Origin of the sequence: Aliivibrio sp. S4MY1 (assembly GCF_028765545.1) — a bacterium.
Classification (GTDB): domain Bacteria; phylum Pseudomonadota; class Gammaproteobacteria; order Enterobacterales; family Vibrionaceae; genus Aliivibrio.
In genome coordinates, this window is sequence record NZ_JARACP010000017.1 from 1 (window position 1) to 57671 (window position 57671).

55 protein-coding genes (1 of these 55 running past the window's edge) are annotated in these 57671 nt (G+C 39.1%); 21 read left to right on the top strand and 34 right to left on the bottom strand.

What is annotated here, in order from left to right:
- Positions 1-45: 45 nt before the first annotated feature.
- The 10 genes from PVK71_RS16530 to PVK71_RS16575 form a co-directional block, all read right to left on the bottom strand.
- Complete coding sequence (locus PVK71_RS16530) at positions 46-345, bottom strand: hypothetical protein (RefSeq protein ID WP_274418956.1); 300 nt, start codon at positions 343-345, stop codon at positions 46-48.
- Between the two features lie 42 nt (positions 346-387).
- On the bottom strand, positions 388-636 hold the full coding sequence (locus PVK71_RS16535; protein ID WP_274418957.1) for a hypothetical protein: 249 nt from the start codon (positions 634-636) through the stop codon (positions 388-390).
- Between the two features lie 18 nt (positions 637-654).
- Positions 655-942, bottom strand: a complete 288-nt coding sequence (locus PVK71_RS16540; RefSeq protein WP_274418958.1) for a hypothetical protein — start codon at positions 940-942, stop codon at positions 655-657.
- A 4-nt stretch (positions 943-946) separates the two neighbouring features.
- Entirely contained in the window at positions 947-1144 is a 198-nt protein-coding gene (locus PVK71_RS16545) for a hypothetical protein (RefSeq protein WP_274418959.1), read from the bottom strand.
- Positions 1141-1344: a hypothetical protein gene (locus PVK71_RS16550; protein ID WP_274418960.1), complete on the bottom strand. Its 204-nt coding sequence runs from the start codon at positions 1342-1344 to the stop codon at positions 1141-1143. The genes PVK71_RS16545 and PVK71_RS16550 overlap by 4 nt, the downstream gene beginning before the upstream one ends.
- 147 nt (positions 1345-1491) lie before the next feature.
- Positions 1492-1620: a hypothetical protein gene (locus PVK71_RS16555; RefSeq protein WP_274418961.1), complete on the bottom strand. Its 129-nt coding sequence runs from the start codon at positions 1618-1620 to the stop codon at positions 1492-1494.
- Positions 1617-1751, bottom strand: a complete 135-nt coding sequence (locus tag PVK71_RS16560) for a hypothetical protein (protein ID WP_274418962.1) — start codon at positions 1749-1751, stop codon at positions 1617-1619. The genes PVK71_RS16555 and PVK71_RS16560 overlap by 4 nt, the downstream gene beginning before the upstream one ends.
- Complete coding sequence (locus tag PVK71_RS16565) at positions 1748-2662, bottom strand: hypothetical protein (RefSeq protein ID WP_274418963.1); 915 nt, start codon at positions 2660-2662, stop codon at positions 1748-1750. Before PVK71_RS16565 ends, PVK71_RS16560 begins: the two co-directional genes overlap by 4 nt.
- A 14-nt stretch (positions 2663-2676) precedes the next feature.
- Positions 2677-2937: a hypothetical protein gene (locus PVK71_RS16570; protein WP_274418964.1), complete on the bottom strand. Its 261-nt coding sequence runs from the start codon at positions 2935-2937 to the stop codon at positions 2677-2679.
- A gap of 237 nt (positions 2938-3174) precedes the next feature.
- Positions 3175-3414, bottom strand: a complete 240-nt coding sequence (locus PVK71_RS16575; protein WP_274418965.1) for a hypothetical protein — start codon at positions 3412-3414, stop codon at positions 3175-3177.
- A gap of 121 nt (positions 3415-3535) precedes the next feature.
- Here PVK71_RS16575 and PVK71_RS16580 point away from each other — a divergent pair, with 121 nt between their 5' ends.
- The gene (locus PVK71_RS16580) at positions 3536-3829 is read left to right on the top strand and encodes a helix-turn-helix domain-containing protein (RefSeq protein ID WP_130048918.1); all 294 of its coding nucleotides are present in this window, start codon (positions 3536-3538) and stop codon (positions 3827-3829) included.
- Positions 3830-3866: 37 nt separating this feature from the next.
- On the top strand, positions 3867-4820 hold the full coding sequence (locus PVK71_RS16585; RefSeq protein WP_274418966.1) for a phage integrase: 954 nt from the start codon (positions 3867-3869) through the stop codon (positions 4818-4820).
- A gap of 68 nt (positions 4821-4888) precedes the next feature.
- On the opposite strand, the gene PVK71_RS16590 is transcribed toward PVK71_RS16585, so the two are convergent.
- The 3 genes from PVK71_RS16590 to PVK71_RS16600 are packed head-to-tail and all read right to left on the bottom strand — an operon-like array spanning position 4889 to position 6161.
- Complete coding sequence (locus tag PVK71_RS16590) at positions 4889-5071, bottom strand: hypothetical protein (protein ID WP_274418967.1); 183 nt, start codon at positions 5069-5071, stop codon at positions 4889-4891.
- Positions 5072-5129: 58 nt separating this feature from the next.
- Complete coding sequence (locus PVK71_RS16595; RefSeq protein ID WP_274418968.1) at positions 5130-5912, bottom strand: hypothetical protein; 783 nt, start codon at positions 5910-5912, stop codon at positions 5130-5132.
- 57 nt (positions 5913-5969) lie between these two features.
- Positions 5970-6161: a hypothetical protein gene (locus tag PVK71_RS16600; protein WP_274418969.1), complete on the bottom strand. Its 192-nt coding sequence runs from the start codon at positions 6159-6161 to the stop codon at positions 5970-5972.
- A 608-nt stretch (positions 6162-6769) separates the two neighbouring features.
- Between PVK71_RS16600 and PVK71_RS16605 the strand changes: the two genes are divergently transcribed.
- Entirely contained in the window at positions 6770-7690 is a 921-nt protein-coding gene (locus tag PVK71_RS16605) for a manganese-dependent inorganic pyrophosphatase (protein WP_130046398.1), read from the top strand.
- A gap of 67 nt (positions 7691-7757) precedes the next feature.
- Here PVK71_RS16605 and PVK71_RS16610 read toward each other — a convergent pair whose 3' ends face one another.
- Together PVK71_RS16610 and PVK71_RS16615 are read right to left on the bottom strand one after the other, a co-directional pair.
- Positions 7758-7910: a nonsense-mediated mRNA decay protein NMD3 family protein gene (locus tag PVK71_RS16610; RefSeq protein ID WP_274420196.1), complete on the bottom strand. Its 153-nt coding sequence runs from the start codon at positions 7908-7910 to the stop codon at positions 7758-7760.
- 270 nt (positions 7911-8180) lie between these two features.
- Entirely contained in the window at positions 8181-8696 is a 516-nt protein-coding gene (locus PVK71_RS16615) for a DUF2062 domain-containing protein (RefSeq protein WP_130046396.1), read from the bottom strand.
- 6 nt (positions 8697-8702) lie between these two features.
- Between PVK71_RS16615 and PVK71_RS16620 the strand changes: the two genes are divergently transcribed.
- From PVK71_RS16620 to kdsB, 5 genes are read left to right on the top strand one after another with little or no spacing between them, the layout of a single operon-like run.
- On the top strand, positions 8703-11012 hold the full coding sequence (locus PVK71_RS16620; protein WP_338000093.1) for a DNA internalization-related competence protein ComEC/Rec2: 2310 nt from the start codon (positions 8703-8705) through the stop codon (positions 11010-11012).
- A 34-nt stretch (positions 11013-11046) separates the two neighbouring features.
- Entirely contained in the window at positions 11047-12795 is a 1749-nt protein-coding gene (gene msbA / locus PVK71_RS16625) for a lipid A ABC transporter ATP-binding protein/permease MsbA (RefSeq protein ID WP_274420201.1), read from the top strand.
- Positions 12795-13781: a tetraacyldisaccharide 4'-kinase gene (lpxK, locus tag PVK71_RS16630; protein WP_274420202.1), complete on the top strand. Its 987-nt coding sequence runs from the start codon at positions 12795-12797 to the stop codon at positions 13779-13781. The genes msbA and lpxK overlap by 1 nt, the downstream gene beginning before the upstream one ends.
- Position 13782: 1 nt before the next feature.
- Complete coding sequence (locus PVK71_RS16635) at positions 13783-13980, top strand: Trm112 family protein (protein WP_274420203.1); 198 nt, start codon at positions 13783-13785, stop codon at positions 13978-13980.
- Positions 13962-14708 (top strand): 3-deoxy-manno-octulosonate cytidylyltransferase, encoded by a 747-nt coding sequence (kdsB, locus tag PVK71_RS16640; RefSeq protein WP_274420204.1) that lies wholly within the window; start codon positions 13962-13964, stop codon positions 14706-14708. The genes PVK71_RS16635 and kdsB overlap by 19 nt, the downstream gene beginning before the upstream one ends.
- 73 nt (positions 14709-14781) lie before the next feature.
- Here kdsB and elyC read toward each other — a convergent pair whose 3' ends face one another.
- Entirely contained in the window at positions 14782-15648 is an 867-nt protein-coding gene (gene elyC, locus PVK71_RS16645) for an envelope biogenesis factor ElyC (RefSeq protein WP_274420205.1), read from the bottom strand.
- Positions 15649-15783: 135 nt separating this feature from the next.
- On the opposite strand from elyC, the gene cmoM reads away from it, so the two are divergent.
- The 5 genes from cmoM to PVK71_RS16670 all read left to right on the top strand — a co-directional run bounded on the left by cmoM (position 15784) and on the right by PVK71_RS16670 (position 23818).
- Positions 15784-16563: a tRNA uridine 5-oxyacetic acid(34) methyltransferase CmoM gene (gene cmoM, locus PVK71_RS16650; RefSeq protein ID WP_274420206.1), complete on the top strand. Its 780-nt coding sequence runs from the start codon at positions 15784-15786 to the stop codon at positions 16561-16563.
- A 25-nt stretch (positions 16564-16588) separates the two neighbouring features.
- Positions 16589-17926, top strand: coding sequence for a chromosome partition protein MukF (gene mukF, locus PVK71_RS16655; protein WP_274420207.1), 1338 nt, complete (start codon positions 16589-16591; stop codon positions 17924-17926).
- Positions 17907-18644 carry a chromosome partition protein MukE gene (gene mukE / locus PVK71_RS16660; RefSeq protein ID WP_130087530.1) on the top strand — a complete coding sequence of 246 codons (738 nt, stop codon included), beginning with the start codon at positions 17907-17909 and terminating at the stop codon, positions 18642-18644. The genes mukF and mukE overlap by 20 nt, the downstream gene beginning before the upstream one ends.
- Positions 18645-18646: 2 nt before the next feature.
- On the top strand, positions 18647-23113 hold the full coding sequence (gene mukB, locus PVK71_RS16665; protein WP_274420269.1) for a chromosome partition protein MukB: 4467 nt from the start codon (positions 18647-18649) through the stop codon (positions 23111-23113).
- Between the two features lie 90 nt (positions 23114-23203).
- The gene (locus PVK71_RS16670) at positions 23204-23818 is read left to right on the top strand and encodes a DNA-J related domain-containing protein (RefSeq protein ID WP_274420208.1); all 615 of its coding nucleotides are present in this window, start codon (positions 23204-23206) and stop codon (positions 23816-23818) included.
- On the opposite strand, the gene PVK71_RS16675 is transcribed toward PVK71_RS16670, so the two are convergent.
- From PVK71_RS16675 to PVK71_RS16690, 4 genes are all read right to left on the bottom strand, one after another.
- On the bottom strand, positions 23819-25171 hold the full coding sequence (locus PVK71_RS16675) for a sensor histidine kinase (protein WP_274420209.1): 1353 nt from the start codon (positions 25169-25171) through the stop codon (positions 23819-23821).
- A complete protein-coding gene (locus tag PVK71_RS16680) occupies positions 25152-25829 on the bottom strand; it encodes a response regulator transcription factor (RefSeq protein WP_274420210.1) in 678 nt (225 codons plus the stop codon). The genes PVK71_RS16675 and PVK71_RS16680 overlap by 20 nt, the downstream gene beginning before the upstream one ends.
- A gap of 221 nt (positions 25830-26050) precedes the next feature.
- The gene (gene nagE, locus PVK71_RS16685; protein ID WP_274420211.1) at positions 26051-27514 is read right to left on the bottom strand and encodes an N-acetylglucosamine-specific PTS transporter subunit IIBC; all 1464 of its coding nucleotides are present in this window, start codon (positions 27512-27514) and stop codon (positions 26051-26053) included.
- Positions 27515-27669: 155 nt separating this feature from the next.
- Positions 27670-28854, bottom strand: coding sequence for an NnrS family protein (locus PVK71_RS16690; RefSeq protein WP_274420212.1), 1185 nt, complete (start codon positions 28852-28854; stop codon positions 27670-27672).
- 206 nt (positions 28855-29060) lie between these two features.
- Between PVK71_RS16690 and PVK71_RS16695 the strand changes: the two genes are divergently transcribed.
- A complete protein-coding gene (locus tag PVK71_RS16695) occupies positions 29061-29906 on the top strand; it encodes an alpha/beta hydrolase (protein WP_274420213.1) in 846 nt (281 codons plus the stop codon).
- Positions 29907-29963: 57 nt separating this feature from the next.
- Here the strand turns inward: PVK71_RS16695 and PVK71_RS16700 are convergent, their stop codons facing one another.
- A complete protein-coding gene (locus tag PVK71_RS16700) occupies positions 29964-30989 on the bottom strand; it encodes an acyltransferase (protein WP_274420214.1) in 1026 nt (341 codons plus the stop codon).
- 223 nt (positions 30990-31212) lie between these two features.
- Between PVK71_RS16700 and PVK71_RS16705 the strand changes: the two genes are divergently transcribed.
- The 5 genes from PVK71_RS16705 to copI all read left to right on the top strand — a co-directional run bounded on the left by PVK71_RS16705 (position 31213) and on the right by copI (position 38265).
- Positions 31213-31602, top strand: a complete 390-nt coding sequence (locus PVK71_RS16705; protein ID WP_274420215.1) for a hypothetical protein — start codon at positions 31213-31215, stop codon at positions 31600-31602.
- 112 nt (positions 31603-31714) lie between these two features.
- Complete coding sequence (locus PVK71_RS16710) at positions 31715-33049, top strand: TolC family protein (RefSeq protein ID WP_274420216.1); 1335 nt, start codon at positions 31715-31717, stop codon at positions 33047-33049.
- Between the two features lie 10 nt (positions 33050-33059).
- On the top strand, positions 33060-34529 hold the full coding sequence (locus tag PVK71_RS16715) for an efflux RND transporter periplasmic adaptor subunit (protein WP_274420217.1): 1470 nt from the start codon (positions 33060-33062) through the stop codon (positions 34527-34529).
- The gene (locus PVK71_RS16720) at positions 34526-37645 is read left to right on the top strand and encodes an efflux RND transporter permease subunit (RefSeq protein WP_274420218.1); all 3120 of its coding nucleotides are present in this window, start codon (positions 34526-34528) and stop codon (positions 37643-37645) included. The genes PVK71_RS16715 and PVK71_RS16720 overlap by 4 nt, the downstream gene beginning before the upstream one ends.
- 98 nt (positions 37646-37743) lie before the next feature.
- Entirely contained in the window at positions 37744-38265 is a 522-nt protein-coding gene (copI, locus tag PVK71_RS16725; protein WP_274420219.1) for a copper-resistant cuproprotein CopI, read from the top strand.
- Positions 38266-38375: 110 nt separating this feature from the next.
- Here copI and PVK71_RS16730 read toward each other — a convergent pair whose 3' ends face one another.
- The 8 genes from PVK71_RS16730 to hutI form a co-directional block, all read right to left on the bottom strand.
- Positions 38376-40004, bottom strand: coding sequence for a methyl-accepting chemotaxis protein (locus tag PVK71_RS16730; protein ID WP_274420220.1), 1629 nt, complete (start codon positions 40002-40004; stop codon positions 38376-38378).
- Between the two features lie 294 nt (positions 40005-40298).
- Positions 40299-41927: a methyl-accepting chemotaxis protein gene (locus PVK71_RS16735; RefSeq protein ID WP_274420221.1), complete on the bottom strand. Its 1629-nt coding sequence runs from the start codon at positions 41925-41927 to the stop codon at positions 40299-40301.
- 192 nt (positions 41928-42119) lie between these two features.
- Entirely contained in the window at positions 42120-42365 is a 246-nt protein-coding gene (locus PVK71_RS16740) for a DUF2164 domain-containing protein (RefSeq protein ID WP_274420222.1), read from the bottom strand.
- A gap of 9 nt (positions 42366-42374) precedes the next feature.
- Positions 42375-43691, bottom strand: coding sequence for an MATE family efflux transporter (locus tag PVK71_RS16745; RefSeq protein WP_274420223.1), 1317 nt, complete (start codon positions 43689-43691; stop codon positions 42375-42377).
- A gap of 161 nt (positions 43692-43852) precedes the next feature.
- Positions 43853-45385 carry a histidine ammonia-lyase gene (gene hutH / locus PVK71_RS16750; RefSeq protein ID WP_274420225.1) on the bottom strand — a complete coding sequence of 511 codons (1533 nt, stop codon included), beginning with the start codon at positions 45383-45385 and terminating at the stop codon, positions 43853-43855.
- Between the two features lie 102 nt (positions 45386-45487).
- Complete coding sequence (gene hutU / locus PVK71_RS16755) at positions 45488-47176, bottom strand: urocanate hydratase (RefSeq protein WP_274420227.1); 1689 nt, start codon at positions 47174-47176, stop codon at positions 45488-45490.
- 88 nt (positions 47177-47264) lie between these two features.
- Complete coding sequence (gene hutG, locus PVK71_RS16760; RefSeq protein ID WP_274420229.1) at positions 47265-48296, bottom strand: formimidoylglutamase; 1032 nt, start codon at positions 48294-48296, stop codon at positions 47265-47267.
- A complete protein-coding gene (gene hutI, locus PVK71_RS16765; RefSeq protein WP_274420231.1) occupies positions 48286-49527 on the bottom strand; it encodes an imidazolonepropionase in 1242 nt (413 codons plus the stop codon). Before hutI ends, hutG begins: the two co-directional genes overlap by 11 nt.
- A 282-nt stretch (positions 49528-49809) precedes the next feature.
- Between hutI and PVK71_RS16770 the strand changes: the two genes are divergently transcribed.
- Positions 49810-50430, top strand: a complete 621-nt coding sequence (locus tag PVK71_RS16770) for a class I SAM-dependent methyltransferase (protein WP_274420233.1) — start codon at positions 49810-49812, stop codon at positions 50428-50430.
- A gap of 257 nt (positions 50431-50687) precedes the next feature.
- On the opposite strand, the gene PVK71_RS16775 is transcribed toward PVK71_RS16770, so the two are convergent.
- The 5 genes from PVK71_RS16775 to PVK71_RS16795 form a co-directional block, all read right to left on the bottom strand.
- The gene (locus tag PVK71_RS16775; protein ID WP_274420235.1) at positions 50688-51161 is read right to left on the bottom strand and encodes an FKBP-type peptidyl-prolyl cis-trans isomerase; all 474 of its coding nucleotides are present in this window, start codon (positions 51159-51161) and stop codon (positions 50688-50690) included.
- A 70-nt stretch (positions 51162-51231) separates the two neighbouring features.
- Positions 51232-51855: a thiol:disulfide interchange protein DsbA/DsbL gene (locus tag PVK71_RS16780; protein WP_274420238.1), complete on the bottom strand. Its 624-nt coding sequence runs from the start codon at positions 51853-51855 to the stop codon at positions 51232-51234.
- Positions 51856-51972: 117 nt separating this feature from the next.
- The gene (locus PVK71_RS16785; protein WP_274420240.1) at positions 51973-52860 is read right to left on the bottom strand and encodes a peptidoglycan binding protein CsiV; all 888 of its coding nucleotides are present in this window, start codon (positions 52858-52860) and stop codon (positions 51973-51975) included.
- Positions 52861-52949: 89 nt separating this feature from the next.
- A complete protein-coding gene (gene mfd / locus PVK71_RS16790) occupies positions 52950-56405 on the bottom strand; it encodes a transcription-repair coupling factor (protein WP_274420241.1) in 3456 nt (1151 codons plus the stop codon).
- 15 nt (positions 56406-56420) lie between these two features.
- Positions 56421-56990 (bottom strand): PilZ domain-containing protein, encoded by a 570-nt coding sequence (locus PVK71_RS16795; RefSeq protein WP_274420243.1) that lies wholly within the window; start codon positions 56988-56990, stop codon positions 56421-56423.
- A 171-nt stretch (positions 56991-57161) separates the two neighbouring features.
- Between PVK71_RS16795 and lolC the strand changes: the two genes are divergently transcribed.
- Positions 57162-57671, top strand: partial view of a lipoprotein-releasing ABC transporter permease subunit LolC gene (gene lolC / locus PVK71_RS16800; RefSeq protein WP_274420245.1) — the beginning only. 699 nt of this gene lie beyond the right edge of the window; the window shows 510 of its 1209 coding nt (coding positions 1-510); the start codon lies at positions 57162-57164; the stop codon falls past the right edge of the window.

Below are 57671 nucleotides of genomic sequence, written 5' to 3' on the forward strand. Positions count from 1 at the left end.
GTGTCGTTGATGTGCTTGGCTGTATCCACTTATGCATCTCTTAAATTATTTAATAAAGGTAATACTGCTGCCGTTGTTCATGTTGATTTTTACTGGATGTTCGCGGTTCTTATAAAGCCATAATCGCAGCTCTAAAGGGAATGCATCGTGAGTTTGAGATGCATTCATTTTTTGTCGGTAAGAGCGTTCAGCGCTTTGTGCTAATCTGACCGCAGCTCTCGCATCACAAGTTAATACTGCTCGCTGAACAGCCTCATGTATTAAAAGCATTTGGCCAAATCGCTTTGCTGAGTACAGATCCTTGTAGAGCTGCTTAACTGTTATTTTTTTATTTGTTGTTTTCATATCAATACTTACCTTGATTACTTAACTACAGGGACTCCGTAGTTATTGGCCAATGTGCTTTTCAAATTTGTAGTGACGCAGCCTTTCTTCTAAATTAAACCTAATTGTGACAATGTTTCCATTACGCATACGGTCTATGCAGCCTACGATTTTACGTGAGGTAAAGTGGTCACTTTTCTTTTCCACTTCATCGACAGCAAGCAGTAACTCAAGCAATCCGCCGCCTCGACTGGCCGAGTAAATGTTTTTGTAAGCTTGTTTAGTTGTCACTGACTTATTTGTTGTTTTCATACCCATTCCTACCCTGTGTTACCGCAAAGGCGTATCAGCACAAATCGCTGCATTTACATAAGTGTGGCGCTTGAGTTGCTTTTGGCGCTTATACGTTGCTAGTCGTTCAGATAGCGACTCGCGGCGTCTTATTTCAGTTTCTCTATGAAAAACAATGTGTGCTTTTTCAGATAAATCACACGCAACCATCGCTCCGTGTTTTGCGCGAGCCTTATCAAGAACTGCAATAAGGCCAAGAACACCTTCTGTGCGAACGGCTGCATAGAGCTCTTTGTCGCTTGTTTTTATTGATGAGTTGTTTTTCATGGTTTTACCTCCCTTTTAAAGATTGAGCTTTTACAGAGATAACCCCAAATGGATACGCGCTAATAAAAAAATTGCCATTGTTGATATAAAAGCCAAGTCCATTCCTACCAAATTTAAAAACGTATTTATTTTGGGGATCTGCTCGTTTCATTTTCTCTTGACATACCGTGCAGATCATTTGCTTTACGCGTTTGTTTTTCATTCTGATAACTCCAAATGATTAATAGAAAACGAACCGATATATCCATCCAATGAAACCGCAACTTCGCCATAAACTATTCTAGGCTTGCTAGAAATTACGCCTTCATGGAAATCCTCTCTATCAGAGACAATGCGGAAAAACTTCACTTTTGCACCGACAGGAAACGCTTTCGCTGCTTCTGCTACTGTCCAAATTTTCATGCTGCATTCCTCACTGTTTTCAACTCTAATACGAGCGATTAATTAATAATTTATAGCCTCGTCACGTGAGGCAAACGACCAGTTGCGCACATGGTAAGCGGCGCTATGGTGTAGTTTCCCAATCACATCAATGCGCAAAGAATTAAATCAATTCGCGACTCTGGAAATGACACACCACAAACTCGCCCAATCCTCTAGGTGAGCAACCGATGGCGCATGGCCATTATCTTGCATATAGGCAATCGCCATCTTTGCGATAAATTCTTGTTGCGTCATGATGCTGCACCTAAATATTTTTTGTATAATTCAGTCCAACCCGCTAACTGCGAATCAACAGGGGCGCGGTTATGATTCTGCATGTAAGCCATCGTCATTTTTACCAAGAAAGCCTCCAGACTAAGCATCATGTAACCCTCAGACGGTAGCCACCGTTATTCCACGGCTCTAAAATGGCTTGTTGGTGGAGTAGGGTTAATATCTGTTTGCTTTGCTCTTGTGGTATTCCAAAGGCCGCTTTTAACCCTCGATAACTGGGCTTTACTGCGCCACTTAAAATAGCCTCTTTCGCTTCACTTAAAACACTTGCAGCAAACTGCATTTCAAGTGTTTTATCTGTGCTTACACTCGGTAATACACGTTGAATTTGTTGTCGTACACTTGGTGGTGTGACCGTTGTATTTACTGGGCTTGATGCACTGCTTACACTTGTCTCAAGTGTATTTAATGAGTGTAAAGTGAGAGCCATGACGGCAGAAACCACCTCGATAGATACTGCTATAAACAAGGTGATTTTTGAGTCGTACTGGCTCAAAATTGAAGCGTCTTTTGTGTTTGATTGTGCGTGATAAAGCACATTCAGCTCGTCAGTGACACGAGAAACCGTGATTGCCGTTTTGTCCGCTTTTGATATTTGGTTTACGCTGAGTTGCGTCTTAGAAAGTAACTGTAAGTTGTCTAACTCCAGTTTCTTATTATTGATTTGTTCGGCTATGGCCACGCTCTGTTTAGTGGCTACCGTCATTTGATCTGCACCTTTCTCAAGGGCTGAGATAGAAGCAATAGTGCTTATCACCATAAGCGAGCCTGTTAGGGCAACAAGAAGTAAGGCAATCAGTGCATTCTGTTTAGCGACAGTGGGTATAAAAATGGGTGACATCGTTTTCACTAAATCAAGAGTGATCCCAATGATCGCAAATATGATCGCCACACCAATGGCAGCTCCTAATTCATACATGAATAAATACGTTAAATACGCAGACGTAATTGCACATGAGAGCAATACAAGTGTGCAGAATGCTTTGGCTAGGGAGATATTCATAACATGACCCCAAATCAAAGAGGCATTGGTGGTACAGCGTCAGATCCAAACTCTGTTGCTACTGATAAAAACGTTGACGCTAGATCAGGATCACCTAAATCGTAAGCCATCTGAGACAGTGAGTCGATTTGATTGGTTAGGCTTTCACGCATTTTTTCAGAGCGGAAATAAAAAGAGTTTTCAGGCATACCATTTTCTTTCATGGCTTCCATTTGGAATTGATAACCTTGAAGCAATCCATTGTATACAACTGTTAATGCGCTAGTGCTTGTCATGATCCGTATTCTCTCGAATAACAACCTGTCGGTTGTTGTTTAACGTAATAATAGCGATTTTTCATGGGGAAATATGAGGATTTCCTCAGCGAATTTGTTGTGTTTTATTTCCATCTCAACGATGGCGCGGTAGAAGTTCGACGAATATTCATGAGCAGGAATAATGCTAATTGGCTTGTGCTTTGTTACTGAGAATATTTGTACTGAAACCACTGTAAACCTCTATTAATGAAATGGTTATGCGTCAATTACACCCGAACGCTTCTTGTCTTTTGATAACCTAGATAAATCAGACAAAACAAACTGACCCGAGGTAACTCGCTCTCTAAACTCAACCATATCTATGTATCTAGTACCTTTACCGCCTTCTCTTGGGATCTCAGGAATATCCCCTGCATCCATGCGAATAATTACCGATCGTCTAGACATCCCTGTTTCTTCACAGAACTTTCCTATCGACTGAACATAAGCTGCCATTTGTGATACCCTTTAATGTTTCGTGTTATTTCGTGTTATTTTGTGTTATTTCGTGTTATTTCATTAGGTCGCCCATTTGGGTTACTGTGAATATAGCGCATATGGGCTATAGAGGTCAAGTGTGATTTTAGGAAAAAGAATTAAAGCAATAAGGCTTGCAGAAAGTATGAGCCAATCTGAGCTCTCTCAATTAACTGGTATATCGATACACTCTTTAAGGCATTACGAGCAAGGAACTAGAGCATTAAGCGAGGAGAATTTAATGTTAATTACAAATAACGAGCGATTTGAGAAGTATACATACTGGTTGATGACAGGTAAGACCCTACCCGAGTCGGGTCAAGTCTGCCCTGATTTTTCTATTCTATCGCAATGCGGAATTATCGACGCAGAAACGATGGAAAAGCGAGCGTAATTACCTGTATTAAAAAATATTATTCATGGGGTATTCTATGATTGAGAGTAGTGAGAATGGCTACTATTCGACAATGGAGCCAGGGAAGTTTTTTCACTTGGAGCGCGATGCAAAAAACCATGAGATCAGATTAGCAATGCAAGCGCAGCGCAATAACCCAAATAAGGATATGCGCACGCTAGATGAACTAATAATGATCTGGTATCGCATGCATGGTAAGACATTGCGTGATCACGTTAGATTAAGAAAGTTGTTGTATAGAATATCAGAGCGCTTAGGGAATCCCATTGGCAGCGATTTGAAAGCTGAGCAGTTTGCTAAATATCGAGAAATGCGAACAGTTGAAGTGAGCACCACAACAATCAACCGAGAGCATTCGTACTTGCGAGCTATTTTTAATGAGCTTGATAGACTTGGTGTGATTAAGTACGAGAACCCACTTCTTAAAATTCGTCAATTTAAAGAGAGAGAAGGGGAGTTGCGTTACTTAAGTCATGATGAGATTGGGCGATTACTTGAAGTGTGCAGTACATTTAAAAATCGCTCATTGGTACATATTGTTAAAATCTGCTTAGCAACTGGTGCTAGATGGGGTGAGGCTGAAAATTTAAAGCCATCGCAAATTCGAGATCATAAGGTAACGTTTTTAAATACAAAATCGAATAAGAACAGAACCATACCAATTAACTCGATGCTATTTGATGAATTAACTAAATTAAAGCCAGTTAATGATAATCGAATGTTTCTAAATAGCTTAACAAGCTTTAGAGTAGCGGTAGGCAAAGCCGAAATTAACCTACCAAAAGGACAAATGACTCACGTATTGCGACATACGTTTGCTAGTCATTACGTTATGAACGGAGGGAATATTGTAAAATTACGCGATACATTAGGGCACAGTGAAATTACAACAACAATGAGGTATGCGCATTTGGCTCCAGATCATCTAGAAGAGGCCCTAGTGCTCAACCCTCTAAATAAGCATCAATAATTTATCAAGCACAATAAAAAAGACGACCACTTAGCTCTAATAGGTGGTCGTCTTTTAATTTCACTTTGTTATAGAGGTAACTTAACTATAGTAGCCAGAACACCAAAGCTGACAACCATCATACCACCAAGTCGAACAGTAAGCTGCAAGCCTAGCTTGTCGATTTTAGAATCTATTTCTTTTTGTAAATCACTCACGTCGCGCTTAGTCATCAACTCTGGATGCTCTATAAGACTGGTTATCTGACTCATTGATTGCAATATCCTTCCGATATGTATGTAGCTTTTTTTGCATACTCAAAGGTGAAACTCAAAGCCAGTGATCAGTTTTTTTGAGTTCAACTTTATCTCTATGTCTTTTTTCTTTTTCGTGAAAATTTTCTTCATGATTAAAATCATATAGGTGTGCGTGAGCTATCTCTCTCAATGGTAGGGCTATCGTGAATGTTTCCAAGTCAACATCTCTTTGATTGTTATTTTTTATTTCATTCATAACATCTTGATAAGGGGTTACAGTTTTTAGTTCTAACGTATCTTTATCTCGATAACCACTAACATAAGGAATTATATGAATATCATTAAAATCATTTGAATAAATTTCCGTCACAAATCCTATATACACTTTCCTGTCTGACATGGTAAATAAAATGGGCATTTCATGATAATGCGACATAAAGAAAAGCCTTGTAAACTCAGGACTTTTAGGGTCTTCAGCAAACTGGTTGAAAAACAGAATCTTTTTATTTCCTTTTATAAAGTAATACAATGTAGGAATAACCCAAGCTAAAAGCATAGATATTAATGCAATATCAAATATTATCACCTCCGAGGGTGATTGCTTTCCTTTAAATACATCAATTAAAATATAGCGCCCAAAAGATACATCAAGACCGGTAGTGTTACCAATTTGCAATCCTACTATGTATACGATAGTGGAGATTGAGAATAAAATAGCCCCTAAAACCGCTGACATGAGAAAGGTATGGTACCCACTACTACGCTTTAAATTATAGTGTGTTTTATGGTAATTTTTTGCAAAAGAATAACCTGCTATGCAGAGAATCAAGACAAAAAAAACGGAAGGTTTAATCATTTAAATTTAACTCATAAAAAAAGGACTAATAAATATTAGCCCTTTGATAAAAAATTACTAAGCTTGTGCTTTTGGCCGAGCGCTAAAGTTTTCACTAGCCGCTTTTGCTTGACTCTGAATCCCTTTATTTCTTCTAAATGCCTCAAAATCCACCTTTACCACATCAGGATTAATCATTTTAAGAGTAGGGTACTCTTTATTCGATTGCTGAGCGCTTTCTTTCTGAAATAGCTCTTTGAAAAAATTCATAATACAACTCATCATGGCATCTCCCTTTAAATTACGTATAGCTTTAAATAGAGGTAGCGTTACAGTTACTTAACATTAGCTTACTCATGAATATAAAGTCAATGCGTTTCGTCAATTTTCGACGCTGAAGCATGTAATTTAATCAACACAACGACATGTGTAGTGAGCTTCACTGCTAAAGTCAACTTTGGTTATAGTTTTGATTTTTATAATTATAATTTGTAATAATTTCAATGATATGCATTCGTTATTCACTTTGATGAATAGTGATAGATCGTTCATTGTGATAATGTTTAAATGATTAAATACGCAAAATAATACGAAATAGCATGAAATAGCATGAAATAACACGAAATGTACCACCGCACGAAAGTAACTTATTGTTTTTATTTATACTTTGCTCGTTTTCCAAATCCGCGTGTTGGGAGTTCGAATCTCTCCACCCCTGCCATATTCAAAGGCCTCGACAGAAATGTCGGGGCTTTTTGCTATTTACAATTTCTTACCTTGATTTGTACGCTCAATAGTTTATGTATCTATAGATACTTTCTGTTTTCAAATCGTCTCAATTTGTTAGAATAGCGCCATATTTAAAGGAGAGTAATACAATGTCAATGTATGTAGTGGGTCATAAGATCCCAGATTCAGATTCAATTTGTGGTGCGATCGCACTAGCTTACTTAAAAAATCAAATCGGTGAAGCAGCAACTCCTACTCGTTTAGGTGAAGTGTCTCCTGAGACTGCATTTATCCTTGAAAAGTTTGGCGTAGAAACACCTGAATTAAAATTAAGCTATGCTGGTGAAGAGGTTTACATTGTAGATCATTCAGAATTAACACAAGCACCAGACGATATTGCTGAAGCCACAATTGTCGGTATTGTTGATCACCATAAACTGGGTGATTTAACAACTTCAACACCATTAGAGTGTTGGATCCGCCCTGTTGGTTGTAGTAATACAATCATTAAAATGATGTATGATTTCTACAATGTTGAAATTCCAAAAGACATGGCTGGTATCATGTTATGCGCAATTTTAAGTGATACAGTAATCTTTAAGTCACCAACTTGCACAACTGCTGATATCAAGTGTGTTGAAGCACTAGCAGAGATCGCTGGAATTGAAGATTATAAAGCACTTGGCATGGAAATGTTTAAAGTAAAATCTGCAGTAGAAGGTACACCTGTACGTGATCTTGTAATGCGTGACTTTAAAGATTTCAATATGAATGGCGAGCTAGTAGGTATCGGCCAACTTGAAGTTATCGATCTTGCCGTGTTTGATGAAATTAAAGAAGAATTAGAAGCGGATATCGCAGCAATGAAAGTCGAAGGTAATCGTCATACTATGATCTTACTTTTAACTGACATTATGAAAGAAGGTTCAGAACTATTAGTCGTTAGTGATAATGAAGAGCTAACAGCTAAAGCTTACGGTAAAGCGACAGAAAACGGCCGTGTATGGCTAGATGGCGTGCTTAGCCGTAAGAAACAAGTCGTTCCTCAATTACAAGACGTGTTTGCTTAATCTTTTTGATATAAAGCCAGTTAGGTAAATAAAAAGCCCATATTGTGAAGTATGGGCTTTTTCTCTTCTAGGCTGTTGTTTCTACTATTTTTGGTGATTCAATAAGCCAAACCCCATCTCTTTTTATTACTCCACATTCTGAACAAAGCACCGTGGTTTCGCTGTCTGATATAAGTAATTCATCAGAATGGCATTTTGGGCATTCAATTAATTCATTCATATCAAGTTCCTTAAGCAAGCTGTAAGTGTATAGTTTTGTTTCTTATTAGTATTATGAGTTATACCAATCACTTACTTACCGTGATTAGTATGAGTATCTTATAATGAACGACAATGCCTAAAGACGTTGTTTTATTAATAAGATACCAACAAACATATTACATTAAAGCTAGCATACTGTTTGTTCGCGAGGGAAGTTTTGTGAACTGACAGCAAAATTTTACTGTCAGTTATAGGTAGAAGCTCAAAGATAAGGGTAGATTAGATTTTGCTATTTTAATCGTAATGTGCGTTTTTGCCAGCTTCGCACTACAGAGTAACGCCAGAGTCCTCGTATACCAAAGTAACCGATAAGAGATGAGGCGACAGCACAAATAGCACAACCCAATAGGAAAGGGGGGCCAATTGTGGACATCTGAGAACCAATAAACTCCCAAGAAAGCTCAAAATGAAAATGTTGGGTAGGTGTTGATAATGTCCAAGCACCAATTTTATAAGCGCCATAAAATAACACAGGCATAGTGACGGGATTACTCACCCAAACTAAAGCGATTGATAAAGGTAAATTTACGCTACAAAGAATAGCTAAGCCTGCTGCCATAATCATTTGACTTGGAAGAGGAACAAACGCCATAAATAAGCCGACAGCAAAAGCCCCAGCCGCAGAACGACGGTTTAAGCACCATAGATTCGGGTTATATAATACGTTGCCAAATATCTTTAATGCTTTCTGGCGTTTAATTGTCTCGTGGTTTGGTAAAAAACGTTTAATGAACTTTCTTGGCATGAGTTAATGCTTCTTCTTCGAGACATACGAGTCAAACTCGTTGTCGTAATTCTTATTCTTTTATCATCAGCCTATTGGCCAACAAACCTGCCGTCGCTTGCATTTATATTGTGTGTTTTTAGCTATATAATTATTACGCTAAAATTTCCCCAAGCAAAGTTATTACAAGGCATCCTTCTGGGATTAGTCATCACTTCCTCACACATAACTTACTATAAAACTCTTAATCAGTTACTTTATAGTCAAGGTCATGATATTACCATCAAAGGTGAAATTCAAAGTCTAATTGCATTTAACAATAGAACATCTTCAATTTTAGTCCAAGTTCGAGGTATTAATAATCATTCAATGAAGTTTTATGATTTACCACGATTAAGGCTATCAATTCGAGATTATCAGAAGCAATTTAGCAAAGAGCCAGAAACCATTCTATTTAAACAAGGTCAGTTGTGGGAAATGAGTGTAAAGCTACGTCCGCCCATTGGCCGACATAATGAAGTAGGCTATAAGCTTGAAGATTATGCACTAGCTAAAGGAATACAATCATACGGTAAAATAAGTAATGCGACCTTATTAGAAGATAAGCCCTCCTATCGAACTCAATGGTTTCAAAAAGTCTATGAGAATACAGTTAATGAAGCGCATCAATCTTTACTCCTAGCACTGACCTTTGGTTACAAAGGAGAGGTAAGTGCCTCTGAGTGGCGTGTGCTCCGTAACTCTGGTTTGGCGCATTTAATGGCAATATCTGGACTGCATATTGGGTTTGTTTTTGCGATTGGTTGGTGGCTAGGTAAGGGGGCTCGTCTTGTTTTTTCTCAAAAGAGCCAGCGCTGGTTGCCTATTATTCTCGGTTGTCTGTTTGCTGTTTTCTATGCGTGGCTGGCGGGTTTTTCACTTCCGACGATTAGGGCTTTGATTGCCTGTTTTATCGTATCTATTTTATTGATATACCGGTTACGTTGGCCGAAACATCAATTATTATTGTGGTGTTTATTCCTATGTTTGTTACTCAATCCTTTTTCCTCCCTTTCTATGAGTTTTTGGCTTTCATTTAGTGCGGTATGCGTAGTTTTTCTGTCTCTTCATTTTTATCAGATCTTTGTTTACGCCAAAGACCAGCCATTATTTAGAAAGTGGCAACAAGTCATCTTTATACAGTTTGCTCTTTTTATTTTATTAGCGCCGATTCAAGGTGTTTTCTTTTCAGGTGTAAGTTATTTGTCACCATTCATTAATCTTCTTTCTGTACCTTGGGTCAGTTTTTTTACGGTACCGTTAAGTCTAGCTACGGTTATTATGGAGCAATTCAGTAATGAGATTGCAAAAATTGGATGGGAGTGGGCTAGTTTATCTATATCTCCGGTATGGTGGTTAGCAAAACATGCGGAACAATCATGGGTTGTATTACCAAATCATATTAATATGTTGTTGTACGCTATTATTTTTCTTTTATCTCTTAAATTGTTACTTCCCATACGTTTTTTCATTCAACCAATTATGCTTTTATTTATCGGGTCACTGTTTATTAAGCCAGAAAGAGAGTGGCAAGTTGATTTTTTAGATGTGGGGCATGGTTTATCACTACTATTATCTAATCAAGGGCATACCGTTGTTTATGACACTGGAGGGAGGTGGCGGACTGGCAGCATTGCTGAGAGTGTTATTGAGCCTATTTTGCATCATCGAGGAATAAGACGCATTGATGGTTTGATCCTAAGTCATTCAGACAACGATCACGCAGGCGGGAAAAATTATTTAATAGATGCTTTCAGTCCTAATTGGGTCAGAGCAAGTGAGAAAGGCAGTAATCATCAACCATGTATTAAAGGTGAAGAGTGGAAAGTAGCAGGAATGCATTTTACTGCAATTTGGCCACCGAAAATGGTAAGCCGTGCGTATAATCCTCACTCATGCGTTATAAAACTAAGTATAGATAAGTGGTCTTTTTTATTAACTGGCGATATTGATGCCATTTCAGAGATGTTGATTTTAAATCAAAATACATTTGATGATATCGATGTATTTTTGGTTCCTCATCATGGCTCTAATACTTCGTCAACCAAGCGGTGGGTAAAAGTAATGGAAGGGAAGGTTGGTGTAGTATCTGCTGGAAGGTTTACTCCTTGGAATTTACCTAATCCAGAGATTAAAGATAGGCACTTAGATAATCAGGTGCTTTGGTTAGATACTGCTCAATTAGGGCAAATAAGTCTAAGCTCAAAAGATGGAAAGTTATCAATTGAAGGTTATTCACTGCACAATCAAAATACTTGGTACAGAAAGCTATTTGGCGATAATCTAAATTCAGAGTAGAATATAGATAATTGTATATGAAGAATAAGTACTTATGACTATTGAAAAAGACGAATCTACATGGGCAACATTTAAGCGTTTATGGCCACATATCTCACTATATAAAGCGGGTCTTGCCGTTGCCGTTGTAACACTGATTATCAATGCGTTAAGCGATACCTACATGATCTCTTTGCTAAAACCACTTTTAGATGATGGTTTTGGCAACGCAGATTCTGATTTCTTAAAGAAAATGCCATTTATTATTCTAGCCATGATGTTTATCAGAGGTTTGAGTGGATTTATTTCTGGCTATTGCATGAGTTGGGTTGCGAGTAACGTGGTTATGCGTATTCGTCGTCAAATCTTTAACCATTTTATGCATATGCCGGTAAGCTATTTTGATCAAGAATCAACCGGCCGTTTATTATCTCGAATTACTTATGATTCAGAGCAGGTAGCGTCGGCAACCAGTAAAGCCTTAGTTAATATTGTACGTGAGTCAGCCAGTATTATTGGTTTACTTGGTTTGATGTTTTGGAACAGCTGGCAGTTATCTCTTGTACTGGTCGTTGTTGCTCCTATTGTTGCTTTTGCCATTAGTTTTGTTTCTAAACGTTTTAGAAAGATCAGTAAAAATATGCAAACGGCGATGGGTTCTTTAACCGCAACGTCTGAGCAAATGCTAAAGGGACACAAAGTAGTACTTAGCTACGGTGGTCAAAAAGTTGAATCTGAACGTTTTGATAACATTAGTAACCACATGCGTCAGCAAGGCATGAAAATGGTGGTAGCTCAAGGTCTAGCTAACCCTATTATTCAAATGATCGCTTCGTTTGCTCTAGTTACTGTGCTTTATTTAGCAAGTGTAGATTCGATTAAAGAGACGCTGACACCGGGTACCTTTACCGTTGTATTTTCTGCAATGTTTGGTTTATTACGCCCATTAAAAGGATTAACGAGCGTTACTTCTGATTTCCAACGCGGTATGGCGGCATGTCAGACGCTGTTTGAATTGATGGACATGGATAAAGAAAAAGACGACGGTAATATTGAAAGAGACACCGTAAAAGGTGATATCAAAGTTGATAATGTGACCTTTACTTATCCAACCGCGGATGCACCAGCACTACGTAGTGTAAGTTTTGATCTTCCAGAAGGTAAAACCATCGCATTAGTGGGCCGTTCAGGTTCAGGTAAGAGTACCATCGCTAACTTGTTTACTCGTTTTTATGATGTCGATTCAGGTGAGATTAGCCTTGATGGCGATAAGATTGAAGATTATCGCTTACCAAACTTACGTAAACATTTTGCTTTAGTCTCTCAAAATGTTCATCTATTTAATGATACTGTCGCAAATAACATCGCCTACGCATCTGAAGGTAAGTTTACGCGACTAGAAATAGAAAAAGCGGCAGAGCTTGCTTATGCATCTGATTTCATTAATAAGATGGACAATGGCTTTGACACCATGATTGGTGAAAATGGCGCGAGCTTATCTGGTGGTCAACGCCAGCGTATTGCGATTGCTCGAGCATTATTACAAAACGCACCAGTATTAATTCTTGATGAGGCAACATCTGCACTTGATACCGAATCTGAAAAAGCAATTCAATCAGCATTGGATGAGCTTCAAAAAGACAAAACGGTATTAGTTATTGCTCACCGCTTATCAACGATTGAAAATGCCGATCAGATCTTAGTTGTTGATGAAGGTGAAGTGGTTGAACGTGGTAATCATGCAGAACTTATCGCTCATGATGGGGCTTATGCTCAATTACATCGTATTCAGTTTGGTGATTAATGATTGAAAAAATTTGGTTTGAGAACCATTTTTTAGGAAAGCTTTTGTGGCCATTATTGTGGTCACTTAGTTACTTATTTAAATGGATCGCAACAAAGCGAAAATCAGATTACCAAAGCGGCAAAAAGCAAAGCTATCGCTCATCGGTTCCTGTCGTTGTCGTTGGTAATATCACCGCTGGTGGAAATGGTAAAACGCCGGTTGTTGTATGGCTTGTCGAACAGCTTCAATTAAAAGGCTATAAAGTAGGGGTTGCTTCTCGTGGTTACGGTGGTAAAGCTCCGTATTATCCTTATTTATTAACCGAAACCACAACGCCAGATATTTCTGGTGATGAGCCTGTTTTAATTAAACAACGCACCAAAGCTGAGGTTGCTGTTGCGCCAGTTCGTAGTGAAGCGGTTAGAATGCTTGAGCAACAGGGGGTTGACTTTATTATTACCGACGATGGTCTACAGCACTATGCACTTCAACGAGATATAGAGTTTATTATTATTGATGGTAAACGTCGTTTTGGTAATCAGCATTATATTCCTCTTGGCCCATTAAGAGAGGGAGTAGAGCGTTTATCTAGTGTTGATTTCTTAATTTGTAATGGTGGAGAGCCTCAAGAAAATGAGGTGTCGATGCGACTTCAGCCAAGTGAAGCAATTAATTTAATTACAGGTGAAAGACGCAGTGTTTCTTCATTGTCTAATTTGGTTGCTTTTGCTGGAATAGGGCATCCGCCACGTTTTTTTGAAACGCTGAATCAGCTGAAAGCAAATGTGGTTCATACTCAAGGTTTTGAAGATCATAAAGCGTTTGTACAGACAGAAATAGAACAATTAATGAAATATGGCGATCAGTTAATTATGACTGAGAAAGATGCAGTAAAATGTCAGTCTTTTGCTCAATCGTCATGGTGGTATTTACCTGTTGATGCACAATTCCCAGAAGAAAAAGCACAACAAATATTAAATAAAATTATTGAGGTAAAAGAATAATATGGATTATCGTCTTCTTGAAATCGTAGCTTGCCCGGTATGTAAAGGAAAACTGAACTACGATAAAGATAAGCAAGAGCTTATTTGTAAAATTGATCGCCTTGCATACCCAATTAAAGAAGGCATTCCTGTAATGCTTGAGCCTGAAGCGCGTCACATGACTATGGAAGAGGTAGAGTTATGTCGTTCACAGTCATAATCCCTGCGCGTTATCAATCAACTCGTTTACCGGGTAAACCGTTGGCTGATATTTGTGGTAAGCCAATGATTCAATGGGTTTACGAACAAGCGTCAAAAGCAGGTGCAGATCGTGTGATTATCGCAACTGATGACAGCCGTATTGAAGCCGTAGTGAAAGGTTTTGGTGGTGATGTATGCATGACGTCACCAAACCACGAATCAGGTACAGAACGCCTTGCTGAAGTGATTGAAAAATGTGGAATTTCATCTGATGAGATCGTTGTAAATGTACAGGGTGATGAACCATTAATTCCACCAAGTATCATTCAACAAGTGGCTCAAAACTTGTCAGACTCAGTTGCACCAATGGCAACACTAGCAGTGACCATTGATGAAGAAGACGATGTGTTTAATCCTAACGCAGTTAAAGTCGTTACCGATGCTGAAGGTTATGCGTTGTATTTTAGCCGAGCGTCAATCCCATGGGATCGTGATGCTTTCGCTCAAGGTGAAACATTAACAGCAAATCCTTTACTTCGTCACATTGGTATTTATGCGTATCGTGCTGGTTTTATTAATACCTATATTAATTGGCAGCCAAGTGTTCTTGAAAAAATTGAATGTTTAGAGCAACTTCGTGTTCTTTGGTATGGTGAAAAAATCCATGTTGCAGTCGCAAAAGAAGCACCTGCGGCAGGAGTTGATACCCCAGAAGATTTAGAGAAAGTACGCGCTATTCTTAAATAAATACTTCTTTAAATACAAAAAAAGCCCGAATCTATTTTAATAGCTTCGGGCTTTTTTATTAAGTGCATAAATCTTATTTGTTTTTATCTGGTAGAGGCAGTGAATTCTTTATCTCATCGACTTTGTCTATCACGTCTTCCATATCAAGTTGTGGTGTTTCTTGCGCTTGTTTTTCTTTTTCCATAACAAGATCTTTAAGCTGCATAAACCAACGGCCCATTTGCTCATACCAAAAACGTTCAGACTGTTCTAAGTATTTCGCCTTAGGGGCGTATTTATCCCATGGCTGTTTTATTTCAGAATGCGCTAAATAATTGGTAGGAGCAGGTGTTGGAGTCATTCCTAGATAGTTAAACTCTGCCATAGCTCGTGGCATATGACTTGCTGAAGTGACAAGAACTACCGTTTTATTACCTACAGCATTAAATGTCTGCATTGCTTCTTCATGCGTATCACGAGCACTTTCTAGTAATAAAATATCAGATTTATTAACCCCTAATGACAGCGCAACACGTGCCATCATTCGAGCATGACTGACTGTTGTTCCACCGTTATAGCCTGATAGAATCATTTTAGAACCAGGATACATACGATAAATACGGATCCCTTCTGTCAATCTCATGACAGCGGCTCTAGATAGCTCTGAAATAGGGGATATTTCATCGTCAACAACGTGACCATTTCCAAGAACAAGTACGTACTCAACTGGTGTCTCTGGCGCAATAAACGAAGGGTAAATTCGTTCAGTTGACTTTAATAATGGTGTTGTGATTGGATGAAAAGAGAGCAAGAAAATGCCCAAAAGTGATAATGTTAATAAAAAAGAGGCAACCCCTTTCTTTTTAGAAAACCATAAAATCATTAATCCAATGAACCCTATTAGGAGTAAACCCGGGAGGGGCATTAACATGGATGATAAAAACTTCTTTAACTCAAACATATTTTTTGACTATTACCGATGATATAGAATGAAAAATCACCACTTGAGAGCAAAAAACAGCGTCATGCTGTTACTTCCTTGAGCTCTTATGCGACAATGCGTGTTTCCAATAGATAATATCATAACTTAACCACTGTGAATAAAGACCGTAATTTCGATGACATCGCCCACAAATTTGCCAAGAACATCTATGGTTCTGATAAGGGTGGGATCCGCCAAACAATTGTGTGGCAAGATATGGAAACTATCTTAGCTGAAAATAATGCAAAATCTGAGCCACTAACCGTTTTAGATGCTGGTGGTGGAATAGGGCAGGTTTCTCAGCAAATAGCAAAACGTGGTCATTCTGTCACGTTATGTGATATTTCTTCAGAAATGTTGAAATTAGCGAAAGAAGCAGTCGAAGACAATGGTTTATTGCCGCAATATCAATTTATTCATACTGCTGTACAACAAATTGAACAGTATAATATCGGGGAGGTTGATATTCTTCTATTTCATGCGGTTATGGAATGGTTAGATAACCCAAAAGAAGCATTAGATATTCTTTTAAAACAGGTTAAACCGGGTGGGTATGCCTCCATCATGTTTTATAACCATCATGGTCTTGTGCTCAAAAATGTGATTTGTGGTAATATTCCACATGTTTTAGATGGTATGCCTCATCGAAAAAGGTTTAAGTTACAGCCTCAAAAAGGTCTAATGCCTAATGCCGTGTATCAGTGGATTGAAGATGCTGGTTATGAAATTAAAGGAAAATCGGGTATTCGTTCATTTCATGATTACATAGGTAATATGGAATACATGGGCGATTACCAAATAGAAGACGTACTAAAGCTCGAAGAGCAGTTATGCCGTCAAGAACCTTATCTCTCTCTTGGCCGTTATATTCACGTATGGGCGAAGAGAAAATAATAATGATGTACACAAAGGATACACAATGAGTGAGTTTTCTAATGCTGTTACAGACCAAACAGTTGATGAACTGGTTGGTTGGGTAAAACAGCACGATTTCTCATTGAATTTGCCAACCGAGCGTTTGGCATTTTTGTTGGCCATTGCTGTTCTCAGTAATGAAAGATTTGATGATGAGCTGGGTGAAGGAGAGCTTCACGATGCGTTTGGAATCATCAGTGGGTTATTTGGGCAATCAAATGACACCATTGCTTTTCGTGCGAACAATGCAATCAATGAATTAGTAAAACAACGTTTAATTAGCCGCTTTAGTGGTGAAAGTACTGATGGAATGAATATCTATCGTCTTACGCCATTAGCTATTGGGATCACTGATTATTATGTGCGCCACCGCCAATTCTCTAAATTGAAGCTTTCTATTCAATTGGCGATGGTAGCAGAAGAGATCCAAAAAGCATCCGAAGCGGCGGAAAAGGGCGGTGAAGCAAAACACTGGCGTAAAAACGTTTATGGTGTTCTGAAATACTCAGTGGGAGAGATCTTTGATCGTATCGATTTAAACCAACGTGTTATGGATGAACAACAGCAATCAGTAAAAGAAGAAATTGCGGAACTTTTAAACCAAAATTGGCGTGAAGCGATTTCTAGCTGTGAAAAGCTGCTTGATGAGACATCCGGTAACTTACGTGAACTGCAAGATTCATTGCAGGCTGCGGGCGATCAGTTACAAACAGAATTGTTGAATATCCAAGAAATTGTTTATGGTAATGAAGAACTTGAGTTTATTGATGCTCTGTTGTATTCATTACAAATGAAGTTAGACCGTATCGTAAGTTGGGGTCAGCAAGCGATTGATCTTTGGATCGGTTATGATCGACATGTTCATAAGTTCATCCGTACCGCTATTGATATGGATAAGAACCGAGCATTTAGTCAGCGTTTACGTGATTCTGTTAAAGGTTACTTTGATGGACCTTGGTTACTGACTTATGCCGATGCTGCCCGTTTACGTGATATGCGTGATGAGGCACTGATGCTGCGTGATGATGAAGTAACCGGTATTGTTCCAGATGAAATGGAATACGAAGAATTAAGTGTTATCACCGATATTCTTGCAGAGCGTGTAGCAGAGATGCTTCAACATCACAAAGATACGGGTGAAGCGATTGAGTTAGGTACTATTCTTAAGAATTACCTGGCTACATACCCACATTCTCAGCACTTTGATCTTGCCCGCCTAGTGGTAGATCAAGCGGTGCGCCTCGGTTATTCAGAAGCCGATTTCCAAGCCGTTCAACCTGATTGGCAGTCTATTAACGAATTCGGTGCGAAGGTACAAGCAAATGTCATTGACAAATATTGAAGAATTTATGCCTGAGAAGTTAGCAAAAGCAATTGCTAATCCATTATTTCCAGAGCTAGACAGTTTATTACGTTCTGGTCGTCATATAGCCAGTGAAGATTTAGATAATCATGGACTACTGTGTGAATTTGAACATGAATTAGGCCTATTTTATCAACGCTATAACGCTGAACTTGTAAAAGCTCCTGAAGGCTTTTTCTATTTGCGTCCACGTTCAACGTCTTTTATTGCGCGTAGTGTATTGGCTGAAATCGACATGCTTGTTGGTAAAGTATTGTGTTTCTTATATCTAAGTCCAGAGCGTTTGGCTCACGAGGGTATCTTTACTAACCAAGAATTGTTCGATGAGCTATTAGTATTAGCTGACGAACAAAAGTTGATGAAGTTGGTAACAAACCGTGCTTCTGGCTCTGATTTAGATAAAGAAAAGCTGTTTGATAAAGTTCGTACTTCACTGCGCCGTTTAAAGCGTCTAGGTATGATCATTCAAGTGGGTGAACAAGGTAAATTTCGTATAAGTGAAGCTGTTTTCCGTTTTGGTGCCGATGTACGTACAAGCGATGACATGAAAGAAGCACAATTACGTTTAATCCGTGATGGTGAAGCGGTAGTTGTTCATCAAGAAGAAGCAAGCCAATCTAGTTTGGATCTTGATATAGATAACAACGAAAAACCGGCTGAAGAGCAACATGAATTAGAATTGGAAGGTGATCTATGAGTATGGTTGAACGTGGTAAATATCAATCACTCACCATGGTTAACTGGAACGGCTTTTTCGCCCGTACTTTTGACATTGATAATCTAGTAACCACACTTTCTGGTGGTAACGGTGCGGGTAAGTCGACCACAATGGCGGCGTTCATTACAACGCTTATTCCCGATCAATCACTACTGCATTTCCGTAACACAACTGAAGCAGGTAGCTCACAAGCTTCTCGTGATAAAGGTCTGCACGGTAAATTAAAACCGGGTGCATGTTATGCTGCGCTAGACATTGTTAACTCTCGTAAGCAACGTGTACTTTTTGCGGTTAAATTACAGCAAGTAGCTGGTCGAGATAAGAAAGTAGACATCAAACCATTTATTGTTGTTGGTTTACCAAGTCATGTAAAACCAACGGATTTAATGATTGAATCTGTTTCTGATAATCAAGCTCGTGTTCGTCAAATCAATGACGTAAAAGACATTGTTTCACAGTACGAAGGTGTTCAATTTAAAGCGTTTAATTCTGTAACGGATTATCACGCTCAAATGTTTGATTACGGTGTATTACCGAAGAAACTTCGTAACACAAGCGATCGTTCTAAGTTCTATCGTTTAATCGAAGCTTCTTTATACGGTGGTATCTCAAGTGCGATCACGCGTTCATTACGTGATTACTTATTGCCACAAAATGGTGGTGTTAAGAAAGCCTTCCAAGATATGGAAGCAGCACTGCGTGAAAACCGTATGACATTAGAAGCGATTAAGACGACTCAGTCTGATCGTGATCTATTCAAGCACCTAATCACAGAATCAACGAATTATGTTGCTTCAGATTACATGCGTCATGCGAATGATCGTCGTAATAAAGTCGAGCAAACATTAACGCACCGTGTTGAATTAATGAATGCACAAAGTAGCTTAGTAGGCTTATCTTCTGTATTAAATAATATGCAGAGTGAACTAGAGCTACTGACTGATTCTGAATCTGGTCTTGAGCAAGATTATCAAGCAGCGTCAGATCATCTTCAATTAGTACAAACGGCCGTTCGTCAACAAGAGAAGATTGAACGTTACTCAGAAGATCTAGAAGAGCTAACTGAGCGTCTGGAAGAGCAAGTGATGGTGGTGGAAGAAGCCGCTGAACAACTTGCAATGGCTGAAGAGCAAGCGCTATTAACAGAAGAAGAAGTTGATAGCCTTAAAACGCAACTTGCTGATTACCAACAAGCGTTGGATATGCAGCAAACTCGTGCGCTTCAATACCAACAAGCGGTTAAAGCACTTGAAAAAGCGCAGCAATTAACAGCAAATGATTCGTTAACTCAAGATAATGCCATTGATCTTCAAAGCGAATTAAAAGCAAAAGAAGAACTTCAAACTACCGCATTACTTGCGATTAAACATAAGTTAGATCTTTCTTCTGCGGCAGTTCAACTGTTTGAACGCGGCTTAGCATTAGTAACTTCGATTGCAGGTCATGTTGAGCGTAATGAAGCATCAGATAAGGCAAAAGCTTTAATTGAACAAGCTCGCCAGTTCAACAATATTGCAGAGCGTGCAGAGCAACTTAAAGCACAATACAAAGATCTTGAGCGTGCAGTTCGACTACAACGTCAAGCTCAAGAACTGGCTGAAGAATACGCAAAACGTTTCAATATCACGATTGATTCTGAAATCGTACTTGAAGAAGAGCAAGCTCGTCATGAAGAGATGCTTGAAACGGTTCAAGAACAACAAGAAAACATCGTTGATAAACGCTCAGAGCTAAAGCGTCAAGAGCAACAATATCGTTCAGAATCTCATCGTTTAGAGTCTATTGCACCTAAATGGATTGCAGCAAATGACGCTCTACACAAACTGAATGATCAATGTGGTGTTGAACTAGAAGATAGCCAAATGGTTATCAGCCAAATGCAAGAAACGCTAGAAAATGAGCGTGTATTGTCGACAAACAAAGATCGTCTAGCTGCTCGTAAAGAAGAGTTAGAATCTGAAATTGAGCGTCTAGCTGCCCCTGGTGGTAGTGGTGATGCTCGCCTTAAAGGTCTTGCTGATACACTAGGTGGTGTATTGCTTTCTGAGATTTATGACGATATTACGTTAAGTGATGCGCCATACTTCAGTTCACTTTACGGCCCAGCTCGTCACGCTATTGTTGTTTCTGATTTATCAGGTATTAAAGATAAACTAGTTGATCTTGAAGATTGTCCGGATGATCTTTACATCATTGAAGGTGATATCGATGCGTTTGATGACAGTGTATTTGATGCAGATGAAATGGAAAATGCGGTTTGCGTTCATCTAAATGATCGCCAAATGCGTTACTCTCGTTTCCCTGAATTACCATTATTTGGTCGTGCAGCTCGTGAACAGCGTTTAGATACGTTACGTGAAGAACGTGAGATTGCAGTTGAAGAACACGCAAAAGCGGCATTTGATTCACAAAAATTACAGCGTCTGTACCAAAGCTTCAATGGCTTTGTATCAACACACCTTGCTGTGGCATTTGATGCGGATCCAGAAGTTGAATTGAAACATGCTCGTGAACAACTAGCACAAGTTAGCCGTCAGTTAACAGAATTAGTTGCGACAGAGCAGCAGCATAAATCACAAATTTCAGCGTCTAAAGAAGCGTTATCTCAACTTGCTAAAATCGCACCTCATATCAATGTGCTTGAAGATGAAACCATCACAGAGCGTTTTGAAGAGATCAGTGTTCAAGTTGAGCAAGTATCAGAAGCAGAAAGTTTCTTACGTCAAAATGGCAAAGCGATTGCAGAGCTAGAAACATTGCAACGTGCATTAGAAGTAGACCCTGAGCAATTTGATGCACTAAAAGCAGAGCATGAGCAAATCGATGCGCAGCTACAAAGCATTAAAGCCCAATTGTTTGCAATTTCTGATTTGGTTGAACGTCGTCATCACTTTGGTTATGAAGATGCCGTTGCACTACTTAATAAGAGCAGTGAGCTAAACGAACAACTTAAAGCGAAATTAGTACAAGCAGAGCAAGCGCGTACTAAAGCGAAAGAGCAGCAGAAACAAGCTCAATCTCAAGCAAACCAATACAACCAAGTCATGGCGTCGCTTAAGAGTTCACATCAAGCGAAACAAGAAACGGTTCAAGAGTTTAAGCGTGAACTGCAAGAGTTTGGTGTTCATGCAGATCAAAGCGCACTAGAGCGTGCTGAAGTACGTAAGGGTGAATTGAACGAGCGTCTACACAGTTCTCGTGGCCGTAAGAGTGAACTAGAAAAAGGCATCACATCAAACGAGCTTGAGATCAAAGGTTTAGTTAAGCAATCTCGTAAAGTTGAAAAACTGTACAAAGAGCTACGTACCTTTGTGGTTAACGCAAAAGCAGGTTGGTGTTCAGTTCTACGTTTAGCTCGTGAAAATGATGTTGAGCGTCGCCTACATAAGCGTGAATTGGCGTATTTAAGTGCAGAAGAACTGCGTTCAATGTCGGATAAATCATTAGGTGCACTTCGTCTAGCAGTTGCAGATAATGAAGACCTACGTGATTCATTACGTGCTTCTGAAGATACAAGTAAGCCAGAGCGTAAAGTTCTGTTCTACATTGCTGTATACCAACATCTTCGTGAGCGTATTCGTCAAGATATTATCCATACTGATGATCCAGTTGAAGCAATTGAAGAGATGGAAACTGAGCTTGGTCGTCTGACTGAAGAACTGACGTCTCGTGAAAACCGTTTGGCGCTGAGTTCTGAAAGTGTTGCGAACATTATTCGTAAGACCATTCAGCGTGAGCAAAACCGTATTCGTATGCTAAACCAAGGTCTATCTCAAATTGGCTTTGGTCAAGTTACGGGTGTTCGCCTTAATGTTGGTATTCGTGAAACGCACGCGACATTATTAGCGGGTCTGTCTGAGCATCAAGCACAGCATCAAGACCTGTTTGGTAATCCACGCTTTACGTTCTCAGAAGCAATTGCGAAACTGTTCCAACGAATTAACCCACATATCGATGTTGGCCAACGTTCACCACAAACACTAGGTGAAGAGTTACTGGATTACCGTAACTACCTTGAGCTAAACATTGAAGTAAACCGTGGTGCTGATGGTTGGTTACAAGCAGAGTCGGGTGCATTATCAACAGGTGAGGCGATTGGTACGGGTCAAGCTATCCTACTAATGGTTATCCAAAGTTGGGAAGATGAGTCTCGTCGTCTTCGTAGTAAAGACATTATGCCTTGTCGTCTACTGTTCTTGGATGAAGCGGCACGTCTGGATGGTAAATCTATCGCTACGCTATTTGAATTGTGTGACCGTCTGGACATGCAACTTCTTATTGCAGCACCAGAGAACATCAGCCCAGAGAAGGGGACAACTTATAAACTGGTTCGTAAGATCTTTAAAGATCGCGAACACGTTCATGTGGTCGGTCTTAAAGGCTTCGGGCAAGAGTTGGCAGCAAGTCGTACTCAACCAACGCTAGAAGAAGCAGAGATTGCGGAATAGTGAGTTAAGTTTGTGAATAAATGGCAGTCAGAAATGGCTGCCATTTTTTATGATTATTATGTTAATTGAACGAATGAGGCATAAGAAGTAATGGATAGGCATTTAGATAAATCAGACGGCCAGTTTGAAAATCCATTGGTATGGCCGTTGTTTGAGGTATTACAAGAAGCAGGGCAAGAATGGAAAGTTCATACGCTATCTTCGCATTTGATCGAAAAAGGCTTATTAACACAGCTTGATGAAAGCCCAGATAAAGATCTGTTTAAGCGTAATTTTTTGATCATGAATGCCCTATATCAACTTCAAACTGAGTTGTATCCTGAACAATGGTTGCAAGTCGAAGCCATGAATATACAACTGTTTTTAGTAGCAGAAACAGAAGGTTCAACATACGCTATTGATACCACACATCCACTTCGAGAATATTATTTAGAGTGGACAAATTATCAAGTAGAAGAAGACGAAGTTAAGCGTTTATTGAATGAATTTTGGAGTAACTATCGTCGTTATTTAGGTGGTTCTAGTGCTATTACCTCAATTGATCGGATTCAGGCGTTAAAATTGTTTGGTTTGTCAGAAAGCGCCACTGCAAAAGATATTCGAAAGCAATGGCGAAAATTGGCGATGAAACATCATCCAGACAGAGTAACAGGTAATGCTGATAAGTTTAGAGTAATGTGTGAAGCTTGGAATGTACTGCGTTAATCATTTATGAGTGCTCTTTACGGTGTCATCAAATAGTAAGCGTGCTCGTAGGCCTGGGTAGTTGTCACTTAGGCTGATCTTTCCATTGTGTATCTTCATTACTGTTTTTACCAGAGCAAGGCCTAAACCAAAGCCATGCTCTGTTCGGCTAGGATCTAAACGCACTAATTGATCTAACGCTCGCTCTCTGTCTTTTGGTTTTATTCCCATACCATTATCAGCAACAACGACACCAAAGCAATCAACGATAACTTCGATTACTCCGCCTTCATGGGTATATTTAATCGCATTGTCGATGATATTAAATACAGCACGAAAAAGCAGGCTTGGGTTAGCGTATAAGGGGCAGAGCATCTCTATGGTCAAATATAACTTTTGTTGTTTGTCTAATGCGGTAGGCTCTGCAAATTCAATGGCGTCTTGAACTATTTTACTTAGCTCACACTGCTGTTTATTAACGGGAGTTCCGCCATTTTCTAAGTGATATAACTCCATCATGCCATTGAAAGTATCAAGCAGAAGGGAAAAATCAGATTGTATATTTTCTAATTTATCCTGATGATAATCGCTTACGGTATTATCATATAAAAGGTCTTCAATACGTAACTTAATGCGTCCCATTGGGGTTCTTAAATCGTGAGCAATATCGACAGTCAATGATTTAAGTTTAGATTCACTCTGTTCCATTTGCTCTAGCATATTATTTAAATGCAGAGCCAATAAATCAAATTCATTCATGTCTGGGCCCACTTTTAAACGAACGTTGCGCTCACCTAGCATCACTCGGTTCATGGTTTGATTAACAAGGTTTAATCGTTTAAGAATGTATACGGCAATTAGGATTGCGATTAAGCATAAAGCGATAAAGGGGAAAAAAGTACCCCAAATAACAGAGGAGTCTAGCTTCTTTTTAAAGCTTAAATAACGCTCTTGATCAATACCTATAATTAATTCAGAACCATCAGGAAGCTCAACTGTCGTTGCCCGCATATTGGGTAAATCCTTATAGGCTTGATATTGTTTTATTTGAGCAATAACAGGGTAGGACGTTGCTGAAGTGTCTGTTGGTGAAGGACTTGCATGATTGGCAATATGGTAAATATAACGATTACTTTCTTTGCTATTATTAATGCTTTGCTGAACAGCCTCAATGCCTTCTGCACTTGCGATAGCTTGAAGTTGTGAAGTTTCTCCACGTAACCATTCATCAAGGTTTTGGCTGTATAAGTGTAAAGAGGTTGAATAAAGTTGATATAGCAATAACGCCATCATCAAGAATAAGCCAACCGCAAACCAGATTAATAGCTTTAAGATGGATGAACGATAGAGTTCATCACGCTTGTCTAATAACATAACCTGCTCCACGTACTGTTTCGATCAGGTTTACTGCGCCACCGTGTTCTAGCTTTTTACGCAATTTAGCGATATGAACATCAATGACGTTGGTTTTAGGATCAAAATGATAATCCCACGCCGCTTCAAATAATCGCATACGAGAGACAACTTCATCAACATGCTCAGCAAGAAAGCGAAGTAAAATGAATTCTTTATTTTGTAATGCGATAGGGGAATTATTTATCGTGACTTTTTGAGAGCGAAGATTAATAGTTAGATTGTTTATTTGTATTTCATTCAACGTATTCTCAACTGGACGATTACGACGAAGAATAATATTAATACGTGCTAGCAATTCTGCCAAAGCAAAAGGTTTAGTTAGATAATCATCACTGCCCGCGGTTAAACCTTCAACACGCTGGTCTACGCTATCTAGTGCGCTAAGAATAAGAACGGGGGTATTGTTGTCCGTCGCTCTAATGGCAGATAAGATTTTTAAGCCGTCAAGGTTAGGAAGCATGCGATCTAACACAATTAACTGATATTCACAGCTAATTGCCATCATTAAGCCTTCTTTACCATCGCCTGAGCTATCGACAATAAAGCCTTCTTGCTCTAAAGCTTTAGCAATGAAATCGCGAGTAGTTTGATCATCTTCTATAACCAGTATTTTCATAAATCTATCTCAACTATTTGATTAATTTAGTGTAACAAGAAAGAAGTGGAATTAGATAAATAAATAATGAAAAAGAGTTATTAAATGAAATAGGAATACATCATAAAGAGTCTTAAAGGGGGAAGAATTAAGACTCTTGAGTTGTACTCCATAATATCTGGTACGAATATTATGGGACTTATACCAATTTAACTAAATATGGTTCGTACTTAATTAGATTGCTATTCTGCTTTTAAAATTACTTTCATTTCGGCAGCAACTTTATCAACTTTTCCTAAACCAATGATAACTTGTAAGCCACCTTTACCCATTGGAACCACACCTGCTGCACCAATTGATTTCAGTTTATCTTTGTCAGCAAGGCCAGAGTCTTTTACTGTTAAACGTAGGCGAGTAATACAGTTATCTACTTCTAGAATATTGTCTGCACCACCAATGGCTTCAATGTAGGCATTCGTTACATCAGTAATATTTTCTTCTACAGAGTCATCTTTATTCATATCTTCGCCACGACCAGGAGTTAAGAAGTTGAATTTCTTAATCGCGAATCTAAAGATAGTGTAGTAAAGAACAAAGAATACAAGACCTTGTGGGATCAACATGTACCATTTTACAGCTAGTGGGTTTTGACTTGAAAGAACAAAGTCAACAAGACCTGCAGAGAAACCAAAACCAGCCATCCATTCCATGCTTGCAGCGATAAATAGAGATAGACCCGTTAAGATTGCATGAATCAGGTATAACCACGGAGCAAGGAACATGAAGCTGAATTCTAGTGGTTCAGTGATACCTGTAAAGAATGACGCCATTGCTGCTGCAAGCATGATAGAGAATACCGCGGCTTTGTTGCGCTTCTCTGCACAGTGATAAATAGCAAGTGCAGCACCAGGAAGACCAAACATCATAATAGGGAAGAAACCCGCTTGGTACATGCCGGTTTGACCAGGAATACCAGTGCCATTAGCGATAGATTGCGCACCACCTAAGAAGTTTGGAATATCGTTAATACCCACAACATCAAACCAGAACACAGGGTAAAGCGCATGATGCATACCAACACTTAGCATTAAACGGTTAAAGAAACCAAATAGACCTGCACCTACCGCACCCATTGATTGAAGTTGAGTACCAAACGAGATTAGTGCATCAAAAATAGCAGGCCATACGTAAAGAAGTACGAATGATAGAGCCATACCTGCAATTGATGTCAAGATTGGAACTAGACGTTTACCACTAAAGAAAGCTAATGCTTTTGGTAGCTCAACCGTAGAATACTTGTTGTAAATTTCAGCAGAAATAATACCAACAATAATACCGATGAACTGGTTGTTGATTTTAGCGAACGCCGCAGGAACTTGATCTAAAGGGATGTTTTCAAGCTGGGCTACAACCGCAGGAGAAAGAAGGGTAGTAACAACGGTAAAACAAATGAAACCAGCGAGTGCCGCGGAACCGTTTTTGTCTTTACTTAAACCAAACGCCACACCAATGGCAAAGAGCATTGGCATCACATCAATGATAGCTCCGCCTGATTTAATTAAAAACGCAGCGAATACGCTGTTGGCACCCCAACCCGTTGGGTCCATCCAGTAACCAACACCCATTAATATCGCGGCAGCAGGAAGCGTAGCGACAGGAACCATCAGCGCTTTACCTACTTTTTGCATGTAACCTAATACATTCATATTGTATTCCTTAAAGTAAAATTTTGTATTTTTTAATTTAAGGTAAGGATACAGAGGGGAAGATTAAGGAAAGATTGTGCCAACATTAACTATAGTTAATGTTGGCACTTTAAGAATCAAATTGTGAGTGAGATCTAATTAATTCGAGAAGTAAATTAACCCGGGTGCCCATCTACGCGTTTTGACCATAGCATAGGAGCAAAATACCAAACAAATAAACCAAATGCGATAGCCCAAAGAGCAGCAGTGATGTTGATTAACTCCATCATATATTGAGGAAACAAAATAACCCCAAATGAACGGATAAACGCCGCTAAGATGATTGCACTATAAGCCAGTCCCATAGATGGACCTTTGTAGATTTCGCGGCCAGTATGTCCCATAGTCACACGAGCTATCATAGCTAAAATAACGCCGCCTAATGCACCAATAGCAAATAAATGAATTCCTGTATGAGAGATAAAGTAATCGGTGCTTAAGCCACGTAACAATAAACTAAAAGGGATACAAAGATAACCAACGTGAAGAGACCAAACCAGCGGTTCACTCAGTGTTTTATATCCTTTCCAACGGATCATTCGGATTAACTGAGCAACGCCAGCAATGATCATTAAATATGGACTTACTTGCTCTGAGGTTAAAGAGAAGAAGCTCAAAATAAACAGCATAGCTAATGGTATATTACATAACGCATCTAACCAAAGAATAGGCTGAGCTTTTTCAAATTGAAAGCGACGTGCAGTAAAGAAAGGTATAACACGAGCGCCCATTACTGAAATTAATAGCGTAAACCACCAAAGCATAGATTCCCAAACCGCAGCAGAAGTAAATGGCGGCATGCCTTTAATCGTAGCGTAACTGGCGAAATTGGCAGCAATTGCGACTAAAAATAATGGAATAAAAAAGAAGTTTCTCACCCCTGTAGTTTTGATTACGCGAAAACCTACTTCATAAGCAATTGCGAGTATAAATAGTGCCTCTATGCTTGATATTAGCCAGAGTGGTGCTGAAGTCCAGAATAACACTCTTGGTAACAGCCATAATAAGACAATGAACCCGAGACGTTTATCTGAAGTTCCTTTAACTCCTGTCCAATTTTGAACAGCGCTTAACACAAAACCAGCAACAATAGCCATTGAAAACCCAAACAACATTTCATGTACGTGCCACCAAAGAGCAGGCACGTTTAGGTAGGTAGGTTGGCCTGTTTGAAATGCCCAAACCCATACAGTGACAGCAATAATGGCATAGATACTACCTAATAAAAAAAACGGTCGAAACCCTAAACGCAGTATAGGTGGAATTCTTTCTTCGACAGCTTTATCTGTAATATTCATCATAAGATTTTCTCAATTCGTAAGGACAAAATAAGTATAACTGAAATAAAATCCAATAACATGTATTTTTTATGCATGTTATATTGCGGGTGTATTTTTAGATTACACAATAGAGATTGTGATCTAATTGTTAAATTTTAAAGTCATTTATCGACAAAGAGAGTACTTTAGTTAAGATGAACAGATAAAAAATATAAATGGACGTACTCATGAGTCAGGAAATTTACTTTGGTACAGAGAACAAGTTTAGCTTTAAACGCAGTACTTTAAATGCAGTAACGCGTTTGCATCACTTATTAATTCCAAGTCACGCGAAGAAGATGGGGCGTAAATTACTATTAACCCCTGTAAGAACTAAACCAAAAAACTCTGAACCAGAAGGGTTAATAAAGAGTAAGTTAAACTCATCTGAAGGAGAACTTAGCCTTTATCAGCTTGGTTCTGGACCGACTTGGGTATTGGCCCATGGCTGGTCTGGGAATTCGAGTCAGTTTTATCCGTTAATGGAATATATTGCTTCTCAAGGTTTTACTGCCGTTGCTTTTGATCATCCCGCTCATGGTGGAAGTGAGGGAAAACATGCTCATTTACCTGCGTTTATTGAAGGGTTAAATGCGATATTGGATTCTTGTGATGATGTGGTGGGTGTAGTGGCCCATAGTATGGGGACGGCAGCAGTATTAGAATGCCATCATTACAAATTAGAACAGACTCCCTTGCTTTTGATTGCCCCCGTTTTGAACTATACAGAGAATTTGTTTAATAGCATTGAGCGCTCAGGTTACTCAATGAAATTATTTACAGCCATTGTTGGAGATATTGAAGATCAATATCAGAGAACCATCGACAGTTTTAACCCATATCAACGGTTACAACAAAGAGAAACTCAGACGATAATCGTACATGATAAAGAAGATCGTTTTACTAGCTTTGAGCTTTCAAAAGCGGCATCGGATCAAATTAAAAGAGTAACTTTATATCCAACAATAGGTTTGGGTCATGGACGTGTAATGGCAAGTGATGAGGCTAAAAAAGCCTTTGATGCGTTAAGATAAATAATAAAGTAATGTTGAAGCCGATGCATAGAATTGAAGTATGCATCGGCTTTTTTATTATCTGAATAAAATTCGTTTAAATGGTGTTTTATCCATGATCAAAACAAACAATGTAGATACGGTTGCGGTGCCAAATACAATGACAAAATCTCGCATTGCTAATGTTATCTCCATCATTGCGGTGATATTTAAGAACACGACCACAAATAGCAAATGACAGACGTAAATGCCCAACACATGCTTACTTAATGTGAAAGTGATAGGGTGATGTCCAAGTTGTGGTTTGGATAACAATAGGAAAAATACGCCAATTCCAATTAAAGGTGTACCGATTAAAAAGTCATGTAAATTAAAAGGCACATCAAACTGAGTCAACCAATAAGCCTCGCTAAAATGAATAGTAAAACCAACCAGTAATAAGATCATAGCATTAGTTGATGAAAGGGTAATGTCTCTTCTTCTTAATTCAAACCCAATGACCACCATTAAGGTACTAAAGAAAGGACCATTTCGAGTAAAAAATGGAGTCCAAACTTCTGTAAGCGTTTGATAGCTACCGCCAGCAAGGCCGTATACATATAAGGTCACAGCTACAGGGATAAGCCATGTCGCCTTTTTAAAGTGAACGAGTAACCCAATAATAGACACTGCGATAATAAGGGCGGGGATAAACCATAAGTGCACCATACCACCTTCAAACAAAGCGTTTAATGGGTTCTGCGTTAACCAATTCCAGTACCCCGTGCGCTCTGCTAGATACCCATTTTCAGCGACTTTTCTCCAATGAAAAGGCAAAGCTAAACTCAACATGCTCCATACTATCCATATTTTCAATAAAGGCGCACAGTAAGATTGAATTGTTTTTAAAGGAGCATGCGTTAATTTAGGTTGAATAAAATAACCAGATAAAATGAAAAAGAAAGGAACCGCAAAACGGGTTAGCTGGTTAAATATATTGCCGAAAACTGGGAAGTCATCCATAAGTAGATAAGTCATGAAAACTTGTGAGTGCAAAGCGATGATCGCGAACATAGCGAGAAGGCGTCCTAGCTCTAAGCTTGCGATTTTATTTGAATTTTCCATAATGAGTACCAATAAATTTTTCGACAATCTACCAATCTGTTTTTGAATAAAATATGAGATAGATTAATTTTGTAGTGGTTGAACGTAAGATGTTTACGAAATTGAGATTGCTTTCACATATAACCTTTACTTTTAAAAATGAATTTATTTGATAAACGCATTGACCTTCCCCTAAGTGGAAGCCTTAGTATTAAGTTAATTCTATAATATTGAGTGTTTATTTGTGATTACTTCTTTTTCTAAATGGTTAGTGACGAGCGTTACGCTGATAGCATTAGTGCTATCAAGTGTTGCTTACAGCTACCCGATGAAAATGGAAGTGATGAAGATGGATATGGCACAACATCAAGAGATGATGGCGTCAGATTGTCATTCAACACAAAGTGACACTACAGACTGTAATATGAACACGATGACAATGAATTCCGTTCATCATTGTTCAGATAAAGGGGAAACTTGCTGTAAGACGGTTTGTATTGCTTCTGTTTTCGCTTTGCCTTCAAATTTACATGCTTATATAAACTCAACAGTATCGGCAGTTCACTATCCTCAATACAATGAGCTGCCTCGCTCATTTATTTCCTCCTCTTTATTTCGACCTCCAATTCTTTAATTCCAATTAAAACTCATTAAATCAATTAGCTAAATAGTTTTTTATCTATATTTATCGGTTTAATTATGGCGGTGATCTGCTTATTGGGTCACGTCATTATTGGAATAAACTCATGAAAAAATTACGACTTATACGTTTTAAAAAAGCGTGGTTGGTTTCTGCTATTTCAGTGGTGTTATCTCATCAAGCGATGGCGGAGAACCAGTTAACGCAACTAATTGAACAAGCGTTATCCTCTGATGCGAGCAGAGAGCAAATATATGAGCAATCTCAGGCGATGCGAGCGACAGGTATTGCTAGCTCAACATTGGCAGATCCAACATTAAAAGTAGGATTTGGCGGTTTACCTGTTGATAGCTTTAAGTTTGATGAAGATCCAATGACGAATATCTCTGTAGGATTAATGCAGAAATTTGGCCGTGGATCGAGCTTGGATTTACAGCAAAAACAAATGGGGCAACAAGCGGATGTATTAGCGATGCAAGTGCAAGTTCGTGAACTCGACGTTGCCAATGCAATTAGTCAGCTATGGATTGAACTTGGTTTTTTACAAAAAGCCGAAGTGATCTTGCATGAAAATCGTCGTTTGCTGAGCGAGATGGAATCTTATATTAGTACTAATTATTCCATTGCTAAAAGTGAGAGCCAAGATTTATTGCAAGCGCAATTGCAACTTACTCGCTTAGATGAAAGAGTGCAAACCAACAAGCAATCTCAAGAGCGAATTTATGCACAGTTAACGGAATGGTTACCGAATCTATCACAACAACAGTTAAATAAAATTAAGCCTCTTAAATGGGATTATTTAGAGCAAATTCTAGCGACAAATACCCATAAAACTACTGATTTTTATGAATTATTAAAAAACAATCCAACCATAAAAATGAGCGAATTGGCCATTGTTGCAACCAAAACAAAAGTTGATATTGCTGATGAATCTTATTCGCCTCAGTTCGGTGTAGAAGTGATGTATGCCTATCGTCAAGCTAATGGTATGGGAGGTCAACCAGCATCAGATTTAGTTAGCGCTTATGTCACCATGGACATTCCCTTATTTACAGATAAACGACAAGACCAAAATTATGCCGCTGCTCAGTATCAAGTGGGGTCAGCGAAATCACAACGTGATGTGTTATTGCGTCAAATGAACGCGAAAGTGAACGCATTATTAGTGGATAAAAGTAATTTAGAGCAGCGTCTTACTCGTTATGATGAAACGTTATTACCTCAATCAAAGGAGAGAACAAAAGCGGTTGAGCGAGGGTATGAAAATAATACCGCACAATTTAACGATGTCATTTTAGCCTCTAATGATGAGCTGAGTTTAGAGTTAGAAAAACAACGGTTAATGAGTGATTTAGATAAAACAAACAGTAATTTGGCTTTTTATCTAAACGGTTTTAATTATCACGTATCTGCTCCACAAGTGTCACCGTCTAAGTATTAAGGAATAAAACATGAAATCATTAAAAATTGTCGCGCTTTCGGTGGTTATTGGCGGTGTTATTGGTGCTGGAAGCATGAACTTATATTCAGCGCATTCAATGGACATGGTGTCGATGAATTCCGATAGTATATCAGCCAGTTCGAATAATGAGCCTTTGTATTGGGTAGCTCCGATGGATGCAAATTACCGTCGAGATCAACCCGGTAAATCACCAATGGGTATGGATTTGGTTCCTGTATATACTGATGATGCTAAAGGAGATAAATCACCTGTAGGGACAGTTACGATTGACCCAAGTGTGGTTAATAATCTTGGAGTGAAAAGCGCATTTGTAGAGAAAACCATTCTTTCACCAAATATCGATACCGTAGGTTACATTGCTTTTGATGAAAGTAAATTATGGCAAGTGAACGTACGAGCTGCAGGTTGGGTTGAAAAACTTAACATTAACGCGATTGGTGAGAGAGTAAATAAAGGCGATGTGTTATTTACGCTTTATTCTCCAGAGTTAGTTAAAGCTCAAGAAGAGTTATTGAATGCGTATCGAACAGGACGTAAAGGATTAGTAAAAGGCGCTCGAGAGCGTTTGTATTCATTAGGTGTTGATAAAGTCCAAATTAACTCTATTGTTAGAGCCGGTAAAGCGAATAAAAACATAGAGATAAAAGCAACTTCAAATGGTGTGATTGCGAGTCTTAATATTCGTGAAGGGGGGTATTTATCACCTTCACAAATCGTGATAACCGCTGGCCCATTAGAGGACGTATGGGTTGATGCCGAAGTATTTGAACGTCAAGCTCATTGGTTATCTTCAGGTAATAAAGCAGTAATGACATTGGATGCGGTTCCTGGAAAAACATGGGAAGGTGAAGTGGATTATGTTTATCCCATTTTAGATCCAAAAACACGTACTATGCGTATGCGCTTGAAGTTTGATAATCAAGATGGTGCATTAAAACCAAATATGTTTGCCAATATAACCATACAACCTAAAACCAAAGAGGAAGTATTAACGATTCCGCGTCAGTCTGTTATTCGTGCTGGCGGTATGACACGCGTTGTATTAGATGAGGGAAATGGTAAATATCGTTCTGCTCGAATTGTGGTAGGACGAGAAGCAGGGAATAAGACAGAAGTTGTTAAAGGATTGAAAGAAAACGATAAAGTAGTGACATCTGCTCAATTCTTATTGGATTCTGAGTCAAGCAAAACCGCAGAATTAAGTCGTATCAATGGCCCTGAAAACAGTATTTGGATATCGGGTGATATCACTATGTTAATGGCTGATTTTGGGATGGTGACTTTTGAGCATAAAGCTGTTTCACAATGGGATTGGAAAGCAGGGGAAATGAATTTCTCAGTTGAGGAGGGGATTGATCTTTCCTCATTTCGTGAAGGTGAATCAGTTCAGTTTTTAGTACAGAGAGACAATGATGAATTCAAATTATTAGACATTGAAAAAGAAGGGGAAGCACTATGATCCCTTCCATTATTCGTTGGTCTATTAAAAATCGTTTTTTAGTTTTAGTTGCTACCTTTGCCCTTGTTGTTGCAGGAATTTACAGTGTAAAGAATACGCCTGTTGATGCTTTGCCGGATCTTTCAGATGTACAGGTGATCATCAAAACAAGTTATTCAGGACAAGCACCACAAGTGGTGGAGGATCAGGTGACTTATCCTTTAACGACGGCCATGTTAGCTGTACCCGGAGCTGAGACGGTTCGAGGTTATTCATTCTTTGGTGATTCTTACGTATATATTATTTTTAACGATGATACTGACATGTACTGGGCACGTTCGCGTGTTTTAGAGTATTTAAGTCAAGTTGCACCTAAGTTACCAGCAGAAGCAAAACCCACATTAGGGCCAGACGCTACTGGTGTAGGTTGGGTGTATAGCTATGTATTACAAGACAAAACCGGTCAACATGATCTTGCAGAACTGCGCAGTTTACAAGACTGGTTTTTAAAATATGAATTGCAAACGGTTGATGGTGTATCGGAAGTCGCTACGGTAGGCGGAATGGTAAAGCAGTATCAGGTTGAAATTGATCCTGATAAGTTGAGAGCCTATAACTTAACCTTGCAACAGGTTAATAAAGCCATCAAAGAGGGAAATCAAGAAGCTGGCGCGTCTGTTGTTGAGATTGCAGAAGCTGAACATATGGTACGTACATCAGGTTACTTAAGCAGTATTGAGGATATTCAATCCTTACCACTAAAAGTAACAGATAAAGGTACACCACTGTTATTAGGTGATATTGCGGATATTAATCTAGGCCCACAAATGCGCCGAGGGATCTCTGAGTTTAACGGCGAAGGTGAAGCCGTTGGTGGTGTGATTGTGATGCGATTTGGTAGGAATGCCAGTGAAGTTATTGCTAACGTGAAAGAAAAGTTAACTCAACTTCAAAAGGGTTTACCAGATGGTGTTGAAATAAAAGCCACTTATGATCGCTCAACATTAATCGATCACGCCGTGAAGAACCTGTGGGAGAAATTAGCTGAAGAGTTCATCGTTGTTGCCATTGTTTGTGCTCTGTTCCTATTTCATATACGTTCTTCATTGGTTATCGCATTAAGTTTACCTGTTGGGATCTTGAGTGCTTTTATCGTCATGCATTGGCAAGGTATTAACGCCAATATCATGTCTTTAGGTGGTATTGCGATAGCAATAGGCGCAATGGTGGACGGAGCGATCGTAATGATCGAAAACGTTCATAAACATATAGAGAAAACGCCATTAACAGATAAAAACCGTTGGCAAGTGATTGGTAAAGCGGCAGAAGAAGTTGGTCCTCCATTATTTTTCTCATTACTTATCATAACGTTAAGCTTTGTACCTGTATTTGCTCTTGAAGGGCAAGAAGGAAAAATGTTTTCTCCGTTAGCCTTTACTAAAACCTTTGCGATGGCTGCATCTGCTGGCTTAGCGATTACATTGGTACCCGTATTAATGGGGTATTTTGTACGCGGAAAGATCTTACCTGAGCGTAAGAACCCGATTAATAAAACATTGGTTTCATTATATCGACCGTTACTTAATGTGAGTTTGCGTTTCCCTAAAACGATGTTACTTGTTGCTATGGTGCTAATGGGCTCCGCTTATTATCCAATATCTAAGATGGGGAGTGAGTTTATTCCTCCATTAGATGAAGGGGATTTAATGTATATGCCCACGACTTATCCCGGCATATCCATTGGTAAAGCGCGTGAACTATTGCAGCAAACCAATAAGCTAATCAAAACTGTACCTGAAGTAGATACCGTGTGGGGAAAAATTGGTCGAGCAGAGACGGCAACGGATCCTGCACCTTTAACAATGATCGAAACGGTGATTCAGTTTAAACCCAAAAATGAATGGCGTGACGGCGTCACAACTGAATCAATTAAAAATGAGCTAGACCAACTGATTCAATTTCCCGGAATTACAAACGCATGGGTCATGCCGATTAAAACTCGTATCGATATGCTGGCGACAGGGATTAAAACACCAATCGGAATAAAAGTAGCAGGCCCCGATCTTAACGTAATTGAAAAGATAGGTGCTGAGTTAGAACCGATTTTAAATAATATTCAAGGAACAACTTCTGTTTACGCTGAACGGGTTGCTGGCGGTCGTTATGTCACGATTGATATTAAACGTCGTCAAGCAGCTCGATATGGACTAAATATTAAAGATATTCAGCAAGTTATATCAACAGCCGTTGGTGGGATGAATGTTGGTGAAACCATCGAAGGCCTAGAGCGTTATCCAATTAACGTTCGATATCCGCAATCATATCGAGACTCAGTCGTTAAATTACAAAACTTACCTCTTATTACATCAAGTGGAGCTCAAATTGCTCTAGGTGATGTGGCGGAGATCCGTTATGAAGATGGGCCACCAATGATCAAAACTGAAAATGCACGTCCAAATGGCTGGGTATTTGTTGATATTGATGGAAGGGATCTTGGTTCATACGTTCATGAAGCACAACAAGCAGTACATGACCAACTGGATCTTCCTGCTGGTTATTCTTTGGGATGGTCTGGGCAATATGAATATATGGAGCGTGCTAAAGAACGTCTAACCACAGTTGTCCCAATTACGATTGGCATCATTATGCTGCTTCTGTATCTGAGTTTTAGACGATTTGGTGAAGTGTTAATTATCATGGGGACACTACCGTTAGCAATGGTTGGTGGACTTTGGTTGATGCACTTACTTAATTTTAATTTCTCAATTGCCGTTGGTGTTGGCTTTATTGCATTGGCCGGTGTCGCTGTTGAAATTGGCGTGATCATGTTGGTTTATTTGAATCAGGCATGGCATGAAAAGCAGATCGCAGTCCAAGAACTAAACAGCGCATTAACTCAGCAAGATTTAACTCATGCAATTGAGGATGGCGCTGGTTTACGGGTACGTCCGGTAATGATGACGGTATTAACCGTGATTATCGGTTTAATCCCAATTATGTATGGTTCAGGCACTGGTTCTGAAGTGATGCAACGAATAGCGGCTCCAATGATTGGAGGTATGGCGTCAGCTTTGTTATTAACGCTACTTGTATTGCCCGCTGTATTTAAATTATGGAAACAATCGCAGTGTAAATAAGGTTTATAGCATTTTTATTGGTGCTCAAACCCATTATTAATGGCTTACGAAATAGGTAGTAAGCCATATATCAATTAAGAAATAAGAAGGAAAATAATATGGAAAAGACAGTATTAGCAATCGCATTATCATTACTCGCAAGCTCAGCAATGGCAGAAATGGACCACAGTAAAATGGATCATAGCTCAATGGATATGAAAAGCATGGACATGAGTAAGATAGACAGCATGTCGATGAAAGAGATGAACGCAGTAGGTATGCCTGCAACAGGCATGAAACCAGATAAAGTTGTGCATGTGATTTTATCAGATGATATGAAAATTACCTTTAAGAAAGAAGTCGATATACAACCTAATGATATTGTCCAATTTGTTATTATGAATACAGGGAAAATTGATCATGAATTTGCAATTGGTAATGAAAAAGAGCAATTAGAACATCGTGAGATGATGAAGAAGATGACATCGGGTCACGCACATGACAGTGGTAGTACAGTAACTGTTAAGCCAGGAAAGGCAAAACAAATTATTTGGCATTTTCATGGTGATAAGAATGTGGGATTTGCATGTAATATTCCAGGGCATGCAGAAGCAGGTATGGTGAAAAAAATTACATTGTAATATCAATGCCACTAAATAGATCAGATAATTAGTGGAATAGGTATTACCTGCATAATATGAAAAAGCGGTAAGGTGGGTGGTCTTACCGCTTTCTTTTATGAAGAGAAAAACTATAACTTAAAGAATGACAGCTGTTGTTTCTGCTCTTCAGCTAGTCGAGACAGCTCTGAACTTGCAATAGCACTTTGGCTGATGCCTGTGACGTTTTGGTTCACTAATTCAGACATATTAACGACGTTACGATTAATATCTTGAGTTACTTGCGATTGCTCTTCGGCTGCCGTCGCAACTTGAGTGTTCATGTCGTTAATGGCATTGATTGATTCAGTAATACCAATTAACGCATCGCCTGCTTTTGCCGTTAGCTCTTTATTTAGCTCTAACATATCAAGACTGGATTGCATGCTGTCGTTAGCTAAACCAGATTGCTCTTGAAGTGCTTCAATTATCGTTTGAATTTCTTGAGTTGATGACTGAGTTCGAGCTGCTAGTAAACGTACCTCATCAGCAACAACAGCAAAGCCACGACCAGACTCGCCAGCGCGAGCTGCTTCAATTGCAGCATTTAATGCAAGTAAGTTAGTTTGATCGGAGACACTACGAATAACTTCAACGACATTATTAATTTGTTCTGATTGTTCTTTTAAATGGTTAACAACAACGGCTGCATCCGTTAATGCTATAGCCATTTTATCACTTGCATCTGTACTTTGAGCAAAAATATCTAAGCCTGCTTTAGCTAAATCACTGGTGTTTTGAGCGGTTTTATCTGCAGCTAATGCATTATCACTTACGTTGTTAGCAGTACTAGATAGTTCGTTTACCGCAGAAGCCACTTGTTCAATTTCACACAGTTCTTTTTGAGAGTTAAGCTCAGCTTCATTCATTACAGCAGCAAGTTCAGTCGATGCAGAAGCCACGCTTTCATTAATGTTATTCAGCTCTTCAATGGTTTTTTGAAGTTGAATCGCGGTAGTATTGATATCTTTACTTAGTTGAGCAATTTCATTATCACCATCAACTTCTGTACGTACTGTTAAGTTACCTTCAGCTAATTTACGAATGATGGTTTGTAGCTTTTGAATAGGGTTAACGATTAATCCTGATAACCACCAAGAGGCTAGTAAAGAAAGAATAAACACAGAAATAATTGTAATGGCAGCTGTCATTTTAACTTGGTTGTTTTTTGCATAGCTTTCGTTCATTACTTCATCGGAAAAGTGGTTAATTTTTTCAGATAGATGATTAATTGTCTCTACCATGTCATTACCAGTCTTACGATAATTTGCGATTAATGTATTGTAGTTTTCTGTGACTGGAAGGCCCTGTTCTTTTCTTTCTGAGTACTTAATTACTCTTTTTGTAAAATCGACATAAGCGCTCATACTTTCGTTAACTTTGGCTGCATCAGAGCTGAACGTTTGTTTTTGAGTAATGTCACTAAGTAGTTGCTCAACGGTATCGATTTCTAATTGCATTTCTTTATAAAATGCATCACGGCGAGCAGGATCATAAATGGCATAAACAGCACCAATGCGTAATGGATATACTTGGTCATCAATTTTTGCTAATTGATCTTTATAGAAAATAAATGAGGCTGTGTTGTCTGCAATTGTGTCTTGTTCTATATCCAGTGCAATAGCTGTATATGATAAAGAGGCGAATAAAGTTAATGCAGTCAATAAAACAGGAAGTAAGATTTGGGTGCGTATAGAGGTGTTTTTAAGTGAATAATTCATCTTCAGCCTTTGTTATTTCTAGAAAGTACAGTGCAATTTCGTGTACTTTTGTTATTTTCTCGAAATATAGACTCACATCACACTCCTGTCGATAGTAATTGTAACTAAATGTGTATTTTAACTTGCTTTTAAATTGGTTGATGTTTGTGTTATTTGTTTTATGTATTTATCTCTTCTGTTATATGGGTTTTAGTTATGATTGTTGTCGGTTTATAAGAGATTTATAGCTTGAAGGTTTAAGTGAAGAAGGGATAGGCGATAAGAAATACTCTTACCGCTTATTTTTAGAGGAAATTACAACTTAAAGAATGCTAGTTGCTCTTTTTGTTGTTCTGCCAATTTAGATAATTCGTTACTTGCACTCGCACTTTGGCTAATACCTGTTACGTTCTGATTTACAAGCTCAGACATATTCACCACATTACGGTTAATATCTTGAGTTACTTGAGATTGTTCTTCGGCAGCAGTAGCAACTTGAGTGTTCATATCATTAATTGCAGTAATTGATTCAGTGATGCTGACCAATGCATCACCCGCTTTTGCGGTTAACTCTTTGTTTAATTCAAGCTTATCGATACTTGTTTGCATACTATCATTTGCTAAACCTGACTGCTCTTGTAGTGATTCAATAATAGTTTGAATCTCTTTGGTTGATTCTTGAGTACGAGCAGCAAGCAGACGAACCTCATCAGCAACAACTGCAAATCCACGCCCAGATTCACCCGCACGAGCAGCTTCAATAGCAGCATTTAAGGCTAATAAGTTAGTTTGTTCTGAAACACCACGGATCACTTCAACCACATTATTGATCTGTTCTGATTGCTCTTTTAAGCGGTTAACCACAACTGCTGCATCAGTTAAAGAGTTTGCCATGTCTTCGCTTGCTTGATTACTTTGAGTGAAAATATCTAAACCAGAGCGAGCAAGCTCATTGGTATCTCGGGCTGTTTGATCGGCAGACAACGCATTGTCACTTACATTATCAGCAGTACTTGATAGCTCATTAACAGCAGAGGCAACTTGTTCAATCTCGCTTAACTCTTTTTGTGAGTTAGTTTCTGATTCCGTCATAACAGCAGCAAGCTCTGTTGATGCGGCAGCTACGTCTTCGCTGATGCGAGACAATGCTTCAACAGTGGTCTGCAATTGAATTGCAGTTGTGTTGATATCTTTACTTAATACAGCAATTTCATTATCGCCATCAGCATCGGCACGAACCGTTAAATCACCTTCAGCCAAGCGACGGATAGTTAATTGAATTTTTTTAATTGGGTTTACGATAAGACCTGATAACCACCACGCAGTGAGCATCGATATAATAAAGACAGCTAAAATAGTCAAACCTGCTGTGGTTTTAACCTGAGTGTTTTTCTCATAGCTTTCTTTCATTGCGATATCAGAAAACTCATTTACACGTTGGGAAAGGGTATTGATAGAAGAAACCATGCTATTACCAATATTTCGGTATTGCGAGATAAGCGTATCGTAACTTTGAGAAACGGTTTGACCATTTTCTTTTTTATTTAAGTATTCAATAACCTGGTGTGAAAACTGAACGTAGTTATTGATGTTAGTGCGAACGAGGTTAACTTCTTTAGCAAATGTTTTTCTTGCTTCTAACTCATCAAGTAATGCATTGATGTCATTTACTTTGTTTCGCAATTCAGTCGTGAATTTTGCACGACGCTCCGTATCGTAAATTGCATAAACAGCGCTTATACGTAGGGGATATACTTCATCATCAACTTTTGCAAGTTGGTCTTTATAGAAGACAAAAGAGTCAGTATTGCTTGCTATTATATTTTGTTCTTTTTCAAGGCTAGAGGCAGTAAAACCTAAAGAAATGAACAGTGCTAGTGCAGTAAGAATTACGGGTAGTAGAACTTGAATACGTATTGACGTATTTTTTAAAGAAAATTGCATCAAAGCCTCTTAAATTTGAGAAAGTGAGAAATAAAGGAAATTTATTTATTAATTCTCGAATTCTAGACTTTTGTCACACTTTTGTCGATGGCAAATGTAAATTAATATAATTAATATTGTCCTTAAATATGTATTTACCGGTTGCATTATTGTTTTAAATAATAATGTTGCTGGAAATAGAGGAAATTACCCTTAATCTTCAGCCATTTCGATTTCATAGATTTCATCAGCAATATCTTGTGTTTTTCGCTCAATAATCGTTTGAGCATCAGCCAATCCTTGATTGTAAAAAACCGGCCCCGCTTGCTTAATTATAAAATCTAATAAGAACTCACCATCAAATTGACCAAGTTCAGTGTCTAGTTCTTGTTCAAAATAACCTTGGAATTTTTGTACAAGCTCATCACGTTTATTTTTAGGTATAGTCATTGTGCTCATGGTATTCCCTTAATTTTGATTGTCTGTTTGAATTTTATTAATCACTTGATTATACATGACCCATGCCATGAGTCCTGCGAGACTATTGCCAATTAATGCACCCATAAAGATGCCATGTAAACCAAATAAATTTGAGCCTAACCATATCATAGGTAAGAAACAGATAAACAGGCGGAGAATTGAAATCACTAATGCGCGCATAGACACACCAAGGGCGTTACAGGTTGACACCATTAACATGCAGATACCTAAAGAGCCAAGGCTAATTGGGACCCATAATAAATAATGGTAAATAACATCAATGACATTGCTGTCGGTACTTAATAGGCTTGCGAGTGGTTTGGCAATAATAAACAGAAGAACCGCAAGGCCAATTTGCCAACAGAGAACAAATTTAGTCGCGATTTTGATTAGTTTTTGAATCTCGTCGAACTCTTTAGCCCCTAACATTCTACCAACCATTGGCGGAATAGACATGGTAAGAGCAAGTACGACAACAATAGCAAAGAATTCGATACGAGAAGCCATCGCCCAACCCGCAACGGCAGCAGCCCCAAAACCTGCGATAATTTTCGTTGCCATCATAGAAGAGAGGGGTGGCAGTAACTGACTCATCATTGCAGGAGCCATTACTGCGTTTAGCTCTTTAATGGATTGCAGAATATTAAGATCGTGCCATGAAAAAGAGATCCAATTACGCTTAAAAATAGGGGGCAGAATGATACAAAAACCAATAGTGAAAGAGACTATCGTTGCCCAAGCCGCACCATTTAAGCCTAAGTTAAATTGGAAGATGAAAATAGGATCAAGGATCATATTTAGGATACTGGTCGCCATCATCATTAAGCCCGGTAGTTTAGTATCACCGTTGGCACGACACAAACTGTAAGCAAAATAGATCATTGCACCAGCCCAACAACTTGCTAACCATACTGGCCAGTAACTATCGATGACGGGAAATACATTGGCTTCTGCGCCCAATAGGTTAAGTAATAAACCTCGAGAGAACCAAATGAGTAAGCACATGATAAATACCATACCAGCGCCTAGAGTGAGAACTAATCCGGCAAGCTGCTTGGCTTTTTTAATTTGTTGAGCGCCTAATACTCGTGCGATTACGGCTGTTGTAGCAATGCCTAAGCCGACTTGTAAACCAATAATGACCATCTGCAATGGCATGGTAAAGCCTTGGGCAGCAAGAGGAAGTATGCCAAGTTGGCCGATAAAGGCACTATCAACTAATTGAAAGCTCATTAGAGAAAGAACACCAAACATCATTGGCCATGTCATTTGAAAAAGCTGTTTTGAGAGAGAAATACTTGGCATGATTAAAAAGGTGCTCTAAAAGTATTGGTCGGCCATTGTACTGATTATAGAGCAAGACTCAAATGCATGAGTGAGAATAGAAGAAGAGTTTATGTCATAGCCGCATTTTATTAATCATAAATAAAATGTGGCTATGTTTATTTGAATAATGCCTATTACTTTTAGATGCTAGGAAGCAGGGATTCAGGCATTAACATATTGTATTTAGCCTCAAGTAATAAGGTGTTTGCTTTGGCAATGTCTGGTGCAAAGTAACGATCTTTATCATAAAAATCGACACGTTCACGTAGCATGCTTTTGGCTTCTTCGATACGTTCTGAACTCTTATTTGGCGCTCTAAAATCGAGACCTTGTGCTGACGCTAATAGCTCTACCGCTAATATACCGCGAGTGTTTTCAGCCATATCCCCTAAGCGACGACCGGCAAAGGTTGCCATTGATACGTGATCTTCTTGGTTTGCAGAAGTCGGTAAGCTATCAACAGAGGCTGGATGAGCAAGACTTTTGTTTTCACTAGCTAGTGCGGCAGCAGTAACTTGAGCAATCATAAATCCTGAGTTTACACCGCCATTATCAACTAGAAATAGAGGGAGTTTACTTAAACCGCTGTCGATAAGAAGCGCCATTCGACGCTCCGACAAACTGCCAATTTCAGCAATTGCTAAAGCAAGGTTATCTGCTGCCATTGCAACAGGTTCGGCATGGAAATTACCACCAGAGATAATATCACCATCATCGGCAAAGACTAATGGGTTATCAGATACTGAGTTTGCTTCTACTTCTAGTGTGTCTGCCGAATTTCTTATTTGCTGTAAACAAGCACCCATAACTTGGGGTTGGCAGCGTAATGAATAGGGGTCTTGTACTCGTTCACAGCATTGATGGGAAAGACCGATCTCACTGCTTTGACCTAATAAGTGACGATAACCTAAAGCTGCATCCATTTGACTACGATGACCACGCACACGGTGGATTCGTGGATCAAACGGCTTACGACTACCGAGTGCGGCTTCTACAGACATAGCTCCACACACGGTGGCTGCTGCGTAAAGATCTTCAGCCGCAAATAAGCCTTCTAAAGCAAATGCAGTAGAAGCTTGAGTTCCGTTAAGTAGTGCTAATCCTTCTTTTGGTGCCAGTGTTATTGGTTCTAATCCTGCTATTTCTAGAGCCCTTTGTCCTGAAATTACTTCACCTTTATAACGAGCCTCACCTTCGCCTAGCAAAACGGTACTCATGTGTGCTAAAGGAGCAAGATCACCAGAAGCACCCACAGATCCTTTTTTAGGAATGCACGGATAAACCTCTGAATTGACCAATTGCATTAATGCATTAACGACGGATGGGCGAATACCAGAATAACCACGCGAAAGACTGTTTACTTTAAGCGTAATCATTAAGCGCACGGTGGCATCATTCATGAATTCCCCAATACCAGCAGCATGGGAGAGAACAATACTGCGTTGTAAGGTTTCTAAATCTTCTTCTGCAATTCGAGTGTTTGCCAACAGGCCAAAACCAGTGTTAATGCCATAGACGGTTTTATCTTCACGGATCACTTGAGCAACCACTTCGGCACTGGTCAGCATATCGGGCAATGCATCTGGACTTAATGACAGTTGAGTTGGTTGACGGCTAACTTCACGTAATTGTTTTAGAGATAACTTGCCTGGAATAATTTCTAATGAATACATAGTTCGTTTCTCGTTATGGTTGTGATACCAACTCGTGTCGCTAGGTTGGTATTCTTTATAATTATTTTTAAAATTGAAATGTAGAGTTTATGTCTATTAGTTTTATTCAGATAGCATGGGTAAATCTAAGCCTTGCTCTTTGGCACAATTGATCGCGATGTCATAGCCTGCATCCGCATGACGCATAACACCAGTGGCAGGATCATTGTGAAGTACTCGACTAACACGCTCAGCGGCATCATCACTGCCATCACACACGATCACCATGCCTGAATGTTGAGAGAACCCCATACCCACACCACCGCCGTGATGCAGAGATACCCAAGTCGCACCCGAAGCCGTGTTTAGTAAGGCATTTAATAGTGGCCAATCAGATACTGCGTCAGAGCCATCCATCATGCCTTCGGTTTCACGGTTTGGACTGGCAACCGAGCCTGAATCAAGATGATCTCGACCAATGACAATCGGTGCTTTTAGCTCTCCATTTTTTACCATTTCATTAAAGGCTTTACCGAGACGTGCACGATCTTTTAAGCCAACCCAACAAATACGTGCAGGTAATCCTTGGAATTGAATACGCTCTCGCGCCATATCAAGCCAGTTGTGCAGATGTGGATTATCTGGAATGAGTTCTTTTACTTTTTGATCGGTCTTATAGATGTCTTCTGGATCGCCAGAAAGGGCAGCCCAACGGAAAGGACCAATCCCTTCACAAAATAGCGGACGAATATAAGCAGGTACAAAACCCGGAAAATCAAAGGCATTGGCGATACCTTCTTCTAAGGCCATTTGACGAATATTATTACCGTAATCGACAGTTGCAGAGCCTGATTTTTGTAAATCCAGCATAGCTTGAACTTGAATTGCCATTGATTTTTTAGCCGCTGATACGACTACTGATTCATCTTTTAAACGCATTTCAGCAGCATGCTCCATTGACCACCCCTGAGGAAGATAGCCGTTGAGAGGATCGTGCGCTGAGGTTTGATCGGTTGTTACATCAGGCACAATACCGCGTTGAACAATTTCTGCGTAAACATCAGCGGCATTACCGAGTAAACCCACTGAAATTGGTGTTCCTGTTTGTTTTGCATCTTCAATAATGGCAAGGGCTTCATCTAATGTGGTGGCTTTACGGTCGACATAACCAGTGCGGAGTCGATAATCGATACGAGATTCATCACATTCAATCGCAAGCATAGAAAAACCAGCCATGGTTGCTGCAAGAGGTTGAGCCCCACCCATGCCACCAAGCCCACCAGTTAGCACCCAGCGACCTTGAGCCTTGCCATCAAAATGCTGTTTTGCCATTGCAATAAAGGTTTCATAGGTTCCTTGAACAATGCCTTGAGAGCCAATGTATATCCAACTGCCAGCGGTCATTTGACCATACATCATTAACCCTTGTTTATCTAACTCGTTAAAGTGTTCCCAATTGGCCCAGTGAGGAACCAAATTTGAATTAGCAATTAACACGCGTGGTGCATTAGTGTGAGTTTTAAATACACCAACGGGTTTGCCTGATTGCACTATTAAGGTTTCATCATCTTCAAGGCGAGTAAGCACTTCGACAATCTTGTCATAGCATTGCCAATTTCGTGCAGCACGACCAATGCCACCATAAACCACTAACGCATGTGGGTGTTCAGCTACATCTGGATGTAAGTTATTCATTAACATACGAAGTGGGGCTTCGGTTAGCCAAGATTTAGCAGTGAGTTTTGTACCTGTTGGGGCAATAATAGTACGAGTCTCATCCAATCTAGGGTTAGATGGCGATGCATGTGTCATTGTTGCTCTCCTTGCGAGTTAATAGTATTGGTGACTGTTTTTTAACATTAAAAGTGCTTGTGAATTACTAGCTCTGAAAATAAAAGCATTACGCTTTCATTCCATGAGCAATGGTCCAAGCGAGTCTTGCAGCTAAGCGTGCTGTTTGATTATCAATATCAAAATTAGGGTTAAACTCAGCCATATCAGCCAAGAGCAATTTGGAAATACCTTGGGGGTTTTTCGCTGCCAAAATATCAAAAATAAGGGTTTCAATGATCTCAAGAGGGACACCTCGAACTGCAGGTGCACTCACTCCTGGAGCAACTGATGCCGGAAAAACATCAATATCTATCGTGAGATAAAGGTAGTCATTTTGGTCAATAAAGTGAGATAAGTCTTGTTGAATTAATGGCAAGTTAGCATGTGTCATTTCTGTATCATCAAAATAAAGTACACTCAGATCATCCGCTTTTTGGTAAAGAGCTTGAGTATTACTGCCTCGGTTTAATCCTAAGCAGGCATAATTAAATGGCCATCCATTCGCTTCACAATATTGAGAAATTTGATGAAAGGGAGTGCCTGAACTACCAAACTGTTGTTCTGTTGATTCTTCAGATAAGTGTTCTTTTTGTGGTGGATTTCGTAGATCAAAATGTGCATCAAAGTTAATGATTCCAATGCGTGGTGGTGTTTTTTGTTGGTTTGATTCAGTGATACTTTTTAAATGACGCGCAATGCCTTGAAAGGAGCCCCATGCAATTTCGTGACCGCCACCAAAAACAATCACTTGGTTATGGTTAGCAAGGGCTTGTTCAACATTATCACCAAGCTGGTGCTGTGCTAATTCAAGATCAGCATCATCACAACAGGTATCCCCCCCATCAAAAACAGCTTTATTATGATGCCAAGCTAAATTGGATAAGGCGCGTCGAATGATTTGTGGAGCAGAATAAGCACCAATACGGCCTTTATTGCGATAAACTCCTTCATCGCAAGCAAAACCAAGCAACACGATCCCATTCATACTTGAACTTGTCGCTTCACTGATTTTTTGATGCCAACGCAAACCGAGTTCACCATCTTCAAGATCGACTCTGCCTGTCCAACTTGTCATGTCGATTAAGGTATTATTTTTCATAAGTTTCCTTAGTATAAAAAACGTTACCATTAATCACTCGAGCAATAAGATCGGGAACACCTAATCGATAGGAGAGTTCAGCAGGAGAGTCCAATTGCCAAAGTGCAAAGTCAGCATCCATGCCCACTTCAATCGTTCCGCGTGAGTCTTGCAATCCAAGTGCTTGGGCTGCATTACAAGTCACCCCCCGTAAGGATTCTTCAGGTGTTAATTTAAATAAAGTACAAGCCATGTTCATCATGGTTCGAAGCGAAGCTATAGGTGACGTACCGGGGTTGAAATCGGTGGCAATAGCCATTGGAACGCGATACTTACGCAGTAATTCAATCGGTGGGAGTTTGGTTTCTCGTAAGAAATAAAAGGCACCAGGTAAAAGAGTAGCTACGGTATTATTCTGTGCTAATACTTTGACCCCATCTTCATCAAGGTATTCAATATGATCCACTGAGGAAGCGCCCATTGAAGCAGCTAATGCACTGCCGCCAAGATTCGATAACTGCTCAGTATGACCTTTAATTTTTAGACCATGCTCTAATGCAGCATTGAATACATGTTCGCACTGTGTAGTAGAAAACCCAATCCCTTCACAAAAGACATCAACATGATCTGCCAATTTTTGTTTGGCAACATGAGGAATAATTGTGTCACAAATTAAGCTAATGTAATCATCAGGACGATCTTTATATTCAGGAGGAAGGGCATGTGCAGCAAGCAATGTGGTAGAGACTTTTATATCTGGTAATTCAGCAATACGTTTGGCGACTCGGAGCATTTTGATTTCATCATCAAGCGTTAAGCCATAACCTGATTTAATCTCAATAGTAGTGACGCCGTCACGTTTTAGGCCTTCTAAGCGTTGAATGCCTAAGTGATAAAGTTCATCTTCTGTTGCTTCACGAGTGGCATATACGGTAGATAAAATCCCTCCACCTTGCTTTGCGATCTCTTCGTATGGAACGCCTTGTAAGCGTTGCTCAAACTCATTGGCTCTATTGCCTGCAAAGATAAGGTGGGTATGGCAATCAATTAAACCGGGAGTGACTAAAGCATGGCCACAATCAATCACGTCTGGATGACCATGAAATATGTCAGAGCAAGCAGGACCAACATACTCAATTTTGCCATTAGTTATACCAATCATCGTGTTTTTTATTACTTGATAGCCGTTATTTTGGGCAGATAGATCTGTTGTCATTGTGACGAGTTTAAGATTGGTAAAAATTCTATCCATGATTATTTGCCTATATAAATTAGCGGACAAGTTAATATGTATATTCAAATAGATAATCTTTTTTATAGGTTAAAGCAAGGTAGAGTGTAATGGAGTTGTGATCAAAAGAGTAATTATTGACTATTAAACATCCAATTCTGAGAGGATATGACGGATGAGAGCGATTTGAATAATTTAATACTATTTTACAGAGTAGCTAACGATAAGTAGATGAAAACTAGAATTATCAGGAGTACACTTCAAACTGTATAATTCTAAGAATAAAAATGGTTAAAACAACATATGCACTTATTAGATAGATTGAGTATTCGTCTTTATCATGATGAAAGACTGAAACAATATGCAGGTGATCATGCGAGATCATTAGGTTGGAATTCGACTGAATCTCAATTTCTACGTTTTAAAACCATCGCTCAAGCCGTTAATTTTGATGGTAAACGAGTATTAGATTTAGGTTGTGGTTATGGTGATTTTAAAACCTTTCTTGATATGAGTTGTTGTGTAGAGTCCTATACCGGTGTTGATCAGCAGGGGAGTTTTATTAAACAAGCAAAGAAACACTTTGAACATCAACATAATTGTGCGTTTATTAAAGGGGATTTTTCAGCAACTAAGCTACCAACGGCGGATATCGTGGTGGCAAGTGGTTCTCTTAATTATCGAGCTCGTAATAAAACCTATCATGCAAAGGTGATTAGAGCCATGTATGAGAAGGCTGAAGAGGCCGTTGTCTTCAATTTATTAAACCACCATCATTTTAAAGAAACCAATTTACTAGAAGCACATGACCCGCAGCAGGTTCTTAATTATTGTTTAAGCTTGTGTCCTAATTGTGAATTGATAGATGACTATGCAGATGAAGATTTTACAATCGTGATGTATAGTACCAATTGTAGTAAATAACTGATCATTCTAGCTGGTTAAAATACTCGATAACTGCGTTGAAATTTTTGATTGTAGAATAACCTACTTATCGAAACTATTTGTCGAAAAGTGCCGCCTTGTTCTCAAGCATTTTTCCTGCGCTATTTCTGATCACTTGCTTACTGTGATTGGTATAAATTAAGTTAGATTTATCGACAGTTAGAAACAAAAAATGGCGGTTCAAAGTGAACCGCCATTTTCATTATATGATATTGAATTTTTAAGCTGATAAATGATTATTTAAAATCTAACAGTTCAACTTCAAAAATTAATACAGAACCCGGTTGGATAGAGCCTGCTGAACGATTACCGTAAGCTAAATCGTTAGGGATAAAGAAACGCATCTTTTGGCCAACAACCATTAATTGAACGCCTTCAGTCCAACCTTTGATTACTTGATTTAAACCAAACTCAATTGGCTCACCACGCTCAACTGAGCTATCAAATACGTTTCCATCGATAGTCGTACCGTGGTAATGAACTTTAACTTTGCTCTTTGCTGTAGGGTGCTCTGTGCCTGTACCTTCCTCAAGTACTAGGTATTGAAGACCAGAAGCGGTAGTTTGAACGCCTTCTTTCGTTGCATTTTCTGCTAAGAAAGCCTTACCAAGTTCGATATTGGCTTTTGCTGCTTTTGGATTGTTTACAAAGTGCTGAAACAGCATGTAACCAAGAACGATAATAGCAAGGGTGATGATAATTTTAGACACATTATTTCCTTATATTAAGACACCAATTTAATGAGTATGATTTATTCATATGTATACTCATACGAATGAATTATTTTTCTAATAAGTAATGGATAGTTTCAGCTATTTTCTTAGGATCATCATGACCACCAATTAATACGTTGTATTTACCGTTAACCACAAAAGTAGGAACAGAGCTAATACCTGATTGCTCAGAAAGCAGTTTAGCAGTATCTACTTTTTGAATAAGAATATCACGTTGCTCTTCATTAAATTCGTAAGGGCTTGTCAGGCCACGAGAGGTAAACGCTTTAGAATATGCTTCTTGTTGCTCTGTTAATGTTGTACCTTCACCCATTTGAGTTGCTGCAAATAAGTCTTCCATAAACGCATGATCTGGCGTGCCATCTACTTGCATTTCTGCAGCGTAGTAGAACATAGCAGCAACATGTGCTGATTGGTTAAATGTAATGTGCATTTTGCCGATGTCAGTACCTGCTTCTTGGCTAATTACAGGTAAGAAGTTTTCCATGTTACGGCAGTGACCGCAAGATAAGGCAAATACTTCAGTTACTGGTGCTAATGAGTCGTTTTGTAAAGTCGTTGAAAGTACTTCGTATTGAACGCCTTCTTTTGGCTCGTTAGTGTCACCACAAGCTGTAAGAAAAAGGGCTGAAGAAAGGACAAGCAATAATGGTTTGATGATAGATTTCATGTTGATTCTCATTGATTATGATTTCGAATGAAAATAGCATGAAATGAAGTAAGTAGAAATAAAATAGGACAACAAATGTTGTCCTATTTAGTAAAACTATGTAAAGAAATTACGGCGTTACACTTTACGCACTTGGATGATCATACCCATTAATGGATGATCAATATAGTGAGTTTCACCACTTCGCATCTTACGTTTTTCTTCCATACGATAAGATTTTAAAAATTCTTTAACTTCAGTTTCTGGTGTTACATCTTCTAAGTGACCCAACTGAACATCCGCATTTGGATCTTCAATTAGGACAGCGTTAGTTTCAGTGGTATCACCTTGAATGTCAGAGTCATTAGAAGAAATTGTTTCAGTCATCATTTCTTCTTTATCTGCTGTTGGTGTATTAACGATAAATTCGTGTTGTCCAGGAACCTTAAGATCTAAAATCGTATTTACGTATAGGTAATGCTGAACGTAAACCTGCATTGTGCCATCTAATTCAAGAAGAGGGCCTGAAGATGACGTTGCTGCCGTTGTATCAGCTTCAAGAGTATCTGTGTCTTCAATAAGCGCTGGTTTTGGTGCATCTAAAGGAACTAGTGATAAATCAGCGTTTGCATCTTCAATAGTTCGGCCATCTGCAACAAAGCGATCAGAAAAATCTTGGCCTGCTTGAATGTGGAAAATAGGAGAACGAGAAGCTCCAGAATCCCCTTGGCGCCAAGCAACATGTACTAATGGCTTAAATCCAGCGTGATTTTGCAGTTTAGTATAAGCTTCATTTAATTTGTAGTAACCAGAAGGAAGTAGCGATGCACCATTACTGCTCATCATTTTTTTATCGCGGTATGAGAAAGCACGATCTAAATTGATAGGCGCAAGAATATCAGGCCAAGATTCTTGATAAGAAGATGGCTCAACATTGCGCTTAAAAATGATGACTTCGACGTCAAATTGACGAGCAAAAGAAGGCCAACTTGCTAGTAAAATTAACGCATAAATTATTTTTTTCATTCAAACTCCAGTGAGATGGTTCTATAAAGTCTTAGTTATCCATAACTAAGACTAAACATTAGTACTTTCTTATTATGTAAATCTAATAGTTAGATTCTATTTTCGTAAAACAATTTGAGCAAGCCCATTACGTATTTAATTCGCACTTGTCTCTCAGTTAAGTCTTTTATAAATTTAACCTTTGTTGGTCCATCTAACGCAAAACCTGTTGGATCTTTTTGTAATAATGACACAAGGAACATAGGGTTTATGTCAGCGGTAGGTTCAAATTCAATGTAACCGCCATTTCCGTGAGCTTCTAATTTCTTCACTTTCAATGATGCTGCTAACATTTTAACTTCAGAACTGATTAATAATGTTTGAGCCGCTTCAGGTAATGAACCAAAGCGATCAATGATTTCTACTTTAAGTTCATCTAATTCACCATTGTCTGAAACGCTTGCAATGCGTTTGTAGAGAGATAAGCGGGTATTTACATCTGGAATATAATCTTCGGGAATTAATGCTGGTAGGCGAAGTTCGACTTCTGTTTGTTCACGCAATAAATCATCTAACGATGGTTCTTTACCTTCTTTTAATGCTTCAACTGCTTGCTCAAGCATTTCCATATAGAGAGTAAAACCAACGGATTGAATTTGGCCACTTTGACCATCACCCAATAATTCACCCGCTCCACGGATCTCTAAATCGTGAGTTGCAAGAGTAAAACCTGCTCCTAAATCTTCCAGAGAAGCTATCGCATCCAAACGTTTTCTTGCATCTTTACTTAATGCTTTTGGATGTGGTGTCAGTAAATAGGCGTAAGCTTGGTGGTGTGAACGGCCAACACGACCACGTAATTGGTGTAATTGAGCTAAACCAAGCTTATCAGCACGATCCATGATAATAGTGTTGGCAGTTGGAACATCAATACCGGTTTCAATAATCGTTGTACATACAAGTACATTGAAACGTTGGTGATAAAAGTCACCCATGATGCGTTCTAATTCTCGCTCGCGCATTTGACCATGAGCCAAGGTAACACGCGCTTCTGGGATCAGTTTTTCAATCTCTTCAGCTGCGTTCTGAATAGTTTCTACATTGTTGTGCAGAACATACACTTGGCCGCCACGTTTGATCTCACGAAGAATCGCTTCTTTGATAACATCATCGGCTTTTTCACGAACAAAAGTCTTAATTGCTAATCGACGAGCAGGTGGTGTTGCAATGATTGATAAATCGCGCATGCCACTCATCGCCATATTCAGCGTTCTTGGAATTGGCGTTGCGGTTAACGTTAGAATATCTACGTCTGAGCGCATCGCTTTTACTTTTTCTTTTTGACGGACACCAAAGCGATGTTCTTCATCTACGATCAGTAAACCAAGATCTTCAAATTTAATGCTGTCTTGTAGTAATTTATGAGTACCGATTAGGATATCTACTTTGCCTTCAGCAGTAGCCGCTAAAATTTCTTTTTGCTCTTTGGCTGATTTAAAGCGAGACAGAACTTCCACTCGTATTGGGAAGTTAGCAAAACGGTCGCGGAAATTCTCAAAATGCTGCTGAGCAAGTAGGGTCGTTGGAACTAATACTGCCACTTGTTTTTCATTGTGTGTTGCTAAAAATGCAGCACGCATTGCGACTTCTGTCTTACCAAAGCCCACATCACCACATACTAGGCGATCCATGGCTTTAGCTTGACACATATCGGATAACACATCGTTAATGGCGATTTCTTGGTCATGCGTTTCTTCAAACGGGAAACTGGCTCTAAAATCGGCGTAAGCGTCGCGATCTTGTTTAAAAGAAAAGCCCGGTTTAATTGCGCGTTTAGCGTAAACATCAAGCAGTTCTGCGGCAACATCTCGTACTTTTTCTGCTGCTTTACGGCGTGCTTTACTCCATGCGTCACTGCCTAATTTACTGATTGGTGCTGTCTCATCTGCACCTGCAGAATAGCGACTGATCAGGTTTAACGATGAAACAGGAACATACAGTTTTGTTTCGTTTAGGTATTCCAACATCATGTATTCGGCTGGCATATCACCAACGTCTAACGTTTGAAGCCCCATGTAACGTCCAATACCGTGATCAATGTGAACCACTGGCTGACCAATTTTTAGTTCAGCAAGGTTGCGGATTAAGGTGTTGCTGTTAATTGATTTATTGTCACCGCGGCGGCGACGTTGTATTACTCGCTCACCTAATAAGTCACTTTCACAGATAAAAGCAACGCATGGATTTTGAAGAATAAAGCCTCGTTCAGCAGAACCAATCACTAACGTTGCTTTATTTTTATGTCCAACGGCGTCTTTCATTGAATCACAAATGGCAGGTTTTAATTTAATACGTGCTAATAATTCAAGAAGGGCTTCACGACGACCTTCAGATTCAACAGAGAAAATAACCTGGCCACTGAATTTCTCATAAAATTGACGAAACTGTGCAAATGGTTCTTTATTTTGGTGCTGAATTGCAATTTCTGGAAGTTCTAATAAATCAGGATTAAAACGCCCAGCTTTTTCAATCTCTGGTTCTTTTGCCAGTTTTACACGCGGATATTGTTTGAATAAGCCAAACATATCAGAGGTATTTAACCAAAGTTCATTTACCGGCAACAGCGGACGAAGTGGATCAACTCGACGTTGATCGTAACGGTACTCGGCATCGGCCAAGAAATCATTGGCTGCTTTTTCTATATCACCAATAGTAACCAGTAATGTGTTATCTGGTAGGTAGTCGAACAACGTTTCGGTTTCATCAAAAAACAGTGGTTGCCAGTACTCAATACCTGCAGGCCAAGCGCCTTTACTGATTTGTTGATAAACAGACTCTGGCTCACGGCGAGCATCAAAGCGTTGACGCCAGCGAATACGGAAATCTTCTATCGCGACATCATCGGTTGGGAATTCATGAGCAGGAAGTAGGTTTATGGATTTTACTTCTTCAATCGTACGTTGGTTTTCAGGATCAAACTGACGAATGGTGTCAATTTCATCATCGAAAAAATCAATACGGTAAGGATGCGCATTACCCATTGGGAATAAATCAAGAATAGAACCACGGCTAGCATATTCACCGTGGCTCATGACTTGGTCAACGTGTAAGTAACCGGATTTCTCTAGCTGCAATTTTAGCTTATCAAACGATAGGCGATCACCTACCTTTACGACTAATGCATGCTTGTGCAGAAAAGATTGCGGTGATTGACGCTGTAATAAGGTACTAACAGGAACAATTAGCGTGCCATTTTTTTGCTGAGGCAAATGATATAGGCGCGATAAACGGTCAGAAATAATATCCTGATGCGGAGAAAAACTGTCGTAAGGAAGGGTTTCCCAATCAGGAAAAACCTCTACTGAACGTTGGCTAAATTGGTTGATTTCATTTTGTAAACGAAATGCCAACTGCGGTTCAGTAACCGTAACCACGACAGGGCCAGTGTGTTGTTGCTCAATCTCTGCAATCGCAAGCGCTAGAGAAGAGCCCGTAAGATTACCAATTGAGCGTGTATCATTGGCTTTGGTTGGTAACGGTAATGACAGTAAGTTTTTTATAGGCATCAGGATATTCAGTTATTAGGTTAAGTTGCGTTCTTGAGCGCGAAGTTTAAGCACTTTCTGTTGTTGAAAGAGTGCGGCTTTGATTAATAAATCTTGGTCGATATCACGAAGTAGGTCGTAAGCCATTTCAATGAGGTAGCCAGTTTCTGTTTCTGTGCATTGAGTTACTTTAGCGTAACAGTAAATTGCTGCTGGTGGATGCTCAAGAAAAAGTTTTACTTTAGCTTTTTGATCTATATTTAATGCGTTTTTACTTTCGAAAGTAAATTTACTCGCTCCAAAGCTTACGGTTTTGTGGCGATAAGCCTCATCATCTTGTTGAATTAACAAATAAGACAATAGTAGATTCAGTTTTTGATTTTGGTTGTTTAAATAATTAGCAAGGCGTTTGCCATCATCTAGCTTGAGAAAAGAAAGTTCATTTTCAGAAACATCATCAAGTGAGCTGCATTCTTGAGCAACTCGAAATGGTGCAGGTATTTCACGTTCAAACGTTTCCATGTTTGGTAGTGCAGCATCGTTCGGAAGAAGTTCAACATTGATGGTTAAATCGTAGTGAACCGAAAAGTATTCATTATGTGACATAAACGTCCCTCTATTATTATTTCTTAATTATGGCGAAGTCACTGGATATCAGCAAGTGTTTAATCGGTAACAATGATGAACAAAAGAGCAAAAAAAGGAATAAATACCAGTATTTTACGTGATAGACTGTATATATTATTATAGCTTCAAAAAGCATGATTGAGAGAATTTATGTTTCATCCAGTATCAGTATTTATAGGATTGCGATATTTAAGAGGGCGTTCTGGCGATAGATTTAGTCGTTTTATCTCTTACATGTCTACTGCGGGGATCACTATTGGGGTGCTGTCCTTAGTGACGGTATTGTCTGTGATGAATGGGTTTGAAGCCCAATTAAAAGATAGAATTCTTGGCGTATTACCTCAAGCGGTAGTATCGACTATTGATGGCCAGTTAGCCCCTTTAGAAGACGACCGTAATTACGTAGCAAGCTTGCCTCATGTTACTCAAGTAACGCCCGTAGTTCGCGGTGAAGCGATTATTCAAAGCGCAAAAGGGTTAAGTGCGGGAATGCTTGTTGGTATTGACCCAAATGAATATGACCCTATTGCTTATGAGTTAATTTCAGGCAATGTTCGTCAACTTAAAGCGGGTGAATATGGCATTTTTCTTGGGTCAAAATTGGCGCGTGAGTTGAGTGTTCGTTATGGTGATACAGTTCGCATAATGGTAACCAATGCA

What these genes read in the sequence shown, in the direction of transcription:
- PVK71_RS16530 (WP_274418956.1), bottom strand. Translation starts at nt 345, where the DNA reads ATGAAAACAACAAATAAAAAAATAACAGTTAAGCAGCTCTACAAGGAT.
- PVK71_RS16535 (WP_274418957.1), bottom strand. Translation starts at nt 636, where the DNA reads ATGAAAACAACAAATAAGTCAGTGACAACTAAACAAGCTTACAAAAAC.
- PVK71_RS16540 (WP_274418958.1), bottom strand. Translation starts at nt 942, where the DNA reads ATGAAAAACAACTCATCAATAAAAACAAGCGACAAAGAGCTCTATGCA.
- PVK71_RS16545 (WP_274418959.1), bottom strand. Translation starts at nt 1,144, where the DNA reads ATGAAAAACAAACGCGTAAAGCAAATGATCTGCACGGTATGTCAAGAG.
- PVK71_RS16550 (WP_274418960.1), bottom strand. Translation starts at nt 1,344, where the DNA reads ATGAAAATTTGGACAGTAGCAGAAGCAGCGAAAGCGTTTCCTGTCGGT.
- PVK71_RS16555 (WP_274418961.1), bottom strand. Translation starts at nt 1,620, where the DNA reads ATGACGCAACAAGAATTTATCGCAAAGATGGCGATTGCCTATATGCAA.
- PVK71_RS16560 (WP_274418962.1), bottom strand. Translation starts at nt 1,751, where the DNA reads ATGATGCTTAGTCTGGAGGCTTTCTTGGTAAAAATGACGATGGCTTAC.
- PVK71_RS16565 (WP_274418963.1), bottom strand. Translation starts at nt 2,662, where the DNA reads ATGAATATCTCCCTAGCCAAAGCATTCTGCACACTTGTATTGCTCTCA.
- PVK71_RS16570 (WP_274418964.1), bottom strand. Translation starts at nt 2,937, where the DNA reads ATGACAAGCACTAGCGCATTAACAGTTGTATACAATGGATTGCTTCAA.
- PVK71_RS16575 (WP_274418965.1), bottom strand. Translation starts at nt 3,414, where the DNA reads ATGGCAGCTTATGTTCAGTCGATAGGAAAGTTCTGTGAAGAAACAGGG.
- PVK71_RS16585 (WP_274418966.1), top strand. Translation starts at nt 3,867, where the DNA reads ATGATTGAGAGTAGTGAGAATGGCTACTATTCGACAATGGAGCCAGGG.
- PVK71_RS16590 (WP_274418967.1), bottom strand. Translation starts at nt 5,071, where the DNA reads ATGAGTCAGATAACCAGTCTTATAGAGCATCCAGAGTTGATGACTAAG.
- PVK71_RS16595 (WP_274418968.1), bottom strand. Translation starts at nt 5,912, where the DNA reads ATGATTAAACCTTCCGTTTTTTTTGTCTTGATTCTCTGCATAGCAGGT.
- PVK71_RS16600 (WP_274418969.1), bottom strand. Translation starts at nt 6,161, where the DNA reads ATGAATTTTTTCAAAGAGCTATTTCAGAAAGAAAGCGCTCAGCAATCG.
- PVK71_RS16605 (WP_130046398.1), top strand. Translation starts at nt 6,770, where the DNA reads ATGTCAATGTATGTAGTGGGTCATAAGATCCCAGATTCAGATTCAATT.
- PVK71_RS16610 (WP_274420196.1), bottom strand. Translation starts at nt 7,910, where the DNA reads ATGAATGAATTAATTGAATGCCCAAAATGCCATTCTGATGAATTACTT.
- PVK71_RS16615 (WP_130046396.1), bottom strand. Translation starts at nt 8,696, where the DNA reads ATGCCAAGAAAGTTCATTAAACGTTTTTTACCAAACCACGAGACAATT.
- PVK71_RS16620 (WP_338000093.1), top strand. Translation starts at nt 8,703, where the DNA reads ATGCTTCTTCTTCGAGACATACGAGTCAAACTCGTTGTCGTAATTCTT.
- msbA (WP_274420201.1), top strand. Translation starts at nt 11,047, where the DNA reads ATGACTATTGAAAAAGACGAATCTACATGGGCAACATTTAAGCGTTTA.
- lpxK (WP_274420202.1), top strand. Translation starts at nt 12,795, where the DNA reads ATGATTGAAAAAATTTGGTTTGAGAACCATTTTTTAGGAAAGCTTTTG.
- PVK71_RS16635 (WP_274420203.1), top strand. Translation starts at nt 13,783, where the DNA reads ATGGATTATCGTCTTCTTGAAATCGTAGCTTGCCCGGTATGTAAAGGA.
- kdsB (WP_274420204.1), top strand. Translation starts at nt 13,962, where the DNA reads ATGTCGTTCACAGTCATAATCCCTGCGCGTTATCAATCAACTCGTTTA.
- elyC (WP_274420205.1), bottom strand. Translation starts at nt 15,648, where the DNA reads ATGTTTGAGTTAAAGAAGTTTTTATCATCCATGTTAATGCCCCTCCCG.
- mukF (WP_274420207.1), top strand. Translation starts at nt 16,589, where the DNA reads ATGAGTGAGTTTTCTAATGCTGTTACAGACCAAACAGTTGATGAACTG.
- mukE (WP_130087530.1), top strand. Translation starts at nt 17,907, where the DNA reads ATGTCATTGACAAATATTGAAGAATTTATGCCTGAGAAGTTAGCAAAA.
- mukB (WP_274420269.1), top strand. Translation starts at nt 18,647, where the DNA reads ATGGTTGAACGTGGTAAATATCAATCACTCACCATGGTTAACTGGAAC.
- PVK71_RS16670 (WP_274420208.1), top strand. Translation starts at nt 23,204, where the DNA reads ATGGATAGGCATTTAGATAAATCAGACGGCCAGTTTGAAAATCCATTG.
- PVK71_RS16675 (WP_274420209.1), bottom strand. Translation starts at nt 25,171, where the DNA reads ATGTTATTAGACAAGCGTGATGAACTCTATCGTTCATCCATCTTAAAG.
- PVK71_RS16680 (WP_274420210.1), bottom strand. Translation starts at nt 25,829, where the DNA reads ATGAAAATACTGGTTATAGAAGATGATCAAACTACTCGCGATTTCATT.
- nagE (WP_274420211.1), bottom strand. Translation starts at nt 27,514, where the DNA reads ATGAATGTATTAGGTTACATGCAAAAAGTAGGTAAAGCGCTGATGGTT.
- PVK71_RS16690 (WP_274420212.1), bottom strand. Translation starts at nt 28,854, where the DNA reads ATGATGAATATTACAGATAAAGCTGTCGAAGAAAGAATTCCACCTATA.
- PVK71_RS16695 (WP_274420213.1), top strand. Translation starts at nt 29,061, where the DNA reads ATGAGTCAGGAAATTTACTTTGGTACAGAGAACAAGTTTAGCTTTAAA.
- PVK71_RS16700 (WP_274420214.1), bottom strand. Translation starts at nt 30,989, where the DNA reads ATGGAAAATTCAAATAAAATCGCAAGCTTAGAGCTAGGACGCCTTCTC.
- PVK71_RS16710 (WP_274420216.1), top strand. Translation starts at nt 31,715, where the DNA reads ATGAAAAAATTACGACTTATACGTTTTAAAAAAGCGTGGTTGGTTTCT.
- PVK71_RS16715 (WP_274420217.1), top strand. Translation starts at nt 33,060, where the DNA reads ATGAAATCATTAAAAATTGTCGCGCTTTCGGTGGTTATTGGCGGTGTT.
- PVK71_RS16720 (WP_274420218.1), top strand. Translation starts at nt 34,526, where the DNA reads ATGATCCCTTCCATTATTCGTTGGTCTATTAAAAATCGTTTTTTAGTT.
- copI (WP_274420219.1), top strand. Translation starts at nt 37,744, where the DNA reads ATGGAAAAGACAGTATTAGCAATCGCATTATCATTACTCGCAAGCTCA.
- PVK71_RS16730 (WP_274420220.1), bottom strand. Translation starts at nt 40,004, where the DNA reads ATGAATTATTCACTTAAAAACACCTCTATACGCACCCAAATCTTACTT.
- PVK71_RS16735 (WP_274420221.1), bottom strand. Translation starts at nt 41,927, where the DNA reads ATGCAATTTTCTTTAAAAAATACGTCAATACGTATTCAAGTTCTACTA.
- PVK71_RS16740 (WP_274420222.1), bottom strand. Translation starts at nt 42,365, where the DNA reads ATGAGCACAATGACTATACCTAAAAATAAACGTGATGAGCTTGTACAA.
- PVK71_RS16745 (WP_274420223.1), bottom strand. Translation starts at nt 43,691, where the DNA reads ATGCCAAGTATTTCTCTCTCAAAACAGCTTTTTCAAATGACATGGCCA.
- hutH (WP_274420225.1), bottom strand. Translation starts at nt 45,385, where the DNA reads ATGTATTCATTAGAAATTATTCCAGGCAAGTTATCTCTAAAACAATTA.
- hutU (WP_274420227.1), bottom strand. Translation starts at nt 47,176, where the DNA reads ATGACACATGCATCGCCATCTAACCCTAGATTGGATGAGACTCGTACT.
- hutG (WP_274420229.1), bottom strand. Translation starts at nt 48,296, where the DNA reads ATGAAAAATAATACCTTAATCGACATGACAAGTTGGACAGGCAGAGTC.
- hutI (WP_274420231.1), bottom strand. Translation starts at nt 49,527, where the DNA reads ATGGATAGAATTTTTACCAATCTTAAACTCGTCACAATGACAACAGAT.
- PVK71_RS16770 (WP_274420233.1), top strand. Translation starts at nt 49,810, where the DNA reads ATGCACTTATTAGATAGATTGAGTATTCGTCTTTATCATGATGAAAGA.
- PVK71_RS16780 (WP_274420238.1), bottom strand. Translation starts at nt 51,855, where the DNA reads ATGAAATCTATCATCAAACCATTATTGCTTGTCCTTTCTTCAGCCCTT.
- PVK71_RS16785 (WP_274420240.1), bottom strand. Translation starts at nt 52,860, where the DNA reads ATGAAAAAAATAATTTATGCGTTAATTTTACTAGCAAGTTGGCCTTCT.
- mfd (WP_274420241.1), bottom strand. Translation starts at nt 56,405, where the DNA reads ATGCCTATAAAAAACTTACTGTCATTACCGTTACCAACCAAAGCCAAT.
- PVK71_RS16795 (WP_274420243.1), bottom strand. Translation starts at nt 56,990, where the DNA reads ATGTCACATAATGAATACTTTTCGGTTCACTACGATTTAACCATCAAT.